Source organism: Nodosilinea nodulosa PCC 7104, assembly GCF_000309385.1.
Taxonomy (GTDB): domain Bacteria; phylum Cyanobacteriota; class Cyanobacteriia; order Phormidesmidales; family Phormidesmidaceae; genus Nodosilinea; species Nodosilinea nodulosa.
On sequence record NZ_JH976538.1, the window covers coordinates 1 to 47,667 of the forward strand.

The 47,667-nt window shown below is 52.7% G+C and carries 54 protein-coding genes and 4 pseudogenes; 43 read left to right on the top strand and 15 right to left on the bottom strand.

What is annotated here, in order from left to right; all coding sequences use genetic code 11:
• From LEPTO7104_RS0128310 to LEPTO7104_RS38850, 5 genes and pseudogenes are all read left to right on the top strand, one after another.
• A pseudogene (locus LEPTO7104_RS0128310) lies at window positions 1-254 on the top strand (ISKra4 family transposase); the annotation flags it as partial.
• On the top strand, window positions 251-679 hold the full coding sequence (locus LEPTO7104_RS0128315; protein WP_264308801.1) for an HAD-IIB family hydrolase: 429 nt from the start codon (window positions 251-253) through the stop codon (window positions 677-679). The pseudogene LEPTO7104_RS0128310 and the gene LEPTO7104_RS0128315, both read left to right, overlap by 4 nt.
• A 176-nt stretch (window positions 680-855) precedes the next feature.
• Window positions 856-1,803 (top strand): class I fructose-bisphosphate aldolase, encoded by a 948-nt coding sequence (locus tag LEPTO7104_RS0128325; protein ID WP_017301958.1) that lies wholly within the window; start codon window positions 856-858, stop codon window positions 1,801-1,803.
• A gap of 209 nt (window positions 1,804-2,012) precedes the next feature.
• Window positions 2,013-2,786, top strand: coding sequence for a 6-phosphogluconolactonase (gene pgl / locus LEPTO7104_RS0128330; protein WP_040697936.1), 774 nt, complete (start codon window positions 2,013-2,015; stop codon window positions 2,784-2,786).
• A gap of 3 nt (window positions 2,787-2,789) precedes the next feature.
• Window positions 2,790-3,047: pseudogene (locus LEPTO7104_RS38850) on the top strand (ribulose-phosphate 3-epimerase); the annotation flags it as partial.
• Between the two features lie 20 nt (window positions 3,048-3,067).
• Here the strand turns inward: LEPTO7104_RS38850 and LEPTO7104_RS35780 are convergent.
• The 3 genes and pseudogenes from LEPTO7104_RS35780 to LEPTO7104_RS0128340 form a co-directional block, all read right to left on the bottom strand.
• Window positions 3,068-3,814 (bottom strand): annotated as a pseudogene (locus LEPTO7104_RS35780) (IS256 family transposase); the annotation flags it as partial.
• Complete coding sequence (locus tag LEPTO7104_RS40595) at window positions 3,712-4,077, bottom strand: hypothetical protein (RefSeq protein WP_017301961.1); 366 nt, start codon at window positions 4,075-4,077, stop codon at window positions 3,712-3,714. The pseudogene LEPTO7104_RS35780 and the gene LEPTO7104_RS40595, both read right to left, overlap by 103 nt.
• A complete protein-coding gene (locus LEPTO7104_RS0128340) occupies window positions 4,074-4,736 on the bottom strand; it encodes a hypothetical protein (protein ID WP_017301962.1) in 663 nt (220 codons plus the stop codon). The genes LEPTO7104_RS40595 and LEPTO7104_RS0128340 overlap by 4 nt, the downstream gene beginning before the upstream one ends.
• Window positions 4,737-5,319: 583 nt before the next feature.
• Here LEPTO7104_RS0128340 and LEPTO7104_RS40600 point away from each other — a divergent pair.
• Window positions 5,320-5,583 (top strand): hypothetical protein, encoded by a 264-nt coding sequence (locus LEPTO7104_RS40600; protein ID WP_155523953.1) that lies wholly within the window; start codon window positions 5,320-5,322, stop codon window positions 5,581-5,583.
• 95 nt (window positions 5,584-5,678) lie between these two features.
• On the top strand, window positions 5,679-5,882 hold the full coding sequence (locus LEPTO7104_RS35785) for a hypothetical protein (RefSeq protein ID WP_017301964.1): 204 nt from the start codon (window positions 5,679-5,681) through the stop codon (window positions 5,880-5,882).
• Here the strand turns inward: LEPTO7104_RS35785 and LEPTO7104_RS0128355 are convergent.
• On the bottom strand, window positions 5,879-7,600 hold the full coding sequence (locus tag LEPTO7104_RS0128355; RefSeq protein WP_017297181.1) for an IS1634 family transposase: 1,722 nt from the start codon (window positions 7,598-7,600) through the stop codon (window positions 5,879-5,881). The genes LEPTO7104_RS35785 and LEPTO7104_RS0128355 overlap by 4 nt on opposite strands.
• A 49-nt stretch (window positions 7,601-7,649) precedes the next feature.
• Here LEPTO7104_RS0128355 and LEPTO7104_RS0128360 point away from each other — a divergent pair, with 49 nt between their 5' ends.
• From LEPTO7104_RS0128360 to LEPTO7104_RS38860, 4 genes are all read left to right on the top strand, one after another.
• A complete protein-coding gene (locus tag LEPTO7104_RS0128360; protein ID WP_017301965.1) occupies window positions 7,650-8,054 on the top strand; it encodes a hypothetical protein in 405 nt (134 codons plus the stop codon).
• Window positions 8,047-8,370 (top strand): hypothetical protein, encoded by a 324-nt coding sequence (locus LEPTO7104_RS0128365; protein WP_017301966.1) that lies wholly within the window; start codon window positions 8,047-8,049, stop codon window positions 8,368-8,370. The genes LEPTO7104_RS0128360 and LEPTO7104_RS0128365 overlap by 8 nt, the downstream gene beginning before the upstream one ends.
• 386 nt (window positions 8,371-8,756) lie before the next feature.
• Window positions 8,757-9,320, top strand: a complete 564-nt coding sequence (locus tag LEPTO7104_RS38855) for a hypothetical protein (RefSeq protein WP_071527447.1) — start codon at window positions 8,757-8,759, stop codon at window positions 9,318-9,320.
• 134 nt (window positions 9,321-9,454) lie between these two features.
• Window positions 9,455-10,039 carry an N-acetylmuramoyl-L-alanine amidase gene (locus tag LEPTO7104_RS38860; RefSeq protein WP_071527424.1) on the top strand — a complete coding sequence of 195 codons (585 nt, stop codon included), beginning with the start codon at window positions 9,455-9,457 and terminating at the stop codon, window positions 10,037-10,039.
• Between the two features lie 36 nt (window positions 10,040-10,075).
• Here the strand turns inward: LEPTO7104_RS38860 and LEPTO7104_RS0128375 are convergent, their stop codons facing one another.
• Window positions 10,076-10,336 carry a hypothetical protein gene (locus LEPTO7104_RS0128375; RefSeq protein ID WP_017301968.1) on the bottom strand — a complete coding sequence of 87 codons (261 nt, stop codon included), beginning with the start codon at window positions 10,334-10,336 and terminating at the stop codon, window positions 10,076-10,078.
• Window positions 10,337-10,452: 116 nt separating this feature from the next.
• Here LEPTO7104_RS0128375 and LEPTO7104_RS0128380 point away from each other — a divergent pair, with 116 nt between their 5' ends.
• Window positions 10,453-10,782, top strand: a complete 330-nt coding sequence (locus LEPTO7104_RS0128380) for a S24 family peptidase (protein ID WP_017301969.1) — start codon at window positions 10,453-10,455, stop codon at window positions 10,780-10,782.
• A 75-nt stretch (window positions 10,783-10,857) separates the two neighbouring features.
• Here the strand turns inward: LEPTO7104_RS0128380 and LEPTO7104_RS38865 are convergent, their stop codons facing one another.
• Window positions 10,858-11,034, bottom strand: coding sequence for a DUF4278 domain-containing protein (locus LEPTO7104_RS38865; RefSeq protein WP_017301970.1), 177 nt, complete (start codon window positions 11,032-11,034; stop codon window positions 10,858-10,860).
• Window positions 11,035-11,365: 331 nt separating this feature from the next.
• Between LEPTO7104_RS38865 and LEPTO7104_RS35790 the strand changes: the two genes are divergently transcribed.
• The 3 genes from LEPTO7104_RS35790 to LEPTO7104_RS35795 all read left to right on the top strand — a co-directional run bounded on the left by LEPTO7104_RS35790 (window position 11,366) and on the right by LEPTO7104_RS35795 (window position 15,224).
• Window positions 11,366-12,676 (top strand): Y-family DNA polymerase, encoded by a 1,311-nt coding sequence (locus LEPTO7104_RS35790; RefSeq protein WP_017301971.1) that lies wholly within the window; start codon window positions 11,366-11,368, stop codon window positions 12,674-12,676.
• A gap of 65 nt (window positions 12,677-12,741) precedes the next feature.
• A complete protein-coding gene (locus tag LEPTO7104_RS0128395) occupies window positions 12,742-14,142 on the top strand; it encodes a transglutaminase domain-containing protein (RefSeq protein ID WP_017301972.1) in 1,401 nt (466 codons plus the stop codon).
• 5 nt (window positions 14,143-14,147) lie between these two features.
• Window positions 14,148-15,224, top strand: coding sequence for an HNH endonuclease domain-containing protein (locus LEPTO7104_RS35795; protein WP_225887113.1), 1,077 nt, complete (start codon window positions 14,148-14,150; stop codon window positions 15,222-15,224).
• A gap of 442 nt (window positions 15,225-15,666) precedes the next feature.
• Here LEPTO7104_RS35795 and LEPTO7104_RS38870 read toward each other — a convergent pair whose 3' ends face one another.
• A complete protein-coding gene (locus tag LEPTO7104_RS38870; RefSeq protein WP_071527425.1) occupies window positions 15,667-15,864 on the bottom strand; it encodes a ribbon-helix-helix domain-containing protein in 198 nt (65 codons plus the stop codon).
• A gap of 103 nt (window positions 15,865-15,967) precedes the next feature.
• Here LEPTO7104_RS38870 and map point away from each other — a divergent pair, with 103 nt between their 5' ends.
• From map to LEPTO7104_RS37530, 17 genes and pseudogenes are all read left to right on the top strand, one after another.
• A complete protein-coding gene (gene map / locus LEPTO7104_RS0128405) occupies window positions 15,968-16,792 on the top strand; it encodes a type I methionyl aminopeptidase (protein WP_017301973.1) in 825 nt (274 codons plus the stop codon).
• A gap of 501 nt (window positions 16,793-17,293) precedes the next feature.
• A pseudogene (locus LEPTO7104_RS43885) lies at window positions 17,294-17,410 on the top strand (3-oxoacyl-ACP reductase); the annotation flags it as partial.
• Between the two features lie 48 nt (window positions 17,411-17,458).
• A complete protein-coding gene (locus LEPTO7104_RS0128410; protein WP_017301974.1) occupies window positions 17,459-18,196 on the top strand; it encodes an SDR family oxidoreductase in 738 nt (245 codons plus the stop codon).
• Window positions 18,197-18,225: 29 nt separating this feature from the next.
• Window positions 18,226-19,104, top strand: coding sequence for an NmrA family NAD(P)-binding protein (locus tag LEPTO7104_RS35800; RefSeq protein ID WP_017301975.1), 879 nt, complete (start codon window positions 18,226-18,228; stop codon window positions 19,102-19,104).
• A gap of 31 nt (window positions 19,105-19,135) precedes the next feature.
• Window positions 19,136-19,879, top strand: coding sequence for a 3-oxoacyl-ACP reductase family protein (locus tag LEPTO7104_RS0128420; RefSeq protein ID WP_017301976.1), 744 nt, complete (start codon window positions 19,136-19,138; stop codon window positions 19,877-19,879).
• 47 nt (window positions 19,880-19,926) lie between these two features.
• Complete coding sequence (locus LEPTO7104_RS38875; RefSeq protein ID WP_071527426.1) at window positions 19,927-20,106, top strand: hypothetical protein; 180 nt, start codon at window positions 19,927-19,929, stop codon at window positions 20,104-20,106.
• Between the two features lie 203 nt (window positions 20,107-20,309).
• Window positions 20,310-21,197 (top strand): AraC family transcriptional regulator, encoded by an 888-nt coding sequence (locus tag LEPTO7104_RS0128425; RefSeq protein WP_017301977.1) that lies wholly within the window; start codon window positions 20,310-20,312, stop codon window positions 21,195-21,197.
• Between the two features lie 160 nt (window positions 21,198-21,357).
• The gene (locus LEPTO7104_RS0128430; protein WP_026073167.1) at window positions 21,358-22,119 is read left to right on the top strand and encodes an SDR family NAD(P)-dependent oxidoreductase; all 762 of its coding nucleotides are present in this window, start codon (window positions 21,358-21,360) and stop codon (window positions 22,117-22,119) included.
• A 707-nt stretch (window positions 22,120-22,826) separates the two neighbouring features.
• Window positions 22,827-23,498, top strand: coding sequence for a TetR/AcrR family transcriptional regulator (locus LEPTO7104_RS0128435; protein WP_017301979.1), 672 nt, complete (start codon window positions 22,827-22,829; stop codon window positions 23,496-23,498).
• A 44-nt stretch (window positions 23,499-23,542) separates the two neighbouring features.
• Complete coding sequence (locus LEPTO7104_RS0128440; protein ID WP_017301980.1) at window positions 23,543-24,469, top strand: CPBP family intramembrane glutamic endopeptidase; 927 nt, start codon at window positions 23,543-23,545, stop codon at window positions 24,467-24,469.
• 195 nt (window positions 24,470-24,664) lie between these two features.
• Window positions 24,665-24,784 (top strand): alpha/beta hydrolase, encoded by a 120-nt coding sequence (locus LEPTO7104_RS41955; protein ID WP_225887114.1) that lies wholly within the window; start codon window positions 24,665-24,667, stop codon window positions 24,782-24,784.
• Between the two features lie 55 nt (window positions 24,785-24,839).
• Window positions 24,840-25,580, top strand: coding sequence for a CPBP family intramembrane glutamic endopeptidase (locus LEPTO7104_RS0128445; protein WP_017301981.1), 741 nt, complete (start codon window positions 24,840-24,842; stop codon window positions 25,578-25,580).
• Window positions 25,581-25,808: 228 nt separating this feature from the next.
• Window positions 25,809-27,317, top strand: coding sequence for an alpha/beta hydrolase (locus LEPTO7104_RS0128450; protein ID WP_017301982.1), 1,509 nt, complete (start codon window positions 25,809-25,811; stop codon window positions 27,315-27,317).
• Between the two features lie 122 nt (window positions 27,318-27,439).
• A complete protein-coding gene (locus LEPTO7104_RS0128455; RefSeq protein ID WP_017301983.1) occupies window positions 27,440-28,120 on the top strand; it encodes a stage II sporulation protein M in 681 nt (226 codons plus the stop codon).
• 72 nt (window positions 28,121-28,192) lie between these two features.
• Window positions 28,193-28,480, top strand: coding sequence for a hypothetical protein (locus LEPTO7104_RS43890; RefSeq protein WP_071527448.1), 288 nt, complete (start codon window positions 28,193-28,195; stop codon window positions 28,478-28,480).
• A 14-nt stretch (window positions 28,481-28,494) separates the two neighbouring features.
• The gene (locus LEPTO7104_RS0128460) at window positions 28,495-28,866 is read left to right on the top strand and encodes a hypothetical protein (protein WP_017301984.1); all 372 of its coding nucleotides are present in this window, start codon (window positions 28,495-28,497) and stop codon (window positions 28,864-28,866) included.
• An 82-nt stretch (window positions 28,867-28,948) separates the two neighbouring features.
• A complete protein-coding gene (locus tag LEPTO7104_RS37530) occupies window positions 28,949-29,845 on the top strand; it encodes a beta/gamma crystallin-related protein (protein WP_017301985.1) in 897 nt (298 codons plus the stop codon).
• 175 nt (window positions 29,846-30,020) lie between these two features.
• Here LEPTO7104_RS37530 and LEPTO7104_RS43895 read toward each other — a convergent pair whose 3' ends face one another.
• Window positions 30,021-30,185: a transposase gene (locus tag LEPTO7104_RS43895; RefSeq protein ID WP_083887200.1), complete on the bottom strand. Its 165-nt coding sequence runs from the start codon at window positions 30,183-30,185 to the stop codon at window positions 30,021-30,023.
• A gap of 204 nt (window positions 30,186-30,389) precedes the next feature.
• On the opposite strand from LEPTO7104_RS43895, the gene LEPTO7104_RS40610 reads away from it, so the two are divergent.
• The 6 genes from LEPTO7104_RS40610 (at window position 30,390) to LEPTO7104_RS0128490 (ending at window position 35,190) form a co-directional block, all read left to right on the top strand.
• Window positions 30,390-30,737: a hypothetical protein gene (locus tag LEPTO7104_RS40610; protein WP_071527427.1), complete on the top strand. Its 348-nt coding sequence runs from the start codon at window positions 30,390-30,392 to the stop codon at window positions 30,735-30,737.
• Between the two features lie 135 nt (window positions 30,738-30,872).
• A complete protein-coding gene (locus tag LEPTO7104_RS0128470; RefSeq protein WP_017301986.1) occupies window positions 30,873-31,736 on the top strand; it encodes an SDR family oxidoreductase in 864 nt (287 codons plus the stop codon).
• A 69-nt stretch (window positions 31,737-31,805) separates the two neighbouring features.
• A complete protein-coding gene (locus LEPTO7104_RS0128475; protein WP_071527449.1) occupies window positions 31,806-32,414 on the top strand; it encodes a hypothetical protein in 609 nt (202 codons plus the stop codon).
• Window positions 32,415-32,799: 385 nt separating this feature from the next.
• Complete coding sequence (locus LEPTO7104_RS0128480; protein ID WP_017301988.1) at window positions 32,800-33,693, top strand: AraC family transcriptional regulator; 894 nt, start codon at window positions 32,800-32,802, stop codon at window positions 33,691-33,693.
• Between the two features lie 116 nt (window positions 33,694-33,809).
• Window positions 33,810-34,646 carry an alpha/beta fold hydrolase gene (locus tag LEPTO7104_RS0128485; RefSeq protein ID WP_017301989.1) on the top strand — a complete coding sequence of 279 codons (837 nt, stop codon included), beginning with the start codon at window positions 33,810-33,812 and terminating at the stop codon, window positions 34,644-34,646.
• Window positions 34,647-34,788: 142 nt separating this feature from the next.
• Complete coding sequence (locus LEPTO7104_RS0128490) at window positions 34,789-35,190, top strand: RidA family protein (protein ID WP_017301990.1); 402 nt, start codon at window positions 34,789-34,791, stop codon at window positions 35,188-35,190.
• A gap of 266 nt (window positions 35,191-35,456) precedes the next feature.
• Here the strand turns inward: LEPTO7104_RS0128490 and LEPTO7104_RS35815 are convergent, their stop codons facing one another.
• The 3 genes from LEPTO7104_RS35815 to LEPTO7104_RS0128505 all read right to left on the bottom strand — a co-directional run bounded on the left by LEPTO7104_RS35815 (window position 35,457) and on the right by LEPTO7104_RS0128505 (window position 37,919).
• The gene (locus tag LEPTO7104_RS35815) at window positions 35,457-35,636 is read right to left on the bottom strand and encodes a transposase (RefSeq protein ID WP_196358194.1); all 180 of its coding nucleotides are present in this window, start codon (window positions 35,634-35,636) and stop codon (window positions 35,457-35,459) included.
• 140 nt (window positions 35,637-35,776) lie between these two features.
• Window positions 35,777-36,568 carry a class I SAM-dependent methyltransferase gene (locus LEPTO7104_RS35820; RefSeq protein ID WP_017301992.1) on the bottom strand — a complete coding sequence of 264 codons (792 nt, stop codon included), beginning with the start codon at window positions 36,566-36,568 and terminating at the stop codon, window positions 35,777-35,779.
• Between the two features lie 37 nt (window positions 36,569-36,605).
• Window positions 36,606-37,919, bottom strand: a complete 1,314-nt coding sequence (locus LEPTO7104_RS0128505) for an RNA-guided endonuclease InsQ/TnpB family protein (RefSeq protein WP_017301993.1) — start codon at window positions 37,917-37,919, stop codon at window positions 36,606-36,608.
• A 44-nt stretch (window positions 37,920-37,963) separates the two neighbouring features.
• Between LEPTO7104_RS0128505 and tnpA the strand changes: the two genes are divergently transcribed.
• Window positions 37,964-38,368, top strand: a complete 405-nt coding sequence (tnpA, locus tag LEPTO7104_RS0128510; RefSeq protein WP_017301994.1) for an IS200/IS605 family transposase — start codon at window positions 37,964-37,966, stop codon at window positions 38,366-38,368.
• 98 nt (window positions 38,369-38,466) lie between these two features.
• Here tnpA and LEPTO7104_RS0128515 read toward each other — a convergent pair whose 3' ends face one another.
• Window positions 38,467-39,273 (bottom strand): aldo/keto reductase, encoded by an 807-nt coding sequence (locus tag LEPTO7104_RS0128515; protein ID WP_017301995.1) that lies wholly within the window; start codon window positions 39,271-39,273, stop codon window positions 38,467-38,469.
• Between the two features lie 115 nt (window positions 39,274-39,388).
• On the opposite strand from LEPTO7104_RS0128515, the gene LEPTO7104_RS43900 reads away from it, so the two are divergent.
• The 3 genes from LEPTO7104_RS43900 to LEPTO7104_RS0128530 all read left to right on the top strand — a co-directional run bounded on the left by LEPTO7104_RS43900 (window position 39,389) and on the right by LEPTO7104_RS0128530 (window position 41,440).
• Window positions 39,389-39,508, top strand: a complete 120-nt coding sequence (locus LEPTO7104_RS43900; protein WP_017301996.1) for a thermonuclease family protein — start codon at window positions 39,389-39,391, stop codon at window positions 39,506-39,508.
• A gap of 209 nt (window positions 39,509-39,717) precedes the next feature.
• A complete protein-coding gene (locus LEPTO7104_RS0128525; protein WP_017301997.1) occupies window positions 39,718-41,079 on the top strand; it encodes a flavin monoamine oxidase family protein in 1,362 nt (453 codons plus the stop codon).
• A 40-nt stretch (window positions 41,080-41,119) separates the two neighbouring features.
• Window positions 41,120-41,440, top strand: coding sequence for a hypothetical protein (locus LEPTO7104_RS0128530; RefSeq protein WP_017301998.1), 321 nt, complete (start codon window positions 41,120-41,122; stop codon window positions 41,438-41,440).
• A gap of 132 nt (window positions 41,441-41,572) precedes the next feature.
• On the opposite strand, the gene LEPTO7104_RS0128535 is transcribed toward LEPTO7104_RS0128530, so the two are convergent.
• Complete coding sequence (locus LEPTO7104_RS0128535) at window positions 41,573-42,889, bottom strand: NAD(P)/FAD-dependent oxidoreductase (RefSeq protein WP_017301999.1); 1,317 nt, start codon at window positions 42,887-42,889, stop codon at window positions 41,573-41,575.
• A gap of 188 nt (window positions 42,890-43,077) precedes the next feature.
• Window positions 43,078-44,193, bottom strand: coding sequence for a recombinase RecA (gene recA / locus LEPTO7104_RS0128540; RefSeq protein ID WP_017302000.1), 1,116 nt, complete (start codon window positions 44,191-44,193; stop codon window positions 43,078-43,080).
• 155 nt (window positions 44,194-44,348) lie between these two features.
• On the opposite strand from recA, the gene LEPTO7104_RS0128545 reads away from it, so the two are divergent.
• The gene (locus LEPTO7104_RS0128545; protein ID WP_155523957.1) at window positions 44,349-44,576 is read left to right on the top strand and encodes a hypothetical protein; all 228 of its coding nucleotides are present in this window, start codon (window positions 44,349-44,351) and stop codon (window positions 44,574-44,576) included.
• Between the two features lie 560 nt (window positions 44,577-45,136).
• Here LEPTO7104_RS0128545 and LEPTO7104_RS35825 read toward each other — a convergent pair.
• Complete coding sequence (locus tag LEPTO7104_RS35825; protein WP_051158641.1) at window positions 45,137-47,497, bottom strand: WD40 repeat domain-containing protein; 2,361 nt, start codon at window positions 47,495-47,497, stop codon at window positions 45,137-45,139.
• Window positions 47,498-47,667 lie beyond the last annotated feature (170 nt).

Genomic DNA, 47,667 nt, shown 5'->3' on the forward strand with positions numbered 1-47,667 from the left:
TTGAGCCGCTAAAAAAGAAAGCGGCCAAGAACTTCTGTCAGTATCTACGCAAGCACCAGCACCGCATCCTCAACTACGACTACTATCAGCGGGAGCAGATTTGTTCGATTGGTTCAGGAGCCGTCGAATCAGGCATCAAGCAGATTGCTCGCCGCATTAAAATCTCGGGTGCTCAGTGGAACGAAGACAACGTTCCACAGGCCTTAGCCCATCGCTGCGCTTACCTCAATGGCATGATTGGGGCGCAAAGGTGACATGCTCCCCTGTCGTTAAGTGTGAGGCCGATGTGCAGCAGGCATTTAGTCCACAGGTTTGCTGCCAAGCAAGAGCTAGCTCAGAGGACGGTGAACAGGTGTCGGCAGCGCGATCGCAACCCTACTACCTAGATGTCACCCATCCCCAGGCCAATAAGGGTGCCGTGGTCGATCGCCTCTCGCAATTGCTGAACATTCCTACAGACGAGATTGCCACAATCGGGGATATGCCCAACGATGTGCCAATGTTTGAGCGCGGTGGACTGAGTATCGCTATGGGCAACGCCATCCCCGAGGTACAGCAGCAGGCCAATTACGTCACCACATCCTACGAAGAAGAAGGGTTTGCCCATGCGGTTGAGCAATTCATTTTGGGCAGCAGCGCCGCAAACGCTGTCAAAAGTCGGCTGCGATCGCCGGTTTAAACCTGCCCACCAAACACCCGTTTGTCCCTGCTGTTCTGATCAATTTTTGCGGCATATTTGCCATCGTCAAATGTGCTGGTTTTATCGCAGCTGCTGGCAAGATATGCCATAGAACGAGCAAAAACGTTAGCAAGACTGTCCCAACATTTCCAAACAAGAGTATTAGGAGAAACACCATGTCCCATCGAGTGAAAGAAATTTTGAGCTGGTATGGTAGCGACAACCCCGGCACACTGACCAATCTGACCCGATTGCTCAACCACGGCAAACTTGCTGGCACGGGTAGACTCGTAATTCTGCCGGTCGATCAGGGGTTTGAGCATGGCCCTGCCAGCAGTTTTGCCCCCAACCCTCCGGCCTATGATCCGCGCTATCACTTTGAGCTGGCGATCGCCGCCGGATGTAACGCCTATGCCGCCCCGCTAGGCTTTTTAGAAGCAGGCGCGCGAGAATTTGCTGGGGAAATTCCCTTGATTCTGAAAGCCAATAATCACGATATTCTGCTGAGTGAAGCTGATCCAACCCAGGCTTTGACCGGCAGCATACAGGATGCCCTGCGACTGGGATGTGTGGGCATTGGTTTCACAATTTATCCCGGTTCTGCCTATCGCTCTGAGATGTATGAGCAGATTCGAGCCTGTGCCGAGGAGGCCAAGCGGCATGGGTTGGTCGTGATGATCTGGTCCTACGCAAGGGGATCGGGACTCAACAAAAGGGGCGAAACAGCGATTGATGTGATTGGCTATGCCGCTCAGATTGCTGCTCAGTTGGGCGCTCACATCATCAAGGTGAAACTGCCCAATGAGCATATTGAGCAAGACGCAGCCCGCAGGGTGTATGAGCAAGAGCAAATCCCGATCGCAACCCTAACTGAACGAGTGCATCATGTGGTGCAATGTGCCTTCAACGGACGACGAATTGTCATCTTTTCGGGTGGACCGCTCGATACTGATGAGGCCTTTTTTGACGAGGCTCGTGCTATTCATGCTGGACATGGATTTGGTTCGGTTGTTGGACGTAATTCTTTCCAACGCTCTAAACCAGATGCACTGCGCTTTCTTAACACAATCATAGATATTTATGGCGAGCAGCTTGCGCCCGCCCGCACTCCTGCATTGATCTAATCATTCATTGGGCTATTTTGATCGCTCTTTAAAGGATCAAAACAGTCTAAGAACTTAACTGCTTGGCTAAAAAGTGTCTCACAGCCGTTTCTGTTTGAATAAGCATGTCCTTTGTGAGCGCGAACGGTCATTCGCCCCTGCTTTAGTTCTTCTAACATTACTGTAAACCAGTTGCAGTAGACTACTTACCTCAGGAGAGACAGCCAATAATGCAATCATTGAATTCAACCATTCAAACTTTTGCTGATCCTAAAAGCCTTACCCATGCAGCCGTGATTCGTTTTGTCCAGATTGCGAGAGATGCGATCGAAACCCGAGACAGATTTACGGTCGCACTATCGGGGGGCTCGACGCCTAAAGCGCTTTACGCGTTACTGGCAACTCAACCCTGGCAAAATCAAATTTCTTGGGTTCAAGTTTATCTATTTTGGGGCGATGAACGCCATGTTCCACCTAGCGATCCGAGCAGTAATTTTCGTATGGTGCAGGAGCAGTTGCTGTTTAAAGTTCCCATTCCACTCGAAAACATTCACCGAATCAAAGCTGAGTACCCTGATGCCAATGTGGCCGCAATCGAGTATGAACGAGAGTTGAAGCACTTTTTTCAGTTGAGCGACCGTGAATTTCCTCGCTTCGATTTAGTATTGTTAGGTATGGGCGCTAATGGACACACGGCCTCTCTATTTCCGGGCACGGCTGCAACACATGAGCAGACTCGTTTAGTGGCTTCACCCTGGGTAGAAGAGGTGAACAGCGATCGCATTACCCTAACGCCTCCGGTGATTAACGCTGCACGAGAAGTCATCTTTTTTGTTACAGGACTAGAGAAAGCGGCAACGTTAAAAGCGGTTTTAGAAGGACAATATCAACCCGATCGCCTGCCTGCCCAAATTATTCGCCCAACCCAGGGCAACCTGACGTGGATGGTCGACCAAGCCGCAGCCAATTGGTTATCTACTGTAGTTGAATCAATTTCTGGCTAAATCATGCAGTCCATTCAATCGTCTCAATCGTCTAGGCCCACCGTGATTGCCGCGTCTATTTTATCTGCCGATTTCAGCCGACTGGGAGCAGAGGTACAAGAGGTAGACGCAGCCGGAGCCGACTAGATTCACGTTGATGTGATGGATGGTCGCTATGTACCGAATATTACTATCGGTCCTTTAGTTGTCGAAGCAATTCGACCGATAACAACAAAGCCGATCAATGTTCATTTAATGATTGTAAATGAGAGATATTGTCAAATCTGGTGTATGGCTAGGAATTAGGCGGCATCCTGCATCTGGGTCAAGTTGGTGTTGTCATCTACTCGGGCTCCATCTTTGAATGGGACTCCTTCAATCACGTCAGCGAGGTATTTGAAGCCTCGGATCCTGAGCCAACTCTTTTGGGCACTCTCGACAAGTTTGAACACCAGCGCCAGGATGGTGTCCTTAGAGACGCAGCCTCGGGTCTTGTCAGTTCTGAGGCGCACGGTGGCAAAGGTGGATTCAATGGGATTAGTGGTGCGAATATGCGCCCAGTGCTCAGTTGGGAAGTCGAAGAAGGTCAACAAGACATCGCGGTCTTTGGCTAGACAGCGGGTGGCCTCGGGATACTTAGCCTGATAAGTCGCGATAAAGCGATTAAAGTCGCACTTTGCCTCTGTTTTGCTCTCCGCTCGATAAATCTCCCAGATCGCACGTTTGGCCTCAGGCTGCTGACGTTTGGGAAGCTTGTTGAGTACATTAGCGGTCTTATGCACCCAGCAACGCTGTTTCTTCGTGGTGGGGAACACCTGGGACAGGGCTTTCCAGAAGCCTAAGGCTCCATCCCCAATGGCCAGTTGAGGAGCCTGGGCAAGCCCCTGGTCTTTGAGCCGCAGCAGTAAGGTTTTCCAGCTCAACTCCGATTCCCGATACCCCGACTCTAGGCCCAAGAGTTCTTTATGCCCTTTGTCCGTGACTCCGATGATGACCAACAGGCACTGCCGTTCCTCGGCGCGGATATTGAAATAGATGCCGTCGGCCCACCGCTCTTGCCCTCCAGGCGGTAGTAGTCCTCATCATTTGTTCGGTGGGCGGGGTAGCCAAAGGTGCCCACCATATCGCGGTAGGCCTGGGGCCATGCCAACCCCTTCAACACCGCCAGTTCTGCCTCAGTAATGCTGCCCTGCGCTCCATAGGGCTGCTGCCCCAAAGCAAACTCCTGAGCACCAGGGGAGAGGATCGGAGCTTGGGCAGGGACATAGGCGGCCACCAGACCACCCAGGGCTAGAAAGGTGGCTCTCCTCATGGCTGCCCCTCCCCGGTGTTCTCCTGCATCCGCTTTTTCTTCAGCAGGTTATATGTACCAAGCTTAGCCTGAGTCTCGACCTTGAACCGCTTTACCCCGCGCATGGCTCCCTTAGCGCGAAACATGTCGAGTTCCGCTTGGCTAAAGTCATCCTCGACATCGCCCAACTGCTCCACAAAGGCTTCTAGATCGGCCATCTCGGCGGCAAGCTGGGTCTGAAGGCTACTTCCCTGGGTCTGGAGCAGCGCCAGCGCATTGCCCACCTCATCGGGCATGAACTCCCCGTCAATCACCCCCGCATTCCCCCACTCATGGGAGAACCGCGCCTTAGCATCCTCGACCCAGGCTTTGGAGTCCATGCCGTCGCGCTTCACACGCTGGGCAAAGTCGTCAAACAGCTCTGCGGCCAGATCGGTATACAGATGCCCCGACTTCAGCAACGGCTCTGGGGCTACTCGCTCCAGCCACACATACCAACGAGTCCTGATCGTGACTTCCTTCACGCCAATGTCGGGGTAGCGCTCTGCAATCTGCTTGGAGCTGTAGAGGTTGCTGCCTGTGCGCCCTGGTGTGCGGTCGCCCTGTGCGGGGGTGTGCGGCTGCACAGCATCCGTTACGTCCTCAACGTGCAGCGCTGCGTACTCTGGTGCGTTTTCCATCCGTGCAATCTCCTTTGGGAAAGTAGTGAAACCCTTGAAAATAAAGCGTTCTCACCTGTGCAACCACTGCACCAATGTTGCGCTCGGGGTGTTCATCCCCGGTGCGGCTGACTGTGCAAAAAAGGTGACGCCAGGTGTGCGCTTTTACTGTTCGATAGCACGGTTGTACTGATTGTCAAAGGGGCACTGCGCCCAACCCTTGAGTAGGCGGGCGATCGCAGATTTGGAGCCTAAACTTGTCCCCAGAACAGGACTCAGAGCCATTAAAGTCAACAAAAAAGCCCCAGAGTGATGCTCCCAGGGCTGGTATTGGTGTGTTTTCTGGCAGTTCAATTGTACTGCCTCAGAAGTGTTCTGGAGTTCACTGGCCAATACATTCGTCCTAGAGTGACCAGACTGGCATTGTGGTGTCACGATGGGCAACTGGCTGGACTACTTCAGGAACAGGCAAGCGAATGGGGTACAGGGCAACCTGCTTGGGCCTCCTGAAACCTCAGACATCGTTATCGACCACACCAGCCCGAGTCAGAAGCTGGCCTATACCCGGCTACAAGACCTGGTGAAAGCCCGTGGTGGAAGCAGGATGGCTCAGAGTTTCCTAGAGCCTTACCAAATCCTGGGCTTCATGCTGTCGCCTACCTATATGCGTTCTCCTATCCGAGAGCACTACGGCCAGCAGATCATCGAAGCCATGCTGCAATTCCCCGAGGTGATCGCCATCCTCAAGGATGGTCTGGAGCAGGTTTACCGCCATGCTGAGCACAGGGAAGAACGGGCGTTGGTGGAGCAGTTCATCCAAGACGGCAACCAGTTCCCCCAACAAATTTTGCAGGCTGTAGCCGCCTGACCTCAGGGGTTTCAGAGAATTGGTCTGACTGTTCTGGAGTTCACAAAACCTGCTGCCGTGGCTATGGTGGCGGGACAGTCCAGTGGATACCTGCTATGGCAGAACTTCAAAGGGTCGAGGTCGATGAACTGCCCCTAAAAAGTCTACCCGACCGCTACGGGGTGGCCCGCTCCCAGGTGTACAACCGCATCAAAGCCTTGGGCGTTAAGACAATAAAGCGCAATCAGAAAGCCTACGTTAACGCTGACCAACTGGCCCTGCTTGACCAACTCCATCACTCCCGGTTCGCTCATTTCTAAGGTGGTTCGTCAGATACGGGCCCCAGCAGGGTGTAAATACTTACCGGGAAGTTGAGAGCCTTTAAGATCTGCTGCTGTAAAGGCGTCAGCTCCGTCAGATGGGCATAGGTCTGCCCTCGTGCATTCACCATGACTAGAGTAATGTCGCGAAAACTGGCCAACAGTAATTCGGCTGTCGGACGTGCCGTCGCCCGCTTGGGATTACCGATATATAGCCCTGAGAGGGTTTCTTGGTGACCAGCTAAGGCTTGACGCATCTGAAACTCCACCAGCGTTAACAGCCGCAACCCCATCGAGAGTAAGCGAATTAATCCCTTGATATGGTCTTCACGCTGTAAGTACATCGGGGAGAGGGAGAGGGGATGCCCTTTGAGTCGGCTAAAGCTGTGCTCCACCAGATATTCTTGGCGGTAGACCGTCACGGCTTGAGGCAACGATAATGCCGCTGCGGGATGATTGGTGACATAGACCCGCCAGCCCAAGGTTTGCATCTGCTGGTTGATGGCCTCAGTTTCTAGGGTGCCATTCACCTGGAATCGACGGTGCTCCACCATCCGAGCCGGGCGGTCCCGGTAGCGACGCACAGCGTGTTGCTCCACCTGTTGTGAGTAGGTGAGTTGAACGTAGGCCTTGACCCGGTAGCGGGTGAGAATCGCCTCGGCGGCTTGCGCTAAGGCGACCTCATCGGGAAAGGCTTTCTGGCCGCGCCCCGATTGGTTGAGCGCCGCTAAGGCCGTCTGGGCGTGCTCAAGTCGAGCTTGGAAGGCCTGCTGGGCGGATTGAGCATAAGCCAAGGAGTACACGACCAATTGCCGCTCTGACCACGTCCAGGTGTGTCCGTCCCATTCTCCTGTGCGGGTCTGGGTCTGCTCATAGCCTCGGGCAATCAGCGCGGTGTGACCGTCGGCATAGTCGTAGTGAATCTCCTGCAACTCAACGGCCCCTTGCTCCACTGGGTCTAGGTAGGCCTGCATCGCCTCCGCCTTGAGTTGAGTCCCACCGAGCGGACAGAGATAGTAATCGCCTGTGGCCTGGAGAAAGCAACGGGTCGCTAGACTGGCCATCTTGCTGTCACCCACGTAGAGCAACCCAGACTGACTGAGGGTCTGACGCACCTGCCCGATGGCCGGAATGTAGAGCGGGTCGTCGGCGCGCTGCCCGGAGACAATCTCGGTCGCTATCGGTAGCCCCAGCGGATCTAGCGTCGCCAGCATCAGCTTCAGTTGGGGCAGGTCGGGGCGATGGTCTTTGCTATGGCCATATTGGAACAGCCCTGACTCATTGACCGTCCAATCCCCGCTGACGCTGGTACTATCCAGACGCAGCCGTTTGGGGTGCAGGTCATACACCTGAATCTGACGCTGATTCAACGCCGGTTCAAACAACGCCCATTGGGCATCATCACTGAGATATCGCAACACGCTTTCTAGGCGGTCGTCACTCAGGTCAAGGGCGCGAACCGGTTGCTGCAAGCCCTGTTGCAAGGTTTCCTGATGTCGCTCTACCCAGGCCTGCACGGGGTTTAACCGGTGATCCGCTTGGGACAAAATGTGGCTCAGCCAAACTATCACCACATGGCCTAAGCTGAGCCCCTGCCAGTTCCCATGGGTCGGAAAGTAGTCGTCGAGCAGGGGTTGCACGTCCATCCGCTGCAGTTGGGCCAGCAACAGGGGAATATCGTCAACCCGTTCGGTGATAACGGTTAGGGGGGTATCCATAGCCCTAACCTATCCCAATTGGCTGACCTCATTTAAAAATGAGCGAACCGTGAGCCATAAGTTGATTCAGCAGGAATATACCCTCGATTCAGCGGTCGCGCTTATCCTTGGCGATCGCCCTCAGCAACAGGGCATGGTTCACGTTCCCCAAGAGGCTGTAGAACAGTCCTACGGGACGGCAGGACAGCTAGAGATGATGCAGATGTTGATGACGGCAATCGCCAATCAGCAACCCGCAACGCCACTACCGGCACCAACGAACCCGCTCTCTCGTTTTGAGCAACTGCAGGCGATCGCTGACAACGGCTGGAGGCCCAGCACCAGTGAACTCGCTGAGATCCTGGGCCTCACTTCCCTTTCTGGTAGCCAGATTGAACGTTACGGCTTCCGCTTCACCAGGGCCGGGAAGAACGGGGCACAGTCGGCCTGGAAAGTGGAGAAGGTCGATGACTAAGACCAAGCCCCAAGAACTCTCCCGTGGTGACCTGGTAAAGCTTAAAGACCCCTACCAGGGCCGCTATGGCTATGGCGTGGTGGTCGAAATCCTCAGCCGTACTCCTCATAAGCTGCCGCGCAACGTCAGGCTTCATCTCTATGACGATGAAGGGCAGCTCTACATTGAACATCTGTCCATCACTAAGGGGCTGATGGTGCCCAGCTACGTTGACTTCCATGTGTCAGAGCTGGTGTGGTATCGGCGGGCTGCTGACCAGGGCTGCCACACCATTCCTGACCCGCCTGACTGGTCTTTGGAACAGTATTTGGCTTAGGAGTCACTATAGCCACTCCGCTTAACGCACCCCAGTTGATGGCGATCGCTCCGTTCTAGTGAGGAGCTAGATAGCCTATTCCATATAAATTATTTCCATATGTATCAATTTACAACCAAGCGATTACAACTAAGTTTTTCTACCTATGCAACTTGCATATAATAGAAACGAAGACGAGAAAAATGATTTCAGGGTTTATATTCGCCCCAGAAAAACAACCTAAACATTGTTTACCAGGGACTCCCTTCATCTATCTGGTAAAGCCAAAAGTATCTCCCCGTCGAAGTGAAAGAGCGGGCTAGGTTTTGGCAGACAATAATCTTAAACTCTTGATTCAATCTCCATTCAGAGTTTTTCCGATAGAGATTTTAGTGAGGAAATTAGTGATGCCTAGAAGTTTTAATGCTTGTAAAGCTAAAGTTCATAATCGTGGAATTCCATCAGAAGCATTCCTGAATGAACTTATAGACTGGTGTAAACAGGCACCCGACGAGATTTTTGCAAGAAATGATAGAACAGATATTTACTCGCAAGTATTCAATGAGCTAGGCCCATGGGAAGACCTCACCCACCGAAAAGCTGCAATGCTTGAAGTATTGAGGGTTCTCGGAGGTTTTGAAAGCTCATGGGACTGGAATGAAGGCAGAGATGTAACAAATCCAAATTCAAATACCTCCTGCACTGAAGAAGCTGGAATATTTCAATGTTCTGGTGACTCCATGAGCTTTAGCACCAGCCTTAAAGAGCTTCTAAAGTCTGCTTCTGGAAAAACAGATTGTGACACCTTCCGTTCTGTATCTAAGAGTAATCACAGATTCGCAATTGAGTATTGTGCGCGTCTATTGCGATTTACCACTGACCACCATGGCCCTGTGAAGCATAAAGAGATCAACCCATGGCTCAGGAGAGATGCGGTAGCTGAGTTTAGACGATTTCTGTCTACCCAGTGAGTTGACAGTTCGCAACTAATAGATGCGAACAAAGTTAAAAAGCTTTAATTGAGGCTATTCAGCCGCAAAAGCTGATGAGATGCCAAGGTTAAATAACCACCTTTCTTCATTTATATAAATCGGAGGAAAATATTATGATGACATCTTCATTGCGTCTTCTCAAAGAGCCTAATGTAGTAGTATTAGCCGCTGGACATGGTGGCGATGCTCCTGGGGCTGTTTACAAAGGTCATCAAGAAAGTAAGGAGGCTATCACTATTGTAGATTATGTTGCTAAAACCCTGAAAGAAAAAGGAGTTGAAGTGGTAGTTGTACCACATGAACTTGACTACGTAGCTTCTATTGAGTGGGTAAACAAAAGATATGAATTCGGCAATGCTTGGGTTATAGAGATCCACCGTGATTCAGCAGCAGGTCTTAGTCTAGATGATGCCTCACGTCGTTTTGGTGTCTACTACGGCAACTCTGAGGGCAGTAAAGAAATCGGAAAATTTCTCCGCGACTCCTTTAAGTCTCATGGTAGCAATGAAAAAACGTGGGCAAGGGTACACACGGAATCACCACATAAAAGGCTGGCATGGATTGCTGATACAAAACCTCTAGCTCATTTGCTTGAGTTGGGTTTTATGGAAGGAAAAAATGATGAAGAACATATAATCTGGCTAGCAAAAGTAGCAACCGCAGCTATTTTTGAAGCCTTCACGGGCAACTCTTTTTAGAGTCTCTTCAGACCATTAATCGAGAAACCGCCCAGATTATTGCTGTGGATTTCTAGATTGCTCAGGTTGGATAGAGCGATGCTTAGCAATAATCTGGTGCATTTCCTCACGCACTAAACGATGAACTCTCGGATCTGCTTGGATTGGCTCTGAGAAGTCGGGAGCTACCAGGAATGCCTGACCATCTTTGTCGAAGGTCAAACGCATCTCCTTCACGTCCACAAAAGGCTCTAAGTCCTTCAAGAGGTGATGGAAGGTATTAAAAATTTGTCCAACGTCAATTTTGGATGAAGCCATAGGATGTTAAATTTCAGGCCAACTATCCCAGGTAAGCACAGGACAGTCCTACAAGACAACGAGACAACCTCGCCCCCACACGAATAGCATAGACAAACTTCTCTTTCTCTTCCCCTATGGGCTTCCCCATCCCCGGCGATGCCATTGAGCAAAGCCTAGACCTCAACCAACACCTGATCCACAACCCCGCCGCCACCTTCTTCATGCAGGTCGAGGGGGATATGGCAGCTGACCAGGAGGTACAGCCAGGAGATCTGCTGGTGGTCGATCGCTCGCAAACGGCCCAGGATGGCTCTCTGGTCGTGGCGGCGATCGCCGGTACTCTCCAAGTCCTCAGAGTCCAAAAGCACCACAGTAAATTAGTGCCTGCTACAGGTTGGACACCAGGACAAACGCTAGATATGGAGGTTTGGGGCGTGGTTACTCACCTGATCCGTAAGGTTTGACGATGGAAAAGAAAAACCCCGCTGTTGCCAGCAGGGTCTTTGGGGTTGGAACGCTGTTAGAGGGAAATCTGTGGTCTACCGGGCGTAGTGAATGCCGCGATAGGTTAGGTCAGCAGGCTGCGGTCGCTGGGCAACGGTGAACTGCTTGCGGGCGTAGGGACGGCCCATGAAGGTTGCCGTTTCGCCGGTTGCGATCGCATCAACAGCAGGGGTGGAAGCTTCGTAAGATTTGCCAAGGAAAGAGAGTTGCATAGCTGGGGCTCCTGAGTGACGGGGGGGTGTCTCGATGAACCAATAGTCCCGTGAATCTTTGATTGGAGTGGTGACGGCGGTATGAGCTGGCTGGTGATAGTTATGGAGTTTGGGCGTGAGGCAAAAAGGCATTGGCGCTGATGGAGATCACGCTGTTGTGCGATCGCAAAGCCTCAAATGACGTTTGCCCGAGCATTAGCGCTGGTGACGATAAGACAGTCTCGTAGGACAGCGGGACACCGACCATTTCAGAGGATAGTATAGGAATACTATTGCATCTATCTCCATAACCTCCAATGCTGTAAACCCCTGTTCTCCTTAGGGTCTAGCTATGTTTGCCCTGGTAGACTGCAACTCTTTTTTCGCCTCCTGTGAGAAGGTCTTCCGCCCCGACCTTGAAGGAAAGCCCGTGGTGGTGCTCTCCAACAACGATGGCTGTGTCGTGGCGCGATCGCCCGAGGCCAAGCCGCATGTTGCCATGCAGGCGACGCTGTATTCCATCCAAGACCTGGTGAGGCAAGGCAAGATTCACGCCTTCTCATCGAACCCCATGCTCTACAAAGACATGTCGCGGCGGGTAATCCAGACCCTCCAGCACTTCAGCCCCGAGGTCGAACAGTACTCCATCGACGAAGCCTTCCTGGGCCTGCACGGGTTCACCAAAGCCGACCTGACTGACTACGGCCAAAAGATTCGCACCACCGTCAAACAGTGGACCGGCATTCCGGTCTCGGTGGGCATCGCCAAAACCAAGACCCTGGCCAAATTAGCGGCCCACGAAGCCAAGCGCTACCCCGACCTGAATGGAGTACTCAATATTGAAACCCTGGCCGACTCAGACGCTGTGCTGGCTGGCCTCGATGTGGGGGAAGTGTGGGGCATTGGCCGCAACCTCAAGGCCAAACTTAACAGCATGGGCATCAAAACCGTGCTCCAACTCAAGAACGCTGATGAGACAAGAATCAAAAAGAAGTTCGGAGTTCTGGGCCTGAGAACCGTTCTAGAGCTGCGCGGCACCCCCTGTTTCCCAATGGAGCCGGTGGCCGCCCCCGTCACCATGCGGATTGTATCTCGCTCCTTTGGGCATCTGGTCACAGAACTCTCGGACATCAAAGAGGCGGTAGCTACCTACACCACCCGCTGTGCCGAAAAGCTGAGGGCCGATGGCCTGCTGGCGGGTCACTTCACCGTCACCATGAGAACCAGCTACTACCGACCTGAGAACCAATATTCATCCGCCCGCTCTGTAGCTCTCGACCAACCCACCAACGATACCGCTGTGCTCATCCACGAGGCGATGAAACTGGCAGAAGCGGCCTTTACGCCAGGTTATGAGTACCTGAAGGCCAAGGTCATCGCCACTGAGCTAACCCCGGTGGGAGAGGTGCAGGGCAGCTTGTTTGCAGCCCCGGTAGATACTGAGAAGCGCGATCGCCTGATGCAGGCTATGGACAATCTCAACCGTAAGCTCAGCCCCGATGCCGTCAAGTTTGGCGCGATGGGCCTCAAGCCCACCTGGGCGATGCGGTCAGACTATTTTTCCCAGCGCTATACGACTCACTGGGCGGAGATACCAACTGTGAAGGTTTGGCAAACGACTAGAAATCAATCAACAAGACTGTCCTACGAAACAGTCCTATAGGACAGCACCAAATGCGGGAAACCTAGCATTTAAGTTCGTTCTGGCTGTCCTCTCTTTAAGATTCCATGCGGTTTTTATTCCTGAAGCTGCCTTCTCTGGCCACCAGAGCACTGTTCTACCTGGCCGTCTTCCTCACTCCAGTTCTAGGGGTTTGGTTGGCCTCGTCGCTGGTCGCTTACATTAACGGCCCCAAGCTGCTGACGGTTTTTTCAGGTATTCTCCTGTTTCCCCTGGTTCCCATTCTGTGGGACATGCGGGGGCACAAGAAGGGCAAGGGATCGGGCATTCTCACCTGGGGCGATCGCATTACGCTGCGAACTCTGGCCCTCAATTTAGCCTTTCTCTGTCTCCTGGTAGCGCTGAGGCCTCAGACCTCTTTCCTGGCTCTATCTACCCGTGGGGATTGGTTCTTAGATGGTATGCAGGGGCCACAGGTGGAGCTAGCGCGAAAGGGACTGTTCACGCTGGCTGGTGGCCTGGAGGGGGTGTACCTCCGATTCCACGACAATCCCTTTGACCAGTATGCCGACACGACCCAAGTAAAGCCCCAACCAGCGCCCCAGCCCAGACCTGCTGGACAAGCTGGACAGGCTAAAGGGTGGCCCTGGACTGAGGTAGGTCTGCACCCGACAGTAGTCAACATGCCAGCTAATGTCGAAACCAGTATTGAGTCAGTGGCCCAGTACATTGCCAGCCAGGAAAAAGACCCAATGATGCGGGTGAAGGCGCTCCATGACTATGTGGCTGACCGCATCGCCTATGATGCTCCCAACTACTTTGCTGGAAACTATCCACCCCAGGATGCCGCGACAGTCTTTCAGCGCCGGGTAGCAGTCTGTGCAGGCTATGCCAAACTACTCGAAGCCTTGGGGCAGGCCATTGGTGAAGAGATCGTCTATGTCGTTGGCGACTCCCGCAGCTCAACCAGCGATTTGGAGGGGCAGAGCCACGCCTGGAATGCGGCTAAGGTCAATGGACAGTGGTACTTGCTCGATGCAACCTGGGATAGCGGAACGGTAGATCGGGCGTCAGGGTTTAAGAAAGCCTACAAGACTGATTATCTCTTCCCACCCCCGGAGGTAATGGGCATTAGCCACTTCCCCGACGATGAAAACTTTCAGCTCAGATCACAGCCTATTACCCGAGGTGAGTTCTTGCGCCAGCCGATGATGAGAGCGCAATTCTTTGCCGAGGGGATGAAGTTAGTTGCCCCGATGCGATCGCAGACGGACACTAACCAAAATGCGGTAATTCAACTCCAGAATCCTAACCAGCGCTGGATTCTCTCTAGCTACTCGCTGAAAGGCTCGAACCAGGCAGAATACTGCACCGATAGCGCGACCCAAGCCCCTCAGATTACCTGCCCATTGCCCAGCTCTGGCACCTACGAAATCAACTTATTCAGTGGCGACGAGCAGTATGGGCAGTTTGCCCAGGTGGGCCAAGTTGAATTCAATCGGCGCTAATCTCTGTGAACATCACCTCAGATAAAGTCATCAGCACCATCCTCAAGCACGATACGAAAGTAACGAGCTACAAGATTGCGCTGCTGCGGGCCATCAACGATGTGGTGCTGACCTACCCAGACCTGCGAACCTATCAAAGTGATGTCGCAGTTCCCCTCAAGCTGCTGGCCGAGTTCTGGATCGCCTACTACTGGCCCCTCGTAGACCCTAATGACCCCATCCAGCAGGGGCAGCGGGCACAGCGCCAGGGGCAGACCACCAATGATATGGCCTTTAGACCAGCGCTCACTGAACTCAGGCGGCAGTGGGAGCAGGTGATTGGGGGACTGAAGAACCCCGCCGATGGCTTCTTCCTCATCAACGAGCTGCGCTCATCCCGCAAACAGCAGCGCTACCCCCAGCCACTAATTGACGCTTACCAGCGAGCGATCGCCGCTGTCGCCAAAACGATCGAGATGCCCATCCGCTATGCTGGCCCTGGCGAGTGGAGCATCTTCGAGAAGCCCCAAGCCTACAATCAGGTGGCCAGCCGGACTGTGGCGGTGCCAGGGACAAGGGTAAAAGACCGCTGCCTGATCATCCCCCTCGACCTCTGGGCCACATTCCGCCAGATGTCGCTCTGGGTCGAAGCCCTGTGTATTCATGAGTGGTGCCTGTTCACCGGCAGAGTAAGCGACCACGACCGGGGCGACATCTACGGCCTACTGACCTCTCGCCCTGACAACCGCCGTCCCCTGAGCTGGGAACGCAACCAGATCGACATCTTGATCATGGAGGGCACCGCCTTTACCTGTCCCTGGACGGAGAAGCACATCGCCCAAGGCACCTCCTACGACCTCGACCACATCTTGCCCATAGCGGTCTACCCCACCAATGAGCTGTGGAACCTGGTGCCATCTGATCCAGACTTTAACTCGCACAAGAAGCGCGATCGCTTGCCTACGGCTGAGCGGTTGGTGGTGGACCTCTCATCTGGAACAAACCCACCTGAGTTATGGGGCTTCAAAGCCTTTGATCGAAGTGCTGCGAGAAGATGTGTCTCTGCGGTTTGCTACGGTTCAGGCAGGCTCTGGCTTCTCTGAAAGTTTGTCTGTAGCGGTGGTTGACCTGGTTGAGGAAGTGGCCGAGGCCAGGGATTTAGCAAGGTTTTGATCTATGTAATTGGAAAGCTGTATCTACTGGTCGCCTTCGGGTTTGGACTGATGGAATGCTAGTTTCGGATGTTGGACATGTGGGGTGCATCCCACTTTTGTGAAAACCGTATTAATGGGGAGAGTGGAAGGGTAGACCCAGGCATGACTCACTATGGAAGCTGAAGACCAAAAGCACTTGGAAGCCCATACAGCAATAGCGACCGAGAGGGGCTCGATAGCCCATAAGACGTCGAGTACACTGTGCGACGGCAGATGCTGAAGGCGTTCAGCCCTCGAGTGGCCTTTTTTGTCAATCAGCAGGCCTACCCCGATTGAGAGCTAAGTCAATGTAAGTACAATGAGAGCAGCCTACCCAACAAGAACTCTAGTTTCAGTGCATATTGACTACTTCCGAAGCGCTTCGCTGTTTTCGGCGTTCTTGCAAAGACCTATCAATTAATTTTGCAACCAGCCAAGAGACAGATCGTTCATCTGTCTGTGCCCACTCCTCCAGTTCTTGCTTTAACTCTGGAGAAACGTAAGCAACCACTCGCTCCAAGTCTGTTTTACCACCCATTTTGAGTTTCACTTCTGGTTTTCTTGCTTCCAAGATACCAGTAATAGCCTAGCCTGTGTTGTGCTATGCCATGCTGTGCTAGCATGGCATAGCACGAGTAATCAAGGTTTTATCCATGAACCGTCAGAATTTGCTCTCGATCGCCGGAGATTTTATCCAACCCAAAGGCCCTCCAGGCCTTGTCTTGCTTTCGAGTAAAGAATTAGGCAAGATGCGGCGGGTTGGACGACTTGCTGCGAACCTCCTCAATCATCTTGGATCAATGGTGCAACCTGGAGTGAGTACGCAAGCTTTAAATGATGAGGCGGCGCGTTGGATGCAAGCCCATGGTGCAACCAGTGCCACCCTTGGCTATGCGCCTCCCAATCATCCCCCCTTTAGCGGCTCAATTTGCACCAGCATTAATGAGGTGGTTTGTCACGGAATTCCGAATTCAAAGCACATCCTCAAAGACGGGGATATTATCAACATCGATGTAACGCCACGCCTAAACGGTTATCATGGCGACACCTCTAAAACATTCCTCGTTGGCAATGTATCCGTAACCGCCCGGAAACTGGTTGAAGCCACTCAAGCATCGATGATGCGGGGGATTGCTGAAATCAAGCCGGGGGCAAGAATTGGTGATATTGGCGCTGCAATTCAAGAATATGCTGAGGCAAATGGGTTCTCAGTTGTTCGAGATATGGTGGGGCATGGTATTGGCAGGCAGATGCATACAGAGCTTCAAATTCCTCACTTTGGCGAACGAGGCAGTGGATTGAAGCTGCGTCCGGGAATGGTTTTTACGGTTGAGCCGATGCTAAACGAAGGCACGAGTACACTTAAGTTTTTAGCGGATCGTTGGACTGTGATTACAAAAGACAATAAACTTTCAGCTCAGTTTGAACACACCGTTGCTGTGACTGAGGAAGGGGTAGAAATTCTAACTCTTCCTTGATTTTCAAGACGCAACTCCTTATTTATTCCTTGAGAAAGAAGTACAATATTGCTCAAAAGATAAACCGCTGCTCAGGGACCCGGTTCCTATGGGGATAGCCGACTTTTAACATCATCGTCAAGAGACCGGATCCCTTGGCCTATCTAGCCCTTTCCCTAAGCTTTTATCATTGGGGGTGGCGCGGCAGCATCATGGACGATTGGCATGAACAGTCATTGCAGCGGACTTTTGAGAGCAACAAACTCTGGTTGAGTCTGGAAAGTCTTTGCCAATAGCCGATTAAAGCCGTAAAAGGGCCGACTGACACTTTCCAATAAAATCACGCCTGATTAGTGGCTACCTGTATTTGAAAGTTTGCGAAGACTTCTGAAAAATCATAAGAATCTGATAAATCACGATAAGAATCTGAAAGAACTTGAGTATTGGAGCTCATTACACTCAGGTTAATTACACCTTTATCGTTTCACAAACTGCGTTAGGTCAAGTGGATCTTCTCGATTCGATGATATTGGCGGGACGTTAGCGAAGCTTCCCGAAGGTATCGCATCTTTACTTTCTGAAGATAGCCGTTGGGTAAATGCTCAGGAAATTGAAGTTTCTGGCGGCATGTTTCTTTAATTCACACGACGAAAACCAAAGGAAACTCAAACAAAAGGAAAACTCACCATGTTGAATATAGAAAACAAAGTGATTGCTATTATCGGAGCCAGTAGCGGTATCGGTGAAGCCACCGCGAAGCTGCTCGCCCAAAATGGCGCAAAAGTCGTTTTGGGAGCACGGCGGGCAGATAAGCTAGAAAAGCTAGTTGAGGAGATTTATGCCTTCGGTGGCACAGCAGAGTTCAAAGCGGTCGATGTCACCGATCTCGACGATGTGAAAGCATTTGTTGAGTTCGCCAAGGACAAATTTGGTCGCGTTGATGTCATCTTTAACAATGCCGGCGTGATGCCTCTATCACCGATGAATGCCCTGAAAGTCGAGGAATGGGACAACATGATCAATGTGAATATTCAGGGCGTGTTGAATGGTATCGCGGCAGGGCTGCCAATTATGGAAGCGCAAGGAGGCGGGCAAATCATCAATACTGCGTCCATTGGTGCCCATGTGGTAGTACCTACTGCGGCAGTTTACTGCGCAACCAAGTATGCAGTTTGGGCAATTTCTGAAGGACTGCGGCAGGAATCACAAAACATTCGCGTCACCACCATATCTCCGGGTGTCGTTGCCACCGAACTTGGCTCTGATATCACTGATGAGTCATCCAAAGGCTTGTTAGAAGAACTTCGCAAAACCGCCCTTACCTCAGAGGCGATCGCCAGAGCCGTTTTATACGCTGTGTCCCAGCCGGACGATGTTGATGTCAATGAAGTGATTGTCCGCCCGATTCGCCAGACGATGATGTAACCACGCTATAGAGCCAAGGGGAAAATCTTGTGTATGTAGTTTTTGGTGCGACTGGGCAGACGGGTTCTGCGGTTGCTGACGCTTTGCTTGAGAAAAATCAGTTGGTGAGGGTCGTTTTGCGATCGGACAAAACCGCCGCTGCTTGGCGGACGAGAGGCGCAGATGTTACTTTTGCAAACCTAAGCGATTTAGAAGCGATGACCCATGCGATGCGGAATGCGGACGCTGTTTACGCGATGAATCCGCCTGCCTACAACGTCGCCAATATGTTCGCGGTGGCGAGAGGAATCGGTGAGCATTACGTCGCTGCCATTAAAAAATCCGGCGCGCAGAAAGTCGTATTGCTTTCCTCGGTCGGATCGCAACATGCCTCGGGCACGGGAAACATCTTGACGACGCACATTTTGGAGACGATGTTCGGCAGTTTAGAAATTCCCGTTGCATTTTTGCGAGCATCGGCGTTTATGGAAAATTGGGGCAGCGTGGCGCAGGTCGCCGCTGAGCAAGGCATTTTACCGAGCTTCTACACACCGCTTGAGCGCAAGATTCCGATGGTGTGCGCTGCCGATATCGGACGTGCCGTTGCCCAAGCGATGACCGCAGACTGGACGGGCAAACGCATCATCGAACTGCACGGCGCAGCAGATTATTCGCCAAACGATGTCGCCGTCGCTTTTGCCGCCGCTCTCGGACGCGACGTACAGGCTGTCGCTGTCCCCGAAATCGAGTGGCAGGCAACAATGTCCAGATTCGGCTTTTCGCTTGAAGCCGTCAACAGTTACAGCGAGATGATGCGCGGCTTTAATTCTGGTCACATTGTTTTTGAAGGGGGAAGCCACGTTCAAACAGTCAGGGGGCAAACACTGCTTTCAGATGTCGTCAGCAAACTGATCGAAGCACAAACTTGAGTCAACAATTTCACACCTAAAGGAGTCCATCATGACGACGACACTTGCAGGCAAAGTTGCCCTGGTTACGGGCGGTTCACACGGTTTAGGCGCGGCGATCGCCAAGCGTCTCGCTCACGATGGGGCCGCCGTTGCGCTCATCTACACCAGTTCGCCCCAAAAAGCTGATCAGGTGGTTCGGGATATTGAAGCAACCGGGGGAAAAGCCCTGGCGATTCGGGCTGACAGTGCCGATGTAGATGCGGTAAAACACGCCGTCGCTGAGACTGTTAACACCCTCGGTCGGCTCGACATTTTCGTCAACAACGCAGGCGTTTTGGTTTTAGCGCCGATCGACCAGTTCTCGATGGAAGAGTTTGACCGACTCGTCGCCATTAATATCAAAGGCGTCTTCGTCGCCACTCAAGAGGCCGTTCGTCACATGAGCGAGGGAGGACGGAGCATCATGATTGGTAGCTTCATCAGTGATTTTACCCCTTTTGCCGGTCTCTCGGTCTATGCGTTGTCGAAGGGGGCGATCGCTAGTTTTACCCGTGGCCTCGCCCGCGATTTGGGAACTCGCGGCATCACGGTCAACAATATTCAACCGGGTCCGATCGATACCGATATGAATCCCGCAGATGGGGACTCTGCTAAAGAAATCACTAACATGATTGCTCTTGGTCGCTACGGACAGGACAACGAGGTGGCTGGCATGGTTTCCTATCTCGCCGGCCCTGAAGCCGCTTTTGTCACGGGTGCGAGCCTCAAAATTGATGGCGGCATAGCTGCTTGAACAAGACGTAAGCAGTCACAAATCAGCATTTCATCGAGAATGATCCCATGAAGCGTTCAGTATCACAATGCAAGAATGATTCTGAGTATAAGATTACACCTCAACCTGATTATCTCTGTGACTCTTCAGTTAATGATGCCCTGATTGCGATCGCGCAAGAAGTTGCTGAATTGCTGAAACAATCCTATCTAGTAAAAGCTGATGAAAGTGACAGTATAGAGAGTTAATAGTCAGGCAAAATTTTGCTGCATGAACGATCAATGGCTAAGTTAGAAAAGTCTACCTAAGGAGAGAAGCGTTAATGGCTAGCTTTTGACTTAATGCGCCAGTTATTGTCTTGGGTTCCTAACTGGTAGACGCTTTTTCTGCGCCAGAGTCAGGTTGAGAGGTGTTATTTTGTAACTGCAAGCAATCGGTGAGAGCAAGCTCTATGGCCAGCAACCAGATCAACTCGCTCGAACTCAACCAACGGTTTAATAAACCACTGATGATCTCCAGTCGTCAAATGGACTGGAATGGCATTTTGGTGGAGCAGTGTCAAAGTCCTGCTTCAACCTACGAGGCAGAACTCCCAGCCCTCTCAGACCACTGGCTCAGCTTACACCTAGGGAATCCTACTCATATAATTCAAAAACGGGACGATCGACGGCATGAATCAATCCTTCAGGAAGGGGACAATCTCTTTATTCCGGCTGGACAGCCAAGCTACTGGTGTCAAGATAAAAGTGGTATCACCTGCTCTCCACTATTCATTTGCTTAAAACCAGAACTGATTCAACAGGTTGCTGAAGCCTCTGATATAGATTCAAGACGGTTCGAGTTTATACATTGTTTTGGTCAGCAAGATCTGCAGCTTCACCAGATTGGTATGCTGATATTGGCTGAGTTGCGATCGCACGGGATGATGGGAAAACTCTATGTCGAATCACTCACTCAAATTTTAGTAATTCATTTGCTGCGACACTATTCGACTCTGACGCGACCGATCGCATCCCAAGACAGCAGATTCACTCGTATCCAGTTGCAGCAGGCGATCGATTACATTCACACTTACTTGAATCGAGATTTGTCCTTGACTGAACTGGCAAGCGTTGTGAATATCAGCCCGACTTACTTTGCAAGTTTGTTTAAGCAGGAAATGGGAATTTCGCCCCACCAGTATGTGATTCGACAGCGCGTAGAACGGGCAAAGGTGATGTTGTCAAAAACGGATCTGGCGATCGCAGACATCGCCCTGCAAGTCGGCTTCTCTAGCCAAAGCCATTTGACGCAGCAGTTTAAGCGATTCACTGGCATGACACCAAAGCAGGTGCGCTAACAGGAAGAATCTGACAATTTAGGTTAAGAATCTGAAAGAAGTTAAGCACAAGAATTCAGTACATTTAGAACACTCAGAATAGATAGAACGGCAGGATTAATATCTCCAATAAATCTATCTAGGATTACACCTGAGTGTCTTTCATTGGAGAAATAAGCTAATGACACAAGATAAACCAAAAATTGCTCTAGTGACAGGAGCGAGTCGAGGACTGGGAAAGAATACTGCTTTGGCAGTGGCAAAGCAAGGAGTGGGCGTAATTGTAACCTATCTGAACAGTGAAGCGGAAGCAAAATCCGTTGTTTCTGAAATTGAGGCAATGGGCCATAAAGCAGTAGCGTTGCAGATCGATATCGGCAGCATCGAAACCCTTGATGCGTTTGTGATACAAGTCAAGCAAGCCCTGCAAAACACTTGGGGCATCGAGCAATTTGATTTCCTCATCAATAACGCTGGAATTAGTGGCGGTTCACTATTTGCAGAAACAACCGAGGAAGAATTTGATCGAATATTCAACGTTAACTTCAAGGGTGTCTTTTTTCTCACTCAGAAGTTGCTGCCATTACTCAAAGATGGTGGACGAATCGTGAATGTTTCATCGTTTCTGACCCGCACCATAAGCCCAGGACGAGCGGTCTATGCCAGCATGAAAGGCGCGATCGAGGTTCTGACTCGCTCCTTAGCGAAGGAACTAGGACAGCGACAAATCACAGTGAATGTAGTGGCTCCAGGAGCGATCGCCACCGAAGGCAGTGTCGTGCAGAACAATCCAGAGATCAATAAGTACATCGCGTCCCAAACTGCTTTAGGTCGGGTGGGTGAACCCGATGATATTGGAGGGGCGATCGCGCTGTTGCTGTCAGAAGAGAACCGATGGATGACTGGACAGAGAATCGAAGTCGCCGGGGGGCAGTCTCTCTAGCTCAAATCAACTTCAATCGGTAGACAAATCATGATAGCCAGTTAGCTGATTCAGAGTATCAGTTCTAGATTGAGCTACTTATAGAACCTCAAATCGCGAAGTTTATACAGACCTACTTGTGCTCTACTGCGGAAACACATAGATACGAAGATCAGGCAAGGGTTTGAGGAGATGAGTCAGCCCTGCTATCAGTGCGTGATTCACCAGCGCGTAGAACCAGCAAAATTGGTGCTGTTGAAAATAGATTTAGCGATATGTGCTGTGCACAGGCTGCGCCAAAGCAGAAATCGCTTTGTAAGTCGCCTTCGCCAGTCAAAGCCCTCTGACGCAACAATGTAAGCGCTTCACTGGACTGACTCCTAAACAGGCGCGCTAGCGACCTAAGAATCTGATAAATCACTGTAAGAATTTGAAAGAAGTTGAGTGTTGGAACTCACTACACTCAAGCTAGCTAAGACAAAGACTACCTGTACGGAAAGTATATAAACAGCGCCTAGCAATCTTGTTGGCAGTAGCCGTTGCGGGGATGACCTCACCCCTGCCAACTGTTATGGGGTCTCTCAGATGCCGTTCCCTGACCAGCTTCCAGAGTTTGAGTAACTATGGGCTCAAATTGAACGTGCTGATCAGCAAAGCAATCCCTTGTCGGTGGTGTCACCAAGCGCTATATTGTCACTTAGTGACAGATTCCTGAAAGGAAGACTGCGGTGGGAAGTGACGATACCAACGACACAACGAAGAACGAACGCAAGCCAGGGAGGATGAGTGAGCAGCGGCAGCAGCGGATACGTCTGGAGATTTCGCGGGAGGCGGCGCGTTTGTTCTGGGAGCAAGGCGTCGCTGCCACGACCGGTGAGCAAATCGCCGCTGCAGTGGGTCTCTCGGTGCGCACCCTCTGGCGGTACTTCCGCAACAAGGAGAGCTGTGTCGAGCCGGTCTTGGCGCAGGATGGCGAGGAGTTTGTGGCGCTATTGCGCCGCTGGCCTCGGGATGTCTCCCTTGAAGATCACCTCATGGAGTGGGCGATGAATCGTACTAAAGATCCTGATCAGCAGGCCTTTGATCAGGCTGTGATCAAGATGACTGTACTGGCCGAAAAAGAGCCGGATCTGCGGACGGTCTGGCTGATGACCAACGATCGCATAGAGCGCGCTCTAGTCGAGATCTTCGCAGATCGCCTGCGGCGATCGCCTGACGATATTGAGGTGCGACTGCACGCCGCTGCGGCCACCGCAGTCGTGCGCGTTATCAGTGAAGACGTCAGTGCTGCCTTGATGGCAGGAGCCGATCCCACCTCGCTTGGCAACACGCTTGGGCAGATGGCCCGCGCCGTGCACATAGCTACTGGTGGGGCGATCGGTGATCCTGTCGATCCCTAAACCAATGAGCAATTGAAGTCAGCAACAAGAGTAAAAGAACGGAGATGAAGATACAAAATACCGAAAGAACGCAGGGAATCATCGCAGAAGCGAAAAAAGTTACCTACGTGGAGGCTGCCCGGTGGGGTAAGCATCGGGGGTGGCGGTATGTTCTGGGGCTGATGGTCATCCTCTTTGCGTGGCTGATCGTCGGTAGTGGTGCCAGCGTACTCGTCGCGTTTGCGCTCGGTGGCCAGGCAGACCCCTCGGGGCTCGGGCTTGTGGAATACTACCTGTTTGTCATGGCGAGTTTCCTGTGCTTCTTCGCGGGAGTCCTGATCGCTGTCTCCCTCGTCCACCGCCGCCACCCCCAAACGCTCGTCACAGCGGGGAAGCGGATAGACTGGCATCGGGTCGGTCACGGATTCGTGGCGTGGTTTCTGCCGTACTGCCTGATCGGTGGGCTGGGGCAGTATCTGTTCTACCCGGATACCTTCTCCTTTACTTCCAACCTCACGACGTTGGCGCTTTTTGTACCGATCGCACTGGTGCTCACCGCGATCCAAACGACCACCGAGGAGCTTTTCTTTCGCGGATACATCGTGCAGGGCGCGAGCCTCATCTGGAGCAACCGCGTTTTTCTGGCAATTGTGCCAGCCGTGATATTTACCCTGCCGCACCTCCTCAACCCGGAGGCGCGCGCGGGCGGCTGGCTCACCGTCTTCTCCAACTACTTCTTCGTTCCGGGTCTGGTGTGGACTGTGGTCTCGTTGATTGACGGAACCACTGAACTCGCCATCGGCGTACACTTCGCGAACAACATCGGCGGCGTACTCCTGTTCAACATCACTGGAAGTGCCTTGCCCTCACCTGCTCTGTTCACCATCAGCGAGTATCACGCCACCTACGGGGCGCTAGCGGTGCTGGTGATAGTCCCCGTGTTTCTGGCGATCGCTTACGGAGTGTTCCAGCGTAATATCAAGTCCGCTTAATCGACCGCACTATGGTCTCAGAAGAAGCAAGGGTTAGCGGCCTACAATTCTTGGGTTCATTAGCCGGACTTGATATAAGACCCCAACCCGTTTTCCAGAGCCATCGCGCGATCGTGGGTGATCTCGTCAGTTCGCAGCTCACCCGCAAAACCTACGTCCGCAGCTTGTTAATGACCGGGGCAATGGGGCTGGCGCATGGGGACTGAACGTCTCCCCAAAACCCTGATTGTGTCGGTTACCCGTGACCCAGCTACCCCGCATTCGGGCGGCATCGGCCTCGAACTGCACGAGGAAGGGGTGATCTGCACCCTATAACCACAAGATCGCGAAGGCTTGAAAACAGTTCTGAGATGACATTGAGGATAGAGCCATGGTTAAACATAAAAACGTTAGGCTGCGACTGTTTGGGCTGCTGTGGTTAGCAGGCATGGCTGGGGTGATATCCCTGGTGTTGCTGCCTTTGCCCTTGCTCCCAGAGGGTGCTCCACCTGCCGCCGTGGTCAGGCTCCTGGTGCTGGTGCAGCCCACGGTTTTGGTGTCGGTGGCGGTGCTGATAGGTGTGCTTTTGGCTCACCGGCTAGGGCTAATGGCACCGGGGGCAGAGGCTATAGCCGCTGGGCGATCGTGGCGACAAGCCATGGTTCCTCAACTGTTGCCCGGCGTGGTGGGTGGGTTGATCAGTGGCGGACTACTGGCTGCGATCGCCCTGCTGTCTCGCCCGCTGCTGCCACCAGCCTTTGAGGCGGCTGAGCCCACGCCGCTGCTAGTGCGATTTCTCTACGGCGGTATCACCGAAGAAATTTTGATCCGCTGGGGACTGATGACGCTGCTGCTATGGCTGGGCTGGCGATTTGGGCAGCAGCGCCAGGGTAAACCCCAGGCCCGATGGGTGGTCGTCGCCATTGCCGTCTCCTCCCTGATGTTTGCGATGGCTCACTTGCCCTATGCGATCGCCTTAGGGCTGCCGTTAACCCCAACCTTAGTGGGATTTTTGCTGATCCAAAATTCTTTGTTTGCAGGGGTTGCGGGGTATTTGTTCTGGCGCTATGGGCTAGAGACTGCCATGATCGCCCACCTGATGGTTCATGCCGTGCTGGCCCTCATCGGCTGAGGTATCTCCTGGCTACCGGGCAGGGTGGACATGGGTATCGTGGCCCCAGGCTCCCTACCAGATGGGCTGGACGGCAAAGCGTTCACCATCATGTCTCAAATTTCTTCTAACAGCTCACGAAATCGTAACCGACTCACGTACGACTCAAGACCAACAGCTTCCACTCGGAGGAGAATTATGCGCGTTCCCAAGACCTACGCCCGACCCTTATTAACAGGCACAGCAGTGATGTTGCTTGTCCTCGCCGGGGCACCTGCCGCATTGACACAGTCTGCCCAGGAACCAGCGGCGGAACTGGAGCGATTTTACAACCAGGAGCTGACCTTCGGCTCCTGTGAAGGCTTTGCGACCACTGCGACCGAGGCACAAGTGTACGTTGATCCGTTTGAATGTGGCCGCCTGGAGGTGCCGCTAGATTACGACGAACCTGAGGGTGAGACCATGCAAATCGCAGTACTGCGGCTACCGGCCCAGGGTGATCCGGACCAGCGGATCGGCTCTCTGGTACTCAATCCCGGAGGGCCTGGGGGCTCGGGCACGATTCAAACCCCTTTCACCGCAGTGGCTCTGAAGGAGACTCCCATTGTTCAACGGTTTGACCTGGTTGGGTTCGACCCTCGCGGAGTCGGAGCCTCGACCCCGGCCATCAACTGCTTCACCGACGAAGAGAACGACCGGGGCGAGAACCAGACGACGTTGCTGGGTACGTCGGGAGAATGGAGTGCCGACGACACCCGCGAGTTGATGGAGAAGTGCGCCGAGGGGTCGGGTGGTGAGCAGGTGCTCGCCGCCGTCGGCACCCGCAACGTAGCCAGAGATATGGACGTGCTCCGCGCCGCCCTCGGTGACGAAAAGCTGACCTTCCTTGGGCGAAGCTACGGCACTCGATTGGGCGCGGTCTACGCTGAGATGTTCCCGCAGAACGTCCGGGCGATGGTTTTAGACGGTGCGCTCGACCCTCGGCAGGGCAGCGCGGAGCGCCGTTTAGCGCTCCATGCCGCGTTCCAGCGCTCGTTCGAGCTGATGGCCGAGTTCTGCGCTCAGAGATCAGACTGTCCGCTGGGCACCGACCCCGAGCAGGCCACCGCTGTGTTCCAAGATCTGTTCCAGCCGCTGATCGATAACCCCGTGCCAGCGGGCGAGGGGCACACCCTGGATTTTTTGTATGGCACTGGCAGCGTCCTCGGGGCGCTCTACAATGCCGAGGCGTGGCCGCGAATCATTGACGGCATCGCCCAGCTCAAAAACGAGGGACGAGGCGACAAACTCCTCGCTCTCATTGACGACTTTATCGTTGAAGGATTGGAGAGCAACCTCGTCGATGCTCAGCTCGCCATCAATTGTAACGACGAGGAGCGCCGCACCCCTGAGCAGGAGGCAGATCTGCGACGCCAGATCTTCGACGTGAGCCCCTTTCTTGATACCGGACGCCCCGTTGAGGGCGTCACCCGCGACGCCTGCGAGTTCTGGCCTGGTGAGCCGACCCTCGGCTTCCCCCATGCTCAGAACGTTGAGGGCTTACCCGACACGCTGATCATCTCCATCACTGGCGACCCGGCCACCCCCTACGCTGCTGGAGCCAGTCTAGCCGAGTCGCTCGGCGGTACCTTGCTCACCGTCGAGGGAGAGCAGCACACCATCGCCATGGATGGCACCAGCCCCTGCGTCAATGCGATCGTGGCCAACTACCTGATCGACCTTGAACTCCCAGCCGATGGCGATCGCTGCGTCCTCTAGCCCCCATTGCCAAAACCAAGGATTTAGACACCCTTATTTGCCTCATCAACAGTGCTGCTCTACGCGGCGGTTATCACGCTTAAGCATCACTGCATTCATCACCAAACATTGGAGCTAAAAATATGTCACGTAAAGCGATCGCCAAAAAGCGCCTTATTCACCCAAAGCATGAAGCAAGACACATTCGCTTGCTTCGCAAACCCTTCCAGATCATTCGCGCCAATTTTCGCGCCTACCTCATCATCAACGCCATTTTGTATGGCTTGGTCTTCACTGGGATGGTAGCGGCGATGGTCTTCCCCAACCTGAGCGCAACTCAGTTGGCCACCATAGAAGAGAACGGAACGGCAGATCTTGTCCGATCGCTAATCAACAACCCTTGGCTGTTCTCACTGACCATCCTGGGCGTCAACGTCATGACCGGCGCGCTGCGGATCGTGCTCCCTTCGCTGCTCGTTCCCTTCACTGGCATCGCCATATTTGCGTATAAAGCATTCACTTTAGGTTTAGCCATGGCCCCGACTACCAAGGTTATGGCGGTGGCACTGATCCCGCACTCGCTAACGATACTCATCGAATTCCAAGCTTACGCCCTCTTGATGTTTGGAGCATACATCCTGGGTCGGTCTTGGGTTCGCCCCGCCACCATCGGTGCTCGGAACCATCGTCAGGGTTACGTCCGTGGGCTGCAACAGCTCGGTTGGCTGAGCCTGGCCACGCTCCCACTGTTCATCATCGGCGCGATCTGGGAGGCGTTCTCGCTCCGCTACCTGGTTCCTCCGCTAACCCAATGGTTGTTGTAGCCCTAAACAAACCCAATCACGATCGCTTCTTGAATTGATGGTCAACTCTGTAATTTTAGAATGGTGAATAAAATGATTAAGTGCAAAGATTTTGCGCCTCGAATTACTGAACGGGGACCCTTCGGCGGACCTTCCGAGTATGAATCTTTCTCGGAGGTTGTGAGTGCTGTAAATCAGTGGATCGAACGTACAACGATACAGGTAATCAATGTTGAAACTGTTGTTTTACCCGATCGAATTGAAGGCACCGATGATGGTGACTACGGAGTGAAGACCAGTAATGCTTTCCACCCAGTGATGATCAGTCAGGGTCTTGCAATCAATTGCTTTCAATGTGTGCGTGTTTGGTACCGAGAATAGGCTGAGAAGAAAGAATGAAACGATCTACCTTGTTTACTTTCCTGTATCTTGCGCTGGGAGTCTGTCTGACAGCGATCGCGTTTGGATACCCAAACCTGCCTTCGGGTCTTCAAGCCAGCTTGTTCATCAGTGCAGGATTGTCCTACATCGCTTGTATTTTCGAGCCATTTTGGCGGGAGAGGACAATCCGCTTCTATCGCGGCCGCAATTCATCGATCATCCTATCCTCGTTGGCGATTGGATTCACTATTATTGGGATGATTTGGGAGGTTCAAAGTCAGAACTGGGCGATGGAAGCTTTTTTAGGAGCATTTTCGCGGCTAATCATTGTTTTACTGTTTGCTGAAAACATTGTGATTATAAGGCGAGTGAATTCTGAACATTAGTAGCTAAATCAAAACAACAATAGTCCGGACATTTGTCTGGGCAAGCGCTGAAACCTCTGATCTTTCGTTGGCTAGACCATTTATGAAAAAAACATTTTGGCTGTGGATAGTGGTTGGCATACTGGGTGCCCTGTTGGCTCAGCCCGGCGCGATCGCCCAAACGACCCAAATTATTCTATTTGACGGGCCTGACTTCAGCGGTGAACAGCGATCGTTTTCCTCTGGGGTGCGTGACTTAAACAACCGGGGCTTTAACGATCGCGCCGAATCAATGGTTGTGGTCTCGGGCACCTGGCAAGTCTGCTCTGACTTTGGCTCCCGAGGCAACTGCAAAACCTTTAGCCCCGGCAACTACTCGTCGTTGGGTTCCTTTGGGCTAACCAATGCCATTACCTCCATTCAGCCCGAAACCACCACTACGACGTCGGTCGGTGGCGGCGCTAGCCCCCGCATTACCGTCTATTCAGACCCTGGCTTTAGCGGTAGCAATGCCGTCTTTACCACTTCCATTAACAATCTCATCCCTCGCGGGCTCAACGACACCATTTCGTCGATTCAAATCGATGGTGGCAACTGGCAGCTGTGCGCCGACGTAAACTACCGGGGCAGGTGCCAAACCTTAGGCCCCGGCAGCTACAGCAACCTCAGCGCCCTGGGACTGCAAGACACCATCAGCTCAATGCAGCTAGTCAGCAGCGATAGCTCGGGCAGCAGTGGGTCTAGCGGTAGCTTGATCACGGTGTACCTCGACGTTAACTACGGTGGTAGCAGCATCACGGTCTCTGACTCGATCGACAACCTGATCCCTCGAGGGCTCAACGATCAGATCTCCTCGGTGCGTATTCAAAGCGGCACCTGGCGACTGTGTTCAGACGTCGGCTACCGAGGCAACTGCCGGACCCTAGGCCCCGGCAGCTACAGCGACCTGAGCGGTCTAGGCTTGCAAGACAACATCAGTTCGATTCAGCGCATCCAGTGATCGCGATTGCTGTAGACCGAACAGCCGGGACGGCTATCCCACAAGAATTGTCCCAAGTATAGAACAAGGAACACCATGAATAAGCTCAAGTTTTTTGTCACCCGCGGCTATGGGGAATGCATGCTGAATGAATTGCATTACCCGCAAGCGGCAAGAAACTTTCTTTAAACGTTTGTTAAGTGGTTTCTACCTTCCACGTTCGCTTGTTTTTGGCGAGACTTCGTAGCATCAATCGAATCATCACCATATAAATCATACCTTCATGATTCTCTGGCAATCGCTCATAGTCTCGATTCAATATTCGTGCATTCTCTAGCCAAGTCCATGTCCGCTCCACCATCCATCTTTATGGTTCTACCTGAACCTCAGGACATTATTTCAGGGGAGCTATTTGCTGCGACGAGTCAACAATTTTCTCGGCTCAACTTCAAAGGAGTGAACATGGCACATCCAATCAGCAAATTTGACTCCAGTTCGTTAATTTTTGCTCCGAGGCGAACTGTATCTATCTTTAACTCCAACAGTACAGAGAGTGAAATCAACCATGTTCAAGCGATTCTCTAAAGTTTCTATCCTGTTAGTCACAGTTACAACGTTAGTGATGGTTTGTTTACAATCTTTTGGAGCAAAGGCCGCCCTATCTGAACTGCCAGATTTGGGCTCCTCAAATCAGTCAACGCTGGTTGCAACAGCCGCTCTTCCCCCTAATCTTGTCCCGGCTGTTTTAGGTGGTAGACCTGTTTATGTACTGTATGTGACCAGAGCAGAAGATACGGTTCTCATCCGTTGTTATCCCGGTTATGAACCTACGATCGCCGTTCGAGCGATGGGAAGTAATCCCAATGCCAACACTCAAAAAGAAGGTGTTATGACGTGCCGCCCTTCTGCTTAGAACTGATGCGACAAATTTACTCTGGTATCGCTACAGGCACATGGACAGAAGCTGCTTAAGATCTCAGCCAATAGGGTAAACACTGCTCACAAAACTTCAAAGCTTCACTACAACACACTCATCAGGAGGTTTCCAATGAACCGGAAGATTTTAATCACTGGCGCAACTGGCAGTAACGGTACAGAGATTGTCAAGCGACTCGCAGCGCAGAACGTGCCAGTCCGCGCCATGGTTCGTAACCGTGATCGAGCAAAGGAAATTGCACTCCCGAATGTTGAAGTGGTGGAGGGGAACTTTGATCGCCCTGAGACGCTGTTGAAGGCGCTGACTGAAGTAGACCGTGCCTTTCTTTTAACGAACTCTACAGAAGACGCAGAAGCGCAACAACTCGCGTTTGTTGATGCGGCTCGTCAGAGTGGTGTCAAGCATATCGTCAAACTATCGCAATTTGCAGCCGATGCCCATTCGCCCGTGCGCTTTTTGCGTTATCATGCCGCAGTCGAAACGGCAATTCAAGCATCAGGAATGACGTATACGTTTTTGCGTCCCAACCTCTTTATGCAGGGCTTATTAAACTTTAAATCGACAATCACGAGCCAAAACGCCTTTTATGCAGCGATCGGCGATGCAAAGGTCAGCGTGGTAGACGTGCGCAATATTGCAGACGTTGCAGTAGTTGCTTTAACAGAAACAGGGCATGAGGGAAAGATTTACAACCTCACCGGACCACAGGCATTGACTCATGCTGAGATGGCAGAACAACTCTCGGCTGCGCTCAATCGTCAGATTGCATTCGTCGATATTTCATCTGAAGTAATGCGCGATCAACTGCTCAACATTGGGATGCCAGCTTGGCAAGCAGACGGACTGATTGAGGATTACGCGCACTACCGACGCAATGAGGCAGCAGTGGTTTCGTCTGGTATCCAGGACGCAATTGGTAAAGAGCCGCGCAGTTTCAAGACGTTCGCCTGTGACTACGCAACAATGTTTGGCTAGACGCAGCCCAATCAGCCTAGGCCGAGTAGTACAGATATGGAGTTGAAGTACAACTCTAGGATGAGCATTATGGTGCAGCATGAAAAACAAGATGAAACACAACAGTTGGCGATCGCGCCTCGTCTGTGGCTCTGGTGGACATTGGCTACTACAATTGCGGGGGCGATCGTTGGAGCACTGGAAGCGTCAGGATTTCAGTTTATAGCAACCATATTTTTTACAGGTTTGTTGATTGGCGCAGCCCAATGGCTCGTTTTGCGCCAGTACATTCCTAAAGCCTTTTGGTGGATAGTGGTTAGCACGCTGGGATGGACTTTTGGGCTAGTGCTGGTGGCTCCTAACGAAACCTTTGATCCGCTTATTCAATTCCTAAGTACACTTGGCCTACGGTATGTTTTTTGGATGAATTTGGTCAAGCAGTCGATTGTACTAGCTATTTTTGGGGCGGCTCAATTTCCGATTTTGAGACGATTTGTCCGTAAAGCGCATTGGTGGATTTTGGTCAGTGCTTTAGGAGGTGCATTAGATGGAGCAAGCGGCTCAACTATCGCGTACATTTTGCCAGGGCTACTACCAGCACCATTCACAACAGCATTGAGCTATGGAGCAGGTTGGCTAGGCTACGGCATCGTTACCGGAATTTGCCTGCAATGGCTGTTGCGCCATCAACCCCGGTAGGTCCCAGTATTTCATCGGGTATGCGCAGGGAAGATTTAGATGTAAGAGAACAATAAAGCTATCCCAGGGTAAGCGCAAGAAAATTGTATCTAAGGTGTGCATTAGCTTTCGGGCGATGCGGACGTGGCTAAAAGCCTTATTTACAAGTACAAGCTGATAAAATTGATAGTATAGAGGTAATAGACGGGAACATTTTTGCTGAACGATCGACTCCTGACTGAGTTGAAATAGTCTGTCTAAGGAGAGAAGTATTGATCGCCAGCTTATGATCTAACACTTTTGTTGTTACCTTGGCTTCCGGGCTGACAAGTGCTTTTCTGTATCATGGTTGACTTGGAAAAAGTCTAATTTTTGTAACCGCAAGAAATCGGTGAGAGCAAGCTCTATGGCCAACAACCAGCTCAACTCGCTCGAACTCAGCCGCCAGTGGAATAAAACGCTGGTGTTCTCCAGTCGCCAAATGAACTGGAATGGCATTTTAGTGGAGCAGTGTCAAAGCCCTGCTTCAGCGTTTGAAATGGAACTCCCTGCTTTAGCCGATCACTGGCTCTACTTTCACACGGGAGATCCTGCCCCTTTAGTTCAAAAACGCGACGATCGCCTGCACGAATCGATCCTCTATCAAAGGGACAGCCTTTTGGTTCCAGCTGGACAACCGAGCTATTGGTGTCAAGCACCAGATATGAGTGATGTCATTTGTGCTCCGCTGCACATTTGCTTAAAACCGGAATTGATTCAACAAGTTGCTGAAGTCTCTGAAATTGATTCAAAACGGTTTGAACTCGTGCCTTGTTTTGGTCAGCAAGATTTGCAACTTCATCAGATTGGCATGCTGATGTTCGCTGAGTTGAGATCGGGCGGGATGATGGGGCAGCTATATATCGAATCGCTCACCCAGGCTTTAGTGATTCATTTACTACGACGCTATTCGACCCTGGCGAAACCGATTGCATCACCAACCAACCGCTTAACTCATACCCAGTTGCAGCAGGCAATCGATTACATCCACGCTCACTTAAATCGAGATTTATCCTTAGCTGAACTGGCAAGCGTCGTTAATATCAGCCCGACTTACTTTGCAAGCCTGTTTAAGAAAGTAATGGGGATCTCGCCGCACCAGTATGTGATCAAACAGCGAGTGGAACGGGCAGAAGTAATGTTGAAGGGAACAGATTTGGCGATCGCCGACATCGCTCTACAGGTCGGCTTCTCCAGTCAAAGTCATCTGACGCAACAGTTTAAGCGACTCACCGGAGTAACACCGAAACAGGTTCGCTAACACCTTAAGAGTCTGACAATTTACCCTAAGAATCTGAAAGAAACCGAGCATTTGAACTCACTATACTTCGGTTAAATCAGATAAGAACATTTTGCGATGTTCATTAGGAGGTCAATATGCCTTATGTGACTGTTGGTCAAGAAAATTCTGCAACCATTGACATCTATTACGAAGACCTTGGGGCCGGTCGGCCCATTGTTCTTATTCATGGATTTCCCCTCAACGGCCATTCCTGGGAAAAGCAGGTCTTGGTGCTGCTAAATGCGGGGTATCGAGTGATTACCTACGATCGCCGAGGATTTGGTGCGTCTAGCCAACCCTCGCTGGGCTATGACTACGATACCTTTGCAGCCGATTTGAACGCGCTGATGACCAAACTTGACTTGCATGATGCTGTGCTGGTTGGGTTCTCTATGGGAACCGGCGAAGTCACGCGCTATCTTGGCAACTATGGCTCAAAGCGGGTGCAAAAAGCCGTGCTGATGGCTCCAGTACCGCCCTTCCTGCTGAAGACCGCTGATAATCCCGAAGGCGTTGACCAGAGCGTTTTCGATGGCATTATGAAAGCGATCGTTAAAGACCGTCCCGCTTACTTTTCTGAGTTTTTCAGAGAATTTTTTAATGTGGATGTGCTGCTGGGCGAATGCATCAGCAACTATGCTATTCAAGCCTGCTGGAATGTAGCAGCCGGGGCTTCTGCTAAAGGAACTTTGGATTGTGTCCCGTCCTGGCTCACCGATTTCCGCGATGATCTGCCCCGGATTGATGTACCTACCCTAATCATTCATGGCGATGCCGATCGCATTTTGCCGCTTGAGTCCACCGCCGCCAGACTCCCAAAACTGATTAAAAACAGTCAGCTTGAGATTATCCCTGGCGGACCGCACGCCATTAACTGGACTCACGCTGATCAGGTCAATCCCATGTTGCTGGACTTTCTTCAGCAGAAATAGTCAGCAATCTACCGCATTTCTGACCGGTGAAAAAATTGTGAATTCAGACTGTCCACGGTTCCGATCCTGGTGGGTGGCTGGCGTAGGCTAAACGTTCAGCACCTGGATCAAAAGAATTAATTGCTACCAAAAGAGGAACATCATGAATAAGCCCGAGTTTTTTGTCACCCCCGGCTATGGGGAATACATGCTGAATAACTTGCATTACTCGCAAGCGCTAAAAATTGGCGATCGCGTGGAGACATCAGGACAAGGCGGCTGGGATGACAACTTGCAAATTCCCGAATCGCTCGCAGACGAGATTGCCCAGGCGTTTCGGAACGTAGAGCGAACCCTGGCAACTGCCGGGGCGGGTTGGGAGCATGTTGTCCACGTCAATTCTTACCATGTTGGCGGGTTGCCCCCAGAAGTTAACGAGGTGATGGTCAGGCTATATCGCCATTACATGCCCAACCATGCCCCAATTTGGACACAGGTAGGAGTTGCGGCGCTTGGACTGCCAACGATGCGGATTGAAATCCGCGTGACTGCAATTGTTCCATGAGTTTTGCATAGGCGGCAGCAGTGTCGCTAGCGCTGCCGCCTATGCGTAGAACGAAAACTTTTATCGCAGCAATATGGCATGATGAATCATCGTTTCCTTTTACTTGTTTCTTTGGTCATAGGTAGTGCAGGGATACTGCTTACTTCACCTATCTCAGCAGAGCTTATACCAATTCTCTATAAAGCTGCCTAGAATAGGGCCTCAAGGATAAAGTCATAGCCGGTCAAGGAGGCGATGGCCTCGGCACTCAAGCTCTCAATTCTGTCTCACAGCTGCTTCCGCAACTGATCTAAAGTCTCGAAACATTTTCCCTTGAGCGGCGACTTCCGATGCTGCCAGAAGCGCTCAGCAGGATTGAGTTCGGTACTGTAGGGTGGTTGAAAGATAGGAATCAGGTTCTCCGGCCAGATGAGGGCTTTGGCTCGATGCACCTGGGCCTGATCCATCTGCATGACTGCCTCGCCTCATCCCCTCGACGGCTTTATCGGTTCCAGCCCCAGGCTGTTTGGGTCACTGGAGAGCGAATAGCAGTGAGCGAGACTGTTCTAGTGGACACTAAGATTAATCTCGACCTGGCTAGCCTTACTCAATCTGGCCAGTGGTACGCGGCGGTGATCGTGATGTTGTCCTGAGAGGTCACAGGCTGGTTGGGGTCTGGAAACTCCCCTGCTACCCAGGCTTCCAGCTCAACCATTGCTCGATGGTAGATGTCGTCCGGCACCCGCCACATATGGCTGTAGATGCGATCGCGATAGGCTTTCATAAGACTGTCCACTGTACTCTCGCGGGACAGCTCGGCAACCACCACTGTCTCTAGCTCTGCCCCCTGCTCGCGTAACCGCCCCAGCACATCCTCAGTGACCCCACCTGTAAACCCAGACGCATAGCCATAGCTCGATAGAATCTCTCTCCACTGCCGCCCAATGGCATCACGGCTAGCGGTTTTGTTGTTGGGATGGTGGAAGTAGATGAACACCCCCGATGGCTTCAGCACCCGGCGCAACTCATCCATCGCCGTTTGCCAATCAGCAATCAGGTGCAGGATGTGGGGGGCGACTGCAACATCAAAGCTGTTGTCTTCCAGCGGTAGCGCCGTCGCGTCAGCATTGATCAACGTCAGCCGGTGGGCCTTCCCTTCAAGCTTCTGCCTGAGCTTGTCCATCATGGCTTCAGACACATCGACCCCGGTGTAGACATAGCCCCGCTCGACTATGGGCAGCGCGACCCGCCCAGTGCCAATACCAGGCTCAAAGAAGGTGGTGTCGGGGGTAGCCCTTCCTAGCCTCAAAATCTCTGCTGTGAGCCGTTCAGAGACCTCTGGGGACAGAGTGCGGGTATTGTCGTAGAAGTTGGCGGCTCGGTCAAAGGAGATGGTCATAGGGGTGCCACAGAAAAGCCATTGACTACTCCCCGCGCTAAAGCGACGGGGATTCCCCGGAGGGATTACAGCACTTGTGAGCTAGGATCGACGCACCAGGTAGATCCCAAATTCTCAGACGCCTAGGCGAAGTCAAAGCGCCTCTCGCCGGGGTGCTTTGCATCCCGGTCACGTTTGCCTTGCGGCCAATATTAAACGCCCCATTCGCGTCGGCGTTGACCTCAACGCCAGCAGCAGAGCGGTAGGTTCCGCGCCGAATGCGCCGACCTGAAGCCTTCCAACCCTCGGGTTTTTCACCGTAGACGGGGATTGCATCAAGATCTAACGCTGACGCTTGCGACGTATAACTTTCCTCCTGCTCAATAAAGATAATGCCGTGCGCTTCGCAGAGCTGAGCGATTCTGGCTTTCAGTTTGCCCGTGGGGATTTGCACAAACTTTTGATTGGTTTTGCGGCCCATATTGGCCCCATCCTTTTGCCCCTGATTCCAGCCAAAGACCACAGTGCCAATGCCATGCTTCAGGCAGTGATTGATCACCACCCGAGCCGCCTTGTTGACGGCATGGCGCATCTGGCGATTACGCTTGCCCGTCAAACGGCCTAGCAGCTTACACCAGAAGGCTTGGGCCTTGCCCTCTTTGATGGTGGCCACCCGCTTGTTATAGAACTGGTTGAGCGCCTTCAGGTGCTTGCCGTCCACGATAAAGCTATGGCCCTCGCTGTCTACGCAGGTCAGCCAATTATTGATGCCGTGGTCAATGGCCAGTGACTTCTCAGGGTCTAGAGCGACGGGCACGACGGGGGGTGCTTCGCAGATCCAAACTGCATCAAAGTAGCCAGCCCTGGGGACAATCTGCACCTCTCTAACCTTTTCCCAGTCAAGGTTTGACGGGAAGGGCAGAAAGATTTCGGGTAGGTCGAACCAGACCTTACAGGCCGTTCCCATTGGCACCCTAACCTGACCATCAACCAACTTCAGCCACCGCTTAGGGTAACTAAGCTGAACCATGCCGCCAGACTTGCGGTAGTTGGGTGGTTTAGGCTTTTCAGACAGCCCACCGCTGCGCCATAACTTCAGCAGCTCCCGGTAGCCCTTGAACGCCTCACCCACGCTGATACAAGTCTGCTGGGCAGCGCTGGTATAGAGCGCCTTCATGTGGGCGTTGCGCGTCATCTGGCTAGACAGCCAGCGTCCATTTGAGAACTTGCCCTCCTTGAAATACAACTGCCTAGCCAGGTAAACCGTGCAGTTGTAGAGGTTGTTTGAAGCCGTGCAAAGATACTCCAGCGCTGCCCTCAAGGGAGGGTCGTCAGGGAGCTGGTTTACTTGTGCTGCAAAGGTTTTAGTCATAAAACAAATATACTATAATTGTAGATACATAGCAAGCCATCAACATGCGAGACGAATCCATTGACTATCGACACAGCAACCATTCGGTAGGGCTTGCCCACGTCCACCTGGTCTGGATTCCGAAGCGCAGAAAGAAGGTGCTGACCGGGGCTATCAAGCTGAGGCTGTCCGTCATCCTGAATGAGGTGGCCACCGAGAATGGCTGGTTAGTGAAAGCGCTGGAGATAGCCCCTGACCACGTTCACATCTTGGTGGAACACGGTTCACAGGTCGCTATCCACCAGATAGTTAAGGCGATGAAAGGCCGCTCATCAAGGCTGCTTAGGCAGGAGTTTCCGAACTTGTGCAAGCTGCCCAGCTTGTGGACGAAAAGCTATTTTTACGATACGACCGGAAAAGTTAGCACAGCCAAAATCATGGCCTACATCAACGACCCTCACCATGCCTGACGGCGGCTTTAGCCGCCGAGTCGCTTTTCCACCCCGCTCTAAAGAGACGGGGCTACCAAGCTCCCGAGCATTTTCGTGTCATTCCAGAAAAGGTTCAGCTATGGCCAGCTCGTTTCAAAACTATCCTGGCCACTGCCATAGACCAAATCTCCAAACTGCCGCCAGTGCGTCACTTCGTGTTCGGACATCGGCGGTGATGTGAGGGCAGTAAGATTAGCATCAAGGTCTTTGCGGGTTTGGGGTGCCGTTAGTGCTAACCGAATAGCGGGTTGATACAGCCCAAAGCGATAGCAATCAGACGCTGTTGCTGGGGCGGTAGGCCAGTCTGGATGCTTCTGAAGGAGCGTTCCCCACCGAGTGCTCGTAAAGGCAACAACGGGTATTTTAGCGGCCTCTGCCATGGGGAAGACGGTTTCTTCCGCCTTGCGGTGGGCCATGTTGTAGCGATGCATTAAAACATCACAGAGGGACTCTTGAATCAGCTGCTGGGCGATCGCACGGTTATGGGTTGTAATGCCAACATACCGAATCACTCCCTCAGATTTCCAACGATAGAGCTGATCCACTAGGGCTTCTACCTGCTTCCAATCGTCGGCAGGGGAGACATATTCGGCAAAGAGAATGTCTATCGTGTCGATATCGAAGGTCTGCTGGACCTGCTCAATGTACTGTTGCCAATGACTAATCTCCCGCCTTTCGCTACCAGTAGCCACGATGACTGACTCTCTATGCTGTCGTAATAGCGGCTTTAGATCGTTGACGATGGGGCTATCTCCAACGCCATAGGAAAAGAAGTAATTGACACCAGCCTGCCAAGCCAGTTCAACACAGCCTGACTCCATAGGTTCCTGCCCGGCCAATCCAATTAGGCTGGCGGAGTTGCCTTGAATTGTTTGAATCTCCATAGCCAGGGCTTTGTATCTACAGTTCCTGTGAATGAATGTCAGAAGACTACTCCTCAAAGGGTAAATCCTCTGGTTCCCAGAACGCCATCCATTCTTCACAGACTGCTATGGGCGCATGGTGGCTGAGGTCTATGCGGGTGGCCAGAACATCAACCTTCAGATGGTTAGCGAGGGCTATGCGGTGGTCTACACCCAATTCTGGGCAGCTGTCCCAATACAGATGATGCTCTACTAGCCGCTGAAGCCCAGGCCCGACAGCAGCGGCTGAACTTTTGGAGTCAGCCAAATCCTGTGATGCCCTGGGATTATCGGCAGAGTAATCGTTCTAGCTGATTTTGCCCGAAGCAGGCTAAAGTTCATGGGTTATGGCTCACGCCCCTATTAGGCCAGGTTGCCTGTTTTAAACTTGCGTGGGTGAGTTATTCCCAAAGTAACGGCGATACTATGCCAAAGTCCTATGACTGCATCGTTGTGGGGGCCGGGTTATCTGGGCTCGTCGCGGCCCGCAATCTCCATAGGGCCGGGCACAGCGTTCTTATCATCGAAGCGCAAGAAAGTTTGGGCGGTCGGATGGTGGGACGGCAATTGCCATCGGGCCAATGGATTGACTTTGGCGGACAGTGGGTAGGGCCGACTCAAGATCGGTTTCTAGCCCTGCTGGACGAGTATGGCGTCTGTCGATTCCCCTTTCCCGCTGAGGGCAAGAAAGTACTGTTGTTTGATGGCGTCCGTTACGAGTTTGACGGATTCTTCGAGGGGTTTCCCGAAGGAGAGCCCCCCCAGGTAAGCCAGGAAGAATGGCAGGATGCGATGACGGCTTGGCAGCGGTTTGAAGCTCTGGCTAAAACCCTATCCCCCGGCCACCCTCGCCGCAATGAGCACACGCAAGCGCTAGACAGTCAGACTTTTGCCCAGTGGATTGACGCTAATACGACAACAGCGTTTGGGCACTGGTACTTTGCCTATATGGTGCGTACCGTCGGCTTCCTTGGTCCGGCAGAACCCAGCCAGGTATCGCTTCTTCATGTGCTCTGGGGGCACACCTGCGCGTCCCAGGCCGAGTATCCAGAGGCCGAGCTGATCCGTGGTGGGGCAGGCCAGATGCCAGCTAAGCTTGCAGCTGAGTTGGGCGAGAACATTCGCCTGGGGGAACCCGTCCTACGCATTCACCAAAATGAGAGCGGGATTGAGGTTGAAACCACAAAGGGTCACTTTGCTGCCCAGTATGTCGTTGTTGCCATGCCGCCCCATCTAGCGGGCCGCATTCTTTACGACCCTCCCATGCCGCCGATGCGGGCACAGTTGACCCAACGAATGCCGATGGGCTGCTGCGCCAAGGTTCTGGTCTCCTACGACCGTCCCTTTTGGCGAGAGCAGGGGCTGGCGGGGCTGGCCATAGGAAACTGCCCATGGATTGAACTCTGCGCCGATGGCTCTGACCCAGAAACAGGCGTTGGAGTCATGGCCGCATTCATCGTGGGCGATCGCTATGGAGTTTGGCAATCCATGGGCAAGAATGAACGCCGGGCTGCTGTCCTTACCGACCTTGCCAATTACTTTGGCCCTGAAGCCCTTTCGCCTGCCTCCTACGATGAAGCTGACTGGCCCAGCAGACCTTGGACGGGAGGCGGGTATGCCGCCTTCATGCCCCCAGGTGTATGGACTAGCTATGGTGAAGCCCTGGTTGCTCCGGTCGGTCGGATTCACTGGGCGGGTACAGAAATAGCTGAGCGCTGGCCGGGTTTTTTTGATGGTGCCGTGCGCACAGGAGAGGCGGCAGCAGCGGCGATTATTGCCCTTCTGTAAAGGGCTAGAGAATTAGAATTGGATTTAGCGGAGGGGCGCTATGACTATCACAGCAGAGGACAGAATCAAAGTCATCCAGAACTCCTTAGCTGAGTTTGAGAAGGTCGCTGAGCCAGTTCTAGACGTAGAGATGGTCTACTTTGACCGTCCTGAAAACCACACGCTACGGATGGCCATCGAGCACTTCAGAGAGGGCTTGGGCGCTAACTGGCACGACTACATTCAGTCGGGCCTGAGCGATGAGCTAGTCACCAGCTTTGCTATGGTGGCCCATAATTTGGAGCCCAAGCCGTTGAAAGAAGCAATCCAGTGGCTGCACTTCACCACTCAAGACATGCTGCTACTGCGGGAGCGAGGGTAGCGGGGCGATCGCATATCTCCCCCTGGGCAACCTAAACCCAGGTAGATGCCATTTACTAAAAAGCCCCCGCCGAGCGCTATTGGGTAGCCACGGCAGGGGTTTTCTTTATCAAACAGAACATGGAGCGCTGAGTTAAGGGGTCGCTGTAGAAGGCAATGTTATGGCCTTCCATGCGGTACGAGGCCGCAGCAGATGAGTTGGGGGCTTAGCCAGGTGGGCCACCTCAATAAAGGCGCGATGGACAGATGGATCATGGTTAGCGGCCTGGGCTACCCGGTCAAAGTATCGTTGCAGCTGTTGGCTTAACCAACCAGGGCGATCGCCTGTGGTCATCTCCCAACGAAAATCTTCGCTGGTGGCCATTAGCCAAGGAGACATGAGTTCTTGCGCTAGCTGTTTCTGGAACCGAAGGCCTAATCCTTGACGTTGGGGATGCTGCATAGAGCTGTCCAGTAGTGACGCGCCCAGGGCCGCAGCCGTCATTCCCTGGCCATAAATCGGGTTAAATGCACAAACTGCATCCCCTACAGCTACGATCCCCTCGGGCAGAGTGGATAGCTTTTCAAAGTGACGCCAATGGTTTTCCGTGCGACGGTAGCACTGGATGGGGGAGATGGGTTCCCAGCCTCGAATGGCGTTAGCGATCGATGGATCTCGCAAACTTTGAGCGAAGGACAAAAACTCTTCCTCGTCAGATGAAGGATAATCTTTTTCAATACCACTGAGGGTAATCACACAGCGATCGCCCTCTACTGGGTAAAGCACTCCCCCTCGCCGAGTCACCCCTGGTTTGGCCGCAACAATTACGCCTTCTATCGCTCCCTCGCTCGGGCGTTGATACCAGCGACTAGCGTAGCCAATAAAGGAGTTTACAGTAATCTCGGGAGGGCGCTGGAAGCCCAGCTTTACCAGCCAGTCAGACAGCTTTGAATTACGGCCCGAGGCATCCACGATCCAATCAGCAGGTAGGGTGCCGGGTTCGCCGTTGATAGCCAAAACTACCCCAGTAATGCGGGTTGCATCATCAGTAGCCGTCAGGCCCGTCACAGTGGCGGCCTCTTGCACATTAAACCCAGGCATCTGGAGCAGGCGATCGCGCAGATACCACTCCAGCAATAGCCGACTACAAATCAGGCTTTTGAGGTTAGACACATGCCTGGGCATCCAGTCCCATAGGGTCAGAAATCGCCAGTCCGCTGTCCAGTCCAACAGCAATGCTCCCTGCTCGCTCAGATCCTCTGTCAGACCGGGGAAGAACGATTCAAGAATCTGGTGTCCCCGCATCAATAAGGCATGGACATGCTGAGCCTGGGGGATCCCTGGCCGAGGACTAGGGCCATCGTGAAAGCAATCACGTTCCAGCAACGTCACTTGGTCAAAGTGATTGAGCATTGCCCGCGCCGCCAGCAAACCAGCAATACTGCCACCAATAACAACGGCATGGGACATGGGTAAGGCAAGGTGAAATTTTGGGCAACTAAAAAGTGCTCCAATTGTATAGCAGTCGCCCAAATCTTCTGAGTGCCTGTGTTGACAGCACCGAGTCCTCTTCGTACTTGGGAAAGCCGTAAACAACCCCTGCCATCAGCAAGTAGTGACAGGAGAGGTTTTCGATCAACAGAGGCTTCAGAGCGCTTTTACTCGTCCTCGTCCAGGTAGGTTTCGCCTTCGTCTTCGTCCTCAATCTCCACGTCAGCCTCAGCGACAGCACCGCCGCCAATCTCCAGCTTCTCTCGCACCTGGGCCTCAACTTTCTGGGCAAATTCCGCATCCTCAAGCAGCCGCTGAATCGTGTTGTCGCGCCCCTGGCCCACGTTGTCGCCTTCGTAGCTGTACCAGGCTCCTTTGCGCACGATTACCCCGTGCTGCTCTGCTAGGTCAACCAGACAGCCCATCGTGGAGATGCCCTGGCCAAAGAGAATATCGAACTCGCCAATGCGGAAGGGCGGGGCCACCTTGTTTTTGGCCACTTTGACCTTGGCGCGAATGCCGTACTCTTCGGTGCCCTTCTTCAGGGTTTGGATGCGGCGAATGTCGAGGCGGACTGAGGCATAGAACTTGAGCGCATTGCCCCCGGTCGTGACCTCTGGGTTGCCGTAGGAGATGCCAATTTTCTGTCGCAGCTGGTTCAAGAAGATGACCGTACACTGCGACTTGCCAATGCTGCCGGTGATTTTCCGCAGCGCCTGACTCATCAACCTGGCCTGCAGGCCCACGTGGGCGTCGCCCATCTCCCCTTCGATCTCAGCCCGTGGCACCAGCGCCGCTACCGAGTCTACGACCACGACATCAATGGCCGACGACCGCACCAGCTGATCGACCACCTCCAGGCCCATCTCCCCCGTGTCGGGCTGGGACACCAGTAGATCATCGACATTGACTCCCAGAGCGGCAGCATAGATGGGGTCGAGGGCATGTTCTGCATCTACAAAAGCGGCGACCCCACCAGCCTTTTGCACCTCTGCAAGAACGTGCAGAGCCAATGTCGTTTTACCCGAACTCTCAGGGCCGTAGATTTCAATCACTCGTCCTTTAGGTAGGCCACCGCCCAGGGCCAGGTCGAGGGTTAGCGCTCCGGTGGAGATAGTTTCAACCTTCATTCGGGCAGCATCGCCCAGCCGCATGATCGCCCCTTTGCCAAAGTTGCGCTCAATCTGGCCTAGCACCATCGTCAGCGCTTTTGCCTTCTCCACCTGCTCGGGTGTTTTCTTGGGTGCTATGTCGTCCGCTTTGCTGCTTTTCCGGCCTGCCATGATTCCCTCGGTAGTACAGAACAAGACCCCTGAACCCCAGAACAGTTGTCTTTAGTGAATCAGTTTAGTACACTTGTTCCAAATCGCAATAGGTAGTTATCTATCTCAGGCGGAATGACTGAAACTAAGCCTCCGATGCGAGGGGAGGTGAGGCTATGGCCCAACAACACCTAACGACACTGATTGCGTCCTCTGGCTGGATGATGGCTGTGACCCGTCGGGCCAGTGATTATTACTGCTGGGTTATTACCCCCGAACTGGCCACCCTCAGCGATGGCGAAACCTACACGACCAGCCAGGATGCTCTAGATGCGGCCCGTAGCCTGGTGTACTGCACCATAGGGCCACAGGTAGACTTCAGCCGCTGCCGCCTTTACGACTAGCGATCGCCAGCAGCAGGACTAAGTTAAGGATTCACCCGGACTTAGCCAACCTCAGCCGTCTGTATTGCTCCAGCAAGGCTTTGATCAGCGCGAGAGGGATGCCCTCCTCTGACCTCGGGCCGAGGTTCGTAGTTCGTGAGGCTGGATGGTGGTTGACTTGTTAGTCTGGTACAGGTCATCTCCCGTCACCCAGGTGGCGATCGCTCTCTGAGACATCAGGGCTATGGGAAAGGCGGTTTTGGGCCTGACTACAGGCTTTCATGATCGCTGCTTGAGGCAAGGTTATTTTGTGGCCTGTTGCTGGGCGTGGTGCAAGTTTTTTTGATATTCGCCGATTTTTTGTTGAGCGATCGAGCCGATGGGGGGCAGCGGGGAGGCTGCCGGAGAATTGTTCGGGTCGGGGGTGGTTGGGGGTCCAGAGTTGGGCGGTGATGTGGGGGAAGCCGTGGAGTAGATCGCCACCGGATAGGTTGAGGATGACTGATGTACTCATGCAGTCCGGAGGGAGAAAAGAGCGAAAGGACTGACTAAAGGAAAGAGGACCTGAAGGGGTAGGCTGGTCATTGTTTTGACCAAACATAATGCTGACAAGTCGAGCGGGCTCCTCTAACAACACCGCCAATATCGTCAGGTGGGTTGGTCAAAATTAAGTGATGCTGCAACTGGTTACAGGCAGTGCTGAGCCAGTTTTCAGGAGATACACTCCAACGTCCTATGGTGGCGTTGGTAAGACCACTGATAATAGTCTTACCATCAGGACTTAAGGCGACAGAAGAAACCTCACTCGGATAATAGTCATAGTACCCCTGAACCGTTAAGGCTTGGCCGATGGGCTTGCCGGTCTGGGCATCCCATAGATGTACCGTGCTGTCCTCACTGCCGCTTGCGATGGTTTTACCGTCAGGACTGAAGGCAACAGACGAAACCGTATCATAATGTCCCGTAAAGGGTTGGCCCATGGGCTGCATAGTTTGGGTATCCCAAAGCCGTATAGTCTTGTCCTCACTGCCACTGACAACGGCATAGCCTAACCCTAAAGGAGTCTCTATGCGAACAGGACTGAAAGCAACAGCGTTGACCGCCTCATCATGCCCCGTCAAGGATTCACCGCTAGGCTCCCCAGTTTGGGCGTTCCACAGCCGCACTGTCTTATCTTTACTGCCACTGGCGATGGTTTTGCTGTCAGGACTGAAGGCGACAGACAAAACGGCATCCTCATGCCCTGTAAAAGGTTTGCCAATGAGCTTTCTAGTTTGGGCGTCCCACAGCCGCACTTTATTATCCTTACTGCCACTGGCGATGCTTTTGCTATCAGGGCTGAAGGCGAGGGACAAGACTGCATCCTCATGCCCTGTTAATGGTTGGCCAATGGGCTTTCCAGTTTGGGCATCCCACAGCCGTACCGTTTTGTCTAAATGACCACTGGCAATAATCTTGCCATCAGGACTGAAGGCCACAGATAAGATCTCATAACTATGATCTGTTTTTGTTAAGGGTTGACCGATAGGCTTGCCGGTTTGGGTATTCCATAGCCGTACCGTTCTGTCCAAGCTGCTGACCATGGTCTTGCCATCAGGGCTTATGGACACAGATCTCGTTTGGCCAATGAGTTTTCTAGTTTGGGTATCCCATAGCTGTACCGTATTATTCGAAAGGCCTATAACCACGATCTTGCCATCGGGACTGAAGGCAAAGGGTGCCAACCAACCAGAACCATCAACTTTAAAGGTTTCGCCAATGAGTTGTCCGGTTTGCACGTTCCACAGCTCTACCTGCTCATAAGTTTTACCGGCAACGGTTTTGCCATCAGGACTAAAAGCAACGGAGAGTATATAATCATCCAACTTTAGGGGTTGGCCGATGAGTTGTCCAGTTTGGGCATCCCACAGCCTTACTGTTTTGTCTCCACTGCCACTGGCAATGGTTTTGCCATCGCGGCTAAAGGCAACGGAAGAGACCGCCTCATCATGCCCCTTCAAAGGTTGGCCAATGGGTTTTCCAGTTTGAGCATTCCACAACTGTATGGTGTTGTCCCCGCTACCACTGGCAAGGATTCTGCCATCGGGACTAAAGGTAATGAAATAGATCGCATCCTCATGCCCTGTTAAGGGTTGGCCAATGGGCTTTCCAGTTTGAGTATCCCACAGCCGAATCGTCTTGTCCTCACTGCCACTGGCAAGGGTTTTGCCATCAGGACTGAATGTGACGGAATAGATCACATCATCATGCCCTGTTAAAGGTTGGCCGATGGGCTTTCCAGTTTGGGCATCCCACAACTGCATGGTGTTGTCCCAACTGCGGCTGACCATAGTTTTGCCATCGGGACTGGATGTGACCTCAGCGCCCTGCCCTGTGAAGGGATAGCTAAAGGGCTGGCTGGTTTGGACATCCCACAGCCGAATCGTCTTGTCCTTACTGCCACTGACAATAGTTTTACCATCAGGGCTAAAGGCGACGGACATCACCCTAGCCCCATGCCCTGTTAAGGATTGGCCAATAGATTGCCCGGTTTGAGCATCCCATCGCTCCACCGTCTTATCCTGACGACCAATAATAATGGTCTTGCCGTCAGGGCTAAAGGCAACGGCTAAGACCGCGTCATCAGAGTACATACTCAAGGGGCTACCAATGGGTTTTCTAGTCTGGGCATTCCATAGCCGCACCGTACTGTCATCACTGCCACTTGCAATGGTTTTACCATCGGGGCTAAAGGCAACAGCGTTGACCGCCTCATCATGCCCTTTATCATCCCTCTGCCCTGTTAAGGGTGGACCAGCGAGTTGTCTAGTTTGAGCATTCCATAGCCGCACGGTGTTGTCCCTGCCACCACTAACTATGGTCGAATGGCACTGACATAAGAGAGCAGAAAAGGCTTCAAGCGCTTGATCTGTAAAGATCGAAGCGTCGAAACCCAAAACCATGTCTCTATGATGCCGAATCGTGCGGATGTCCTCAAGGAGAAATACCAAAACAGTATCGGTCTACCCTTTGCCAAGGTTCTACCGGAAGCCGAAGTCCAGGCTGTAGTGGACGAACAAGGCATCGCCTATCGCCAAGTGCTCTACACCCCAATGGTAGTGCTGTGGAGTTG

Excerpts from the sequence above, each read along its gene's own strand:
- LEPTO7104_RS0128425 (WP_017301977.1), top strand. The coding sequence starts at position 20,310 with ATGGCCAGCAACCAGATCAACTCGCTCGAACTCAACCAACGGTTTAAT.
- LEPTO7104_RS35820 (WP_017301992.1), bottom strand. The coding sequence starts at position 36,568 with ATGACCATCTCCTTTGACCGAGCCGCCAACTTCTACGACAATACCCGC.
- LEPTO7104_RS38865 (WP_017301970.1), bottom strand. The coding sequence starts at position 11,034 with ATGCAACTCTCTTTCCTTGGCAAATCTTACGAAGCTTCCACCCCTGCT.
- LEPTO7104_RS0128525 (WP_017301997.1), top strand. The coding sequence starts at position 39,718 with ATGCCAAAGTCCTATGACTGCATCGTTGTGGGGGCCGGGTTATCTGGG.
- LEPTO7104_RS0128340 (WP_017301962.1), bottom strand. The coding sequence starts at position 4,736 with ATGGAAAACGCACCAGAGTACGCAGCGCTGCACGTTGAGGACGTAACG.
- LEPTO7104_RS40600 (WP_155523953.1), top strand. The coding sequence starts at position 5,320 with ATGGCTCAGAGTTTCCTAGAGCCTTACCAAATCCTGGGCTTCATGCTG.
- LEPTO7104_RS0128410 (WP_017301974.1), top strand. The coding sequence starts at position 17,459 with ATGTTGAATATAGAAAACAAAGTGATTGCTATTATCGGAGCCAGTAGC.
- LEPTO7104_RS35825 (WP_051158641.1), bottom strand. The coding sequence starts at position 47,497 with ATGGTTTTGGGTTTCGACGCTTCGATCTTTACAGATCAAGCGCTTGAA.
- tnpA (WP_017301994.1), top strand. The coding sequence starts at position 37,964 with ATGCGAGACGAATCCATTGACTATCGACACAGCAACCATTCGGTAGGG.
- LEPTO7104_RS0128450 (WP_017301982.1), top strand. The coding sequence starts at position 25,809 with ATGTTGCTTGTCCTCGCCGGGGCACCTGCCGCATTGACACAGTCTGCC.
- LEPTO7104_RS38860 (WP_071527424.1), top strand. The coding sequence starts at position 9,455 with ATGATGACATCTTCATTGCGTCTTCTCAAAGAGCCTAATGTAGTAGTA.
- LEPTO7104_RS0128485 (WP_017301989.1), top strand. The coding sequence starts at position 33,810 with ATGCCTTATGTGACTGTTGGTCAAGAAAATTCTGCAACCATTGACATC.
- LEPTO7104_RS35785 (WP_017301964.1), top strand. The coding sequence starts at position 5,679 with ATGGCAGAACTTCAAAGGGTCGAGGTCGATGAACTGCCCCTAAAAAGT.
- LEPTO7104_RS0128355 (WP_017297181.1), bottom strand. The coding sequence starts at position 7,600 with ATGGATACCCCCCTAACCGTTATCACCGAACGGGTTGACGATATTCCC.
- LEPTO7104_RS0128470 (WP_017301986.1), top strand. The coding sequence starts at position 30,873 with ATGAACCGGAAGATTTTAATCACTGGCGCAACTGGCAGTAACGGTACA.
- LEPTO7104_RS40595 (WP_017301961.1), bottom strand. The coding sequence starts at position 4,077 with ATGAGGAGAGCCACCTTTCTAGCCCTGGGTGGTCTGGTGGCCGCCTAT.
- LEPTO7104_RS0128490 (WP_017301990.1), top strand. The coding sequence starts at position 34,789 with ATGAATAAGCCCGAGTTTTTTGTCACCCCCGGCTATGGGGAATACATG.
- LEPTO7104_RS0128430 (WP_026073167.1), top strand. The coding sequence starts at position 21,358 with ATGACACAAGATAAACCAAAAATTGCTCTAGTGACAGGAGCGAGTCGA.
- LEPTO7104_RS43895 (WP_083887200.1), bottom strand. The coding sequence starts at position 30,185 with ATGGTGGAGCGGACATGGACTTGGCTAGAGAATGCACGAATATTGAAT.
- LEPTO7104_RS0128375 (WP_017301968.1), bottom strand. The coding sequence starts at position 10,336 with ATGGCTTCATCCAAAATTGACGTTGGACAAATTTTTAATACCTTCCAT.
- LEPTO7104_RS40610 (WP_071527427.1), top strand. The coding sequence starts at position 30,390 with ATGTTCAAGCGATTCTCTAAAGTTTCTATCCTGTTAGTCACAGTTACA.
- LEPTO7104_RS0128505 (WP_017301993.1), bottom strand. The coding sequence starts at position 37,919 with ATGACTAAAACCTTTGCAGCACAAGTAAACCAGCTCCCTGACGACCCT.
- LEPTO7104_RS35790 (WP_017301971.1), top strand. The coding sequence starts at position 11,366 with ATGTTTGCCCTGGTAGACTGCAACTCTTTTTTCGCCTCCTGTGAGAAG.
- LEPTO7104_RS0128365 (WP_017301966.1), top strand. The coding sequence starts at position 8,047 with ATGACTAAGACCAAGCCCCAAGAACTCTCCCGTGGTGACCTGGTAAAG.
- LEPTO7104_RS43890 (WP_071527448.1), top strand. The coding sequence starts at position 28,193 with ATGATTAAGTGCAAAGATTTTGCGCCTCGAATTACTGAACGGGGACCC.
- LEPTO7104_RS0128530 (WP_017301998.1), top strand. The coding sequence starts at position 41,120 with ATGACTATCACAGCAGAGGACAGAATCAAAGTCATCCAGAACTCCTTA.
- LEPTO7104_RS37530 (WP_017301985.1), top strand. The coding sequence starts at position 28,949 with ATGAAAAAAACATTTTGGCTGTGGATAGTGGTTGGCATACTGGGTGCC.
- LEPTO7104_RS0128380 (WP_017301969.1), top strand. The coding sequence starts at position 10,453 with ATGGGCTTCCCCATCCCCGGCGATGCCATTGAGCAAAGCCTAGACCTC.
- map (WP_017301973.1), top strand. The coding sequence starts at position 15,968 with ATGAACCGTCAGAATTTGCTCTCGATCGCCGGAGATTTTATCCAACCC.
- LEPTO7104_RS0128455 (WP_017301983.1), top strand. The coding sequence starts at position 27,440 with ATGTCACGTAAAGCGATCGCCAAAAAGCGCCTTATTCACCCAAAGCAT.
- LEPTO7104_RS0128325 (WP_017301958.1), top strand. The coding sequence starts at position 856 with ATGTCCCATCGAGTGAAAGAAATTTTGAGCTGGTATGGTAGCGACAAC.
- pgl (WP_040697936.1), top strand. The coding sequence starts at position 2,013 with ATGCAATCATTGAATTCAACCATTCAAACTTTTGCTGATCCTAAAAGC.
- LEPTO7104_RS41955 (WP_225887114.1), top strand. The coding sequence starts at position 24,665 with ATGGGGACTGAACGTCTCCCCAAAACCCTGATTGTGTCGGTTACCCGT.
- LEPTO7104_RS0128440 (WP_017301980.1), top strand. The coding sequence starts at position 23,543 with ATGAAGATACAAAATACCGAAAGAACGCAGGGAATCATCGCAGAAGCG.
- LEPTO7104_RS38855 (WP_071527447.1), top strand. The coding sequence starts at position 8,757 with ATGCCTAGAAGTTTTAATGCTTGTAAAGCTAAAGTTCATAATCGTGGA.
- LEPTO7104_RS0128545 (WP_155523957.1), top strand. The coding sequence starts at position 44,349 with ATGGCCCAACAACACCTAACGACACTGATTGCGTCCTCTGGCTGGATG.
- LEPTO7104_RS0128535 (WP_017301999.1), bottom strand. The coding sequence starts at position 42,889 with ATGTCCCATGCCGTTGTTATTGGTGGCAGTATTGCTGGTTTGCTGGCG.
- LEPTO7104_RS0128460 (WP_017301984.1), top strand. The coding sequence starts at position 28,495 with ATGAAACGATCTACCTTGTTTACTTTCCTGTATCTTGCGCTGGGAGTC.
- LEPTO7104_RS0128515 (WP_017301995.1), bottom strand. The coding sequence starts at position 39,273 with ATGGAGATTCAAACAATTCAAGGCAACTCCGCCAGCCTAATTGGATTG.
- LEPTO7104_RS35815 (WP_196358194.1), bottom strand. The coding sequence starts at position 35,636 with ATGGATCAGGCCCAGGTGCATCGAGCCAAAGCCCTCATCTGGCCGGAG.
- LEPTO7104_RS0128480 (WP_017301988.1), top strand. The coding sequence starts at position 32,800 with ATGGCCAACAACCAGCTCAACTCGCTCGAACTCAGCCGCCAGTGGAAT.
- LEPTO7104_RS43900 (WP_017301996.1), top strand. The coding sequence starts at position 39,389 with ATGGTGGCTGAGGTCTATGCGGGTGGCCAGAACATCAACCTTCAGATG.
- LEPTO7104_RS38875 (WP_071527426.1), top strand. The coding sequence starts at position 19,927 with ATGAAGCGTTCAGTATCACAATGCAAGAATGATTCTGAGTATAAGATT.
- LEPTO7104_RS0128395 (WP_017301972.1), top strand. The coding sequence starts at position 12,742 with ATGCGGTTTTTATTCCTGAAGCTGCCTTCTCTGGCCACCAGAGCACTG.
- LEPTO7104_RS0128420 (WP_017301976.1), top strand. The coding sequence starts at position 19,136 with ATGACGACGACACTTGCAGGCAAAGTTGCCCTGGTTACGGGCGGTTCA.
- LEPTO7104_RS0128445 (WP_017301981.1), top strand. The coding sequence starts at position 24,840 with ATGGTTAAACATAAAAACGTTAGGCTGCGACTGTTTGGGCTGCTGTGG.
- LEPTO7104_RS0128475 (WP_071527449.1), top strand. The coding sequence starts at position 31,806 with ATGGTGCAGCATGAAAAACAAGATGAAACACAACAGTTGGCGATCGCG.
- recA (WP_017302000.1), bottom strand. The coding sequence starts at position 44,193 with ATGGCAGGCCGGAAAAGCAGCAAAGCGGACGACATAGCACCCAAGAAA.